This is a genomic window from Stenotrophomonas sp. KH_052 (genome assembly GCF_057838755.1).
The window spans coordinates 1,376,095-1,432,790 of sequence record NZ_CM174475.1; the positions used below are offsets into that span (position 1 = coordinate 1,376,095).

Genomic DNA, 56,696 nt, shown 5'->3' on the forward strand with positions numbered 1-56,696 from the left:
AACGGCCACGGAGAAGGACGCCCGCGAGCGCTTGCTGCACGAATACTTCGAAGACCCAACCCCGATGCAGGAGAAGTTGGTCATCGCCCACACCCGTGCAGACGTGGCCGCGCTCAATGCGGGCATCCGGGCTGGGTTGAAAGAGCGTGGAAAGCTGGACCAGGAAGAGGTGGTGATCGAGGCCCGGGACAAGGGGCGCAAGTTCGACTTGGCCTTGTCGAAAGGCGATCAGATCGTCTTCACCGCGAAGAACAAGGACCTGGGGGTCATCAATGGCACGCAGGCCGTGGTGGAGAACATCAAGCCCTCAAGGGCGGGCGGCTACGACATCAGCGTTTCCATTCGCTCGGAGACCAAGGCCGATGGCCGGCGATTGACGTTCAACAGCTTTGAAATGAAAGCACTGACGCATTCCTATGCCGGGACGGTTCACAAGAGCCAGGGCCAAGGCAAGCGGGAGGTCTACCACCTGGCGAACCTGGGCATGCTCGACGCCCACAGCGCCCTGGTGGCCTACACCCGACTCACGAAGGGTTCCTACCGCATGTATGCGACGTCCGATGACGTGGAGCGGTTGAACGAACGTCTGGGGCTGGAACGCCTCAAAGAGACCGTGCTGGACGCGGGACTGAAAGACGATCCGCAACGGCCGGTTGTCCAGCCCCCTGGGGCAGCTGCACGTCCCACCACTCAACGTCCAGCCTCTCAGCGAACGGGCATCCAAGGCAAGCTCGACGCGCTGCTAAAGGAACGCCAGGAACAGAAACAGGAGAGGGTGGCCCAAGCCAAAATAAGCGAAGCGGAGCGCAAGGCCCGCCAACTGCTGGAAGTGTTCAAGCAGGCTCGGCGCCAGAAGGCTCTACAACCGACGCCCAGAGTCCAGTGGCCGACCCAACAGCCCCGCCAGCGGCAGGGCTTTGGGCAGTAGCCGTCAGGCGCGGCCTTTCACGATGCGGTGCTTGAGCTGCGGGCGGACAAAGCTTGGAGGGGACGATTTGTCCAGTGGTTGCACCCGGACTTGGTAGAGGCCGCTTTCGCACTTGCGAAGGAGGTCTGCCTCGTCGGTGATCTCAAGCGTAACGTCCTTGGTGTTCCCTTGCTTTGCCAAGCGGAAAGCCACGCGTCCCGTGTCCTTGTTCTTCATCATGACGGGGACGACTTTCTTCCCATCACCGCGAACCAGGTGGAAGGTCTGGGCAAAGCGGTCATCGGTGGTGCTGGTCATCGGAACGCGGTCCTTGGAAACTGGTGCTGGGGGGGGAGTCGAAGAGGCGGCGGGGCGAGCGGCCTTGGCGACGGCAATGACCGATGCGAGTGCAGTAGGCGCCACGGGCCTTGAACCAAGGGCTTGGACTGCCAGCTGCAGCTTTCGCCCCGACGTCGAACCCATGTCCCCGCCCAGCCAGTGCTTGAACTCAGCGTTGGAGGGGCTCGGATGCGCGGCGAAGACCCAGACTCGGCCCTGCGCAGTGAAGGCCACCTCGTTGATGTCCTGGTAGTCGGCGAACTGGTTGCGCATCAGGGCTTTGACGCCCTTGATGTAGGCATCCGTGGTCCCGAGCATCACGACCCTTTCGACGCTGGCAGGCAGCGGGCTCAAGTGCTGCTCCACGCAGGAGCGCATGACTTGCCGGGTGAATGCCGCGGAGACCGCCTTGGGCATGATGGTGCCGCTGGTGGTCAGCTTGCCGTCGATGTCCAACGAGAGGCCACAGCGAATCAGGGAAGCCGCACCCAGCCAACGGCTCGACGCCGAGAGCGCTTGGTCAACCGTTTCCGTTCCCAGGTCGATGCCCAGCGCATCGAGCACCTGGCGCAAGCGAGGGCGCATGCGGGCGAAGGCGACCCCATCAAAGCTGCCGGATTGAGACGCGGAGATCTGGGTGGCGCCCTTGGAGAACCCCAGCACCAAGACCTTGGGTTCGCTGGTGCCCCAATAGCCGGGATTGGCGCGGAGATGCCATCGCCCCTCAACGCGCAAATCGCTGTCGGAAGCGTGGCAGTTTCGGCAAGCCTGCCATCCATGTTGCAGTGTCATTGAAGCCCCCATGTTGTCCCTGAGGGCAGTATATGTAGGGCACGGTTCATAGGCGCGCAACCCATTTCCTTAGGCGCGTTTTAGGCGATACGATCCGTTCTCATTTGAGTTGTCGGCTCAACGACCCAGGCCCAGTGCGAGCAGGACCAGGCAGAGGATCCCGGGGTAGATAAACCACCACTTGAACACAATCCACCCCGGACTCCCGCCCACTCCCCGAGCCGGCGTGGGTGCAGCACCGGGCCAGGTGTAGCCGGCAGCCAAGGACTTTATGTAACCCGTGGTGCGGCGACGCGGATTGCGGATGATGAGGCCAGGCGGCTTGCTATAGATTCGCCAGCCATGCTGAAAGGCCTTGTAGCGCCACGCGTATTCGTGAGCCTCAGCATCGGCCTGGGTGCCCGTCATGCTCGACAGCGGGACGAACGAGAATCGGCGTCCCTGCCAGCCCCCACGAGCACTGCGGTGCTGCTGCTCGCGTTGCTTTAAATCGACGGTCTGCCCCACGTAGCAGCACCCGTTGTCAAAGAACAACCCGTAGAGATGGCGTGGGCGGGGCAGGTATTTCTGATTGCGTTTCCAGTTCAAGGGTCCTCCATCGATGGGTATACCTACATACCCATAAAAGAAAGAACCGATTCGTCAAGCCATGGCACGAACAAGGGCCCCGAAGGGCCCTTGCCGAGATACGATCACCTCCTTTTCCACCACGCAATCGTTTAGCGCCCCAAGTTGATGCTCAACCCGAAGCCGGCCACCGGCTTGTTGCCAGAGCCAAAGGACAGGCCAGCAGAAATACTGGTGCGCTCAGACACCCGAGCACCCCAGCCCACGGCCATTGCAGCACTGCCCCCCGAGAATCCCACGCCCACGTTCAGGTTCACCTGGCCAACGGCCGTGCCCCCGTTCTGCGCCGCAGCGGTGGCCATCTGGCTCATCGCTCCCAGTTGGGCGCTCAAACCGTTGATCCGGCGATCCTGGTGCCGCAAACGGCGGTCCGTATCGACCCAGCGGTCATTCCACACCTGCTGCATTTCGTAGATCTGCGAACCGTTCACAGCATCCGTCGAATCGCGCTCGATGCGCCCCGGAGCCACGTTGGTCACGCGCTGGTTGCCCGCGTTGACGCCTGCGGTGGTCACTGACGCCCCGTTGGCCACGGTGAAGCCCGAACTGCTCATGGTGACCGATCCAGCGCTCACCGAACCGCTCTGGGAGAGCTGAACGTTGTCCGCCACGCCCACGGTCTGGGTGCCATCGGCGTTGTCGGTCACGGTGGTGTTGGTGCCCGCCGTGACGGTCGAGCCGCCCGTGCCGTTGCCGGCGGTTCCATCCACCCCATCGTTGCCGGCAGGCCCTTGTTCCCCTGGCTCCCCTTTCAGGCTTGCCAGCCAAACTTGTTCATTGCCTTGGAAGCCGTTGGCCAACGCCACCTCGTAAGCGCTCAACCCATCTGCGCCACGCGGGCCTGGCGTGCCCGAGCCACCGCCTGGATTCTGCTCTTGGACAGTCAAGCGACCATCAAGATCATCCATAGCGGCCTCGACAGTGTTGTAGGTGGCTCCACTACGGAACTGAAAGATGGGCGCGACAAAGTTGCCGTTGACGAACGTGGCACCGCCGCCCAGCGCTTGGGCCGCCTGACGGACCTGTCCGAGGTTTGCGACGTCGGTGTCCGAGGTGCCGGCGCGGACGTTGGTGATTCGGCGGGTGCTCTGGCCTCCGTCCTCAGAAGTGGATCCCACGCTGACTTCGTCGCTGGCCCAGCATCGGCTATGGGAGCCCAGGGCGACGCAATCTTGCGCTCGTGCTTCTGCCCCGGCGCCCAGTGCGACAGACTGGCGCGCGTCGGCGACCGTGGAGGAGCCAATGGCGACTGCATGATCCGCGTTGGCTTCTGCCAAGGTGCCCTGAGCCAACGACGAGTTGCCTCGCGACCGGCTGAAGTAGCCCAGCGACAACGAGAGGTCCCCGCTGGCTTGTGACTGGACACCAGCCGCCAAGGAATGGACGCCGGTAGCCGCGGATTGCGCTCCTAGGGCCATGGCCGCTTCGCCCCCGGCGTAGCTCAGCGTGCCTACCGCAACGGCGTTCACCGCCGTGGCATTCGCGGCTTGGCCCATCGCAATGGAGTTCGCGCCGGACGCTTGGGCATTCGTGCCCGACGCCACTGCGTTGTCTGCAGAGGCGTTGGCTTGAACACCGGTGGCGACGGCCCCGTTCCCGGAGGCATTGGCATAGGCCCCCGTTGCAGTGGCATTCGGGGCTAAGGCTTGGGCGTATTCCCCGGTCGCCGTCGAGTTGGGGTCCGAAGCCGTGGCCCCGGTCCCCGTGGCGGTTTGAGCAAACGATGGTGAGGAAAACAACGCGCCCCCCATCAAAGCCGTCAAAATCGAAATGCGAAGCGAAGCCATGAAAACCCTCCGAGTATGGATTGATACTTCATCCATAGCAGGCGATTTCATTTCCGCAAGGCGATCATCCGATCTTTTTCAATGTGTTAGGAAAGGTCGCAAAACAAACCCGACGCGGGAGCGTCCAGTTCCAGGCCATCCGGTTTTCATTGCCCCACGCCAGACACTCCGTTTCCATGCCAGCAGGACACCAGGCCGGAGCCAGCGCCCGGGCCAGCACTTCAGAAGAGGGTGTCCCGGTCACTGGAGGAAACGCGCCCGGCTTGCGTCCCTGCCGGTAGGCCCACTTGGCCTGGCCGCACTCGGCTTTCAGTTCGACGTGGGGATAGTCTTTCGGGTTGGTCCACCGGCCGCCCCAGTTCAGCCCCACGATCTCCGCCAGCTCGCCAAAGCGTTGATAGCCGGCCATTACATAGGCATCGTCCAGGTTCCAGCTCGGCTCGCCATTGACGAAAACGGCGGCATCCAATGCGAGGCCGAAGTTGTGGCAACTACTGTAGGCACCAACCGTCGTGACATTAGAAGCTGAAGCGAGTAGCGCAGCTTGCCGCTCTGGCGAACGGTAGCCCTCGACCGGGCGGACGTCGTAGCCCTCTGCTGCGAGTTGAGCTTGGACGGCTTCAACCTTTTCCCGCAGCGCTGGGGAAACCCCTTTCCACATCCTTTCACTTTTCGGATGGAAGAACCGGTAAATGGCGCCGTGCGGCTTAGGGGTTTGGTAGATCCAAGGGGTGCTGGGCTTGGGTTTGGGTTGAACGGTCGAACACCCGGCCAAGGCCAGGCAAGCCAGGATGGCGGTGATGGTAAATCGGGACTGCATGCTTTCCTCCCAGAAAGATCGTTGGATGCATTCAGGGATAGTGGATTGTATGGAAAGCGCAAGGCGAAAAAAATAAAAAGCCCCCGAGTCATCCGGGGGTGGGGGCTTAATGAGGCATGGGGAGGTAAGAAAGCATGCCTCATTAGTTAATAGCACGCATCAAATAAAAGTCAATCCAGGTGACTACGCCGCAATCACCACGATCTCTCCTGTCGTCGCCGCTTCGTTCACAGCGTCGACATCGAAGTGTTCGAGGGCGAGAAGGTCGGCCTGGTAGGTAAGGGCAGGGATGGCTTGCTGCCCCTGTTGGATGAAAGAAGTCACCTTGCTCAGCTGATCTTCGGTGATGCTGAAAGCGAACTGGCGATCCGAGGTCAAGGCCTGCACGCGGCTCCCGTTGAGTTCCTCCAGATCCTGCGCAAGGTTCCGAAGGGTTTCTTGCCCGCGCTCGCGGGCTCCCACCTTGGTCTGGATATGGGAGAGGAACAGGCCAAGGTTCACTAGGCGGTCTTGGAGAACCTGGATATCAATCAAGCGAGCTTCGTTGTTGCTTGCTGCCTTAACTGCGTGGCGCTGCAACACCAGCTTGGTGAACTGGTATTGCTCGTGGAAATCTTGGATCTTGTGCTTGAGGAGCTCCGTGTCGCCTTCCTCAAAGTGCTGTTGGCAAGCCAGGACCAGGCCGCGGAACCTCGCCTCATCCATCAGCAAGCTACGCTCGTGGGCCTCGCTCACCAGCTGAAGTGTCTGGGCTATGCCAGCGGACTGGGACTCGATTTGGCCGCTGATCTTGTTGAGCTTTCTACAAACAATGACGAAGCCTGCGGTTGTGACCGCCAGGTTCAAGCCAGCCATGGCGAGGTTTGCCATCTGCAGGGCCTGAAGTGAGCCCATGCTCTGTTGGAGGACATCAATGCCGCCCTGAAGATTGCCCATACTTTGTTGCATGGCGGCCTGCAGTTGGGAAATGCTCTGCTGGGCCTGCTGCGGGTCGCTTGGGAATACAAGGTGCGCGGCGATCTGGCCCCCCTTTCCAGTTCCCGCGGCGTATCGCACCACGCCGCCAAAAACGTTCAGCTCCCCAGAAGCGACACGCGCAAGGATGTCTTGGAGCTTGGGCAGATCACGCGCCAGCTCTGCATTGATCAGAGACATGCTTTCAGCCTCTCACAATAGTGTTGGAAATCGGCGTCGATCCGCTTGCGACGAATCTTGGCGATCTGGAGAACAGCCGGGATTGTGATGCGGAATGCTGGGCCTGTGGCTTCATAGAGTGAGTATCCCGCGGCCCCAACAGCGACAGGCCCCGCGACAAACGATGCTGCACGAGCGCCCAAAGCGGATGCAAAGCCTGCGACCCCACCAGCGGAGGCCAAGCCTGTTGCCGTCCCTGCGTTTTGAACTAGTTGTTGCACCACCTTGTCGATGACCGAGTTCGGCGTGGTCTCGCCAGCGCCCTCTGCAGTTGCATCGTCGGGCGAGTATTTCCCGATGGCTCCCGCAAGGGCCAACTCTTCGAGGGCATAGACGTCGGCGCCCTCTGGGATCTTGCTACCCAGCTTTTTAGCAACGTCTTTAGCTAGCTCCGGGTATTCGACCCCGGAGGACCTGTAGGTGTTCATCAGGGTGTTGCCGCCGAAGTCGCAGATCTCCTTTTCCAGGACATCAGCAATCGACTGAAGGGCCCCTTCGGCCTTTCGCTTAACGATGAGCGCCTTGATGCCAGAATCGAGCGCGAGCCGCCCCTTGCCGTTGTCGGTGATCAAGTCAGCAAGGACATCCAGATCTTCACTGCCGGCTTGAGAAAGAAGCTCGGCCAATGGCCGGTTTCGTGGAACGCTGAAATCCATGTTTTCCCCTGTATGGGCTGCCTAGCCCGTCTGTCTCTTGGCGTTAGGGCTCGATCTACAATCGGCCCTTCGAATCGGATTCTAACCAAAGCCGCCGTAGTCTCGGTCATTGGAGTCGCATTGAAAGAGATCGGCAGTTCGGTCACTGGAAAAAGCGCGTGCAGCGCTTCTCGGCCATGAAGAGCGAGGGGCGGGCGATGATGGAAGTCGAGATGGGCTGCTCAGGGGCCGAACGGCGGCGGCGCCGTTGTCAGAATCTCGGTCAGCCCACGCGGCTGCTCAGTGTGGAAATGGTTCGTTCCCTAACGCGTCCAGCGATTGCCGCTTGGGAGTCCTTGCGAGGTCGGGACTTGACCCTAAGGAAGAGGCGATGAGCCGCGCCGCGGTTCAAGAGTCGTGTAGCGACAGTGTAGCAATGCCAGCCCTCAGTGGGCGCGGTCCCGGAAAATATCTTTCAGAAACATACGGATGCAAAGCATGCGCCCGTGATGCTTCATCAGCGGGGTGTGTTCGGCGGACTTTTCTTTTGACATGGGGCTCGTGAATCCGGGGCGTCCGGCCGCGCCGGAGGGCGGCGGCAGCGGAGCTGGTACAGGGCCGTCCATGGTAACGGGTGGAACGGGTCGCGCGTCGGCTGCCTGCTGTCGCAGCCGAAGGTTGGGGCTATCAAGCCCGGCAGCGGGGGTGTAGCCTCCGGTCTGCGGCCAGGCTGGCGGCACGACAATCAAGGAGCGAGCGATGACGCAACATTCTGCGCCCCATGAAGGCCCGCAGGCCAAGGCCGCCGTTGAAGCACCGCCATCGCTCTACATCGTCGCGCTCTACCAGATTGTGGGTGGCGCCTTGGCCCTCTACGGCATGCTTGAAGTCTATGGGCCGAAAGTGCCGGAGTACCAATTGCTGGCGCGGATGAGCCTCTACCACTCCTTGCCTTATGCTGCGCTGGTCACTGCCGGTGTGCTCAACGGACTGGCGGGCATCGTGATCGGGGTGGGCATATTCGCGCGCTGGGGATGGGTTCGCCCACTGTTCGTCATCATGTTCCTGGAGACCATGGTGCTGAAGCTGGTCGATATGAAAAGCGCTGGCCCATTCGAGTTTCTTACGCTTGGCGCGATCTTCTGCGTGTCGTTGTACTGCGCGTTCCTGTTGTACCGTGAGCCGGCAAGCCGCTACTTCGCCAGCCGGGCACGCTGAGTCGATCGGATGCCTGGGCATGCGCAGGATGGAGTTCGATACCGTCAATCCGGTACGAGTGTGATGTTCGGATGGCTGTTGAATATCTGCATGACGATCTCGAAGTAGGTCTGGCCCTCGCCCCGTTGCAGCGCCTGCAGTTGGCGGGCAATGGCTTGCGTATTGAAGCGCCCTGGTGCGTCGAGCTTGGCCTGCAGCCAGCGGCCGGTGGCATCCGCGCCCAGGGCCGTTCGGCTGTGCGCGATGTCGCGCCAGATGACCCTGGCCTGGCCATGCCCGGCCAGCGCGCCATAGCCACCATGCAACAGGTCGTCCAGCGCATCCAGGCTCGGTCCAAGTTGCCAGTGCTCGCTGGCCATGAATACGCGGTTGATCTCCGCATACAGGCTGGCGATATCGTTTATGGAGGCGCCTTCGATGTGCAGCACAAGGGTCATGTGTGGTCTGTAGCCCGTCTGGAACGGTTCTGTCCGCTACAGATAACCTCTGGAGATTATGCAGCAGCGTGAGCGGGGCCTTGGCGCGGAGCCGGTCTGGTTTCAGTCGATCGTTGCGTTGTGATGAATCGTTGAAAATTATTTTTCGGTTAATCGCAACTGCATTTTTATGCTTGCGCTCACAGTTTAAATGCTTTGGATCGATTCAGTAATATCGACCCATAAAGTTTCCCTTGCCTGAGCCGCAACCGATCGTACGGTCATGATCAAGGGAATTGAGATGCTCGCCTTACGAAACCTCCGTGTGGGTTCCCGGCTGGGTGCCGGTTTCGGTCTGCTGTTGCTGTTCATCGTGGCCATCGTCGGCCTGGCGCTGTACGGAAATCACCTGAAGTCCGCCCAGTTCGAGAAAGTGGTGGACGTCAACATGGTGAAGATGCGGCTGTTGAACGACATGCTGGATACCAACAACGCGGTGTTGATGCACCGCCGGCTGATGGTGATCAAGCGCGGCGAGGATTTCGACAAGGATTATCAGAAGGCGCAGGAGCTGTCGCAGACCTACGACGGCATCTGGGCCAAATACATCAAGATTCCGCGTGATGCCACCGGCGATACCCTGGTTGCGAAAATCGACGCGGCACGCAAGGCCACCGATACGTCGACCCAGCATCTACACGATCGGATGAAGGCCGGTGATTTCGACGGCGCGGCCAAGGAGCTGCTGGCCGAGCATGGCTTGGCCACCGCCTGGAACGAATCCATCTCGGCCCTGCTTCGGCATCAGGAAATGCTGACCGAACGGAGTCGTGAGGAATATCGGTCGACCGAAGCCTGGACTGGCACGTTGTCGATCGTGTTCGGCGTGCTGAGCCTGGTACTGGGTTCACTGGCGGCGTGGGCCATCACCCGCAGCCTGACCCGTCCGCTGGAAGGGGCGGTGAAGCTGGCCGATGGCATCGCCAACGGGCGGCTGGACAGCAGCGTCGATGCCTCCGGCAATGACGAGGTCACCCAGTTGCTCCGGTCGATGCAGCGCATGCAGGCGCAGCTGCAGTCGGTGATGGCGGCGCAGGGCGAGCTGGCGCGCCAGCACGATGCGGGCAGCCTCAGTTACCGCATGGACGAGAGTGCCTTCCCCGGCGACTACGGGCGCATGGTGCATGAGACCAATGCGCTGGTCGGCTCGCACGTGCAGGTGCAGAACCGGCTGATCGAGGTGATGAAGCACTACGCGCGCGGCGATCTGTCGGTGGACATGGACCCTCTGCCCGGCGAGAAGGCGGCGATCACCCAGGCGATGGACGAAACCAAGTCCAGCTTGTCGGCGATCAACAGCGAGATCCGCCGGTTGGCGACAGCGGCTGCGGCAGGCGACTTCAGCCTGCGCGGCGACGAAGATCGCTTCGCCTATGATTTCCGCGACATGGTGGCCGGGCTCAATCGCCTGATGCAGACCACTGACGAGAACCTGGTGCAGGTCTCGACCCTGCTGCAGGCCATCTCGCGCGGCGACCTGACCGTGCGTATGCAGGGTGATTTCCATGGCGTGTTCGCGCGCATGCGTGATGACTGCAATGCCACCGTCGATCAGCTCAAGCAGATTGTCGGCCGCATCCAGTCCAGCGCGTCCAGCATCAACCTGGCGGCAGGCGAGATTGCCTCGGGAAACACCGATCTGTCGCGGCGCACCGAGCAGCAGGCGGCGAACCTGGAAGAGACGGCGGCATCGATGGAGGAGCTGACCTCCACCGTGAAGCAGAACGCCGAGCATGCCCGCCAGGCCAACCAGCTCGCGATTGGTGCGCACGGTGTCGCCTCGCAGGGCGGCGAGGTGGTCGGCCAGGTGGTCACCACGATGTCGGCCATCGAAGCCTCGTCGAAGAAGATCGCCGAGATCATCAGCGTCATCGACGGCATCGCGTTCCAGACCAACATCCTGGCCTTGAACGCGGCGGTGGAAGCTGCGCGTGCCGGTGAGCAGGGCAGGGGCTTTGCGGTGGTGGCCAGTGAGGTGCGCACGCTGGCACAGCGCTCGGCCGGTGCGGCCAAGGAGATCAAGGGCCTGATCGAGGATTCGGTGGGCAAGGTGGCCGACGGATCGGCGCTGGTCCGTCAGGCTGGCACGACCATGGGCGAGATCGTCGCCTCGGTGCAGCGGGTGACCGACATCATGGCCGACATCTCCGCCGCCTCGCAGGAGCAGAGCTCGGGCATCGAGCAGGTGAACCAGGCGGTAGTGCAGATGGACGAGACCACCCAGCAGAACGCTGCCCTGGTGGAAGAAGCGAGCGCCGCCGCACGCTCGATGGAGGAGCAGTCCAACCTGCTGGCCGAGGCGGTATCGGTGTTCCGCACTGGCGCGGTGACGGCCGCAGCTGCAGTACGCCCGGCCTTGGCCGCAGTGGCTGCCACGGTTACCCCGGTGCGCCGTCCGGCATCGCTGTCGCCACGCATCGAACCAACGCTGGCGGCCAATGCGGGCGGCTGGGAAGAGTTCTAGCAGGGTTGAATTGCCGGCAGGGAGACGGCGCCCATCACGATGGCTGATCGTGATGGGCGCGGATTTTCTTCCTGAACGCGCGATGGCCGATGAGGTGGCGGACACGCGCATTTCACTTCCGGTTGCCAACCGCGGGAGGACACTTGCGCCATACCGGAACTCAGGAGATGGCCATGAAGACCTCGACCCGATTGCTTGTGCTGGGCACCCTGCTGGCGGCTTCGTCGGTGGCCGGCGCGCAGACGTATGGGCCGCGCGATGAGGGACGCAAGTTCAACGACGGCAGCCGCGTGGTCTGCAAGAACGTGGAAGTGCAGCGCAACTCGCGCGATCCCAACCGCATTACGGGTACCGCTACCGGCGCCGTGATCGGTGGCCTGCTCGGCAATCAGGTTGGCGGCGGCAACGGCAAGAAGCTGGCCACCGTGGCAGGCGCCGTCGCCGGTGGTGCGGCCGGTCGCCAGATCCAGGGCAACAGCCAGCAGAAGAATGGTGATCGCGTCGTCGAACGTCGCTGCGAGCGCGTCTACCGCTGATTGCTCGACCCGTTACCCCTTCCACACTGCAGTACTCGGACGCCGGCCCCATGCCGGCGTTCGTCGTTATGGGAAAAGGGGACGGAGGGGATTAAGTCGCAATCCCCCAACCCGGCCGCTTACGACTTAATCCCCTCCGTCCCCTTTTTTGCGAGGAGGCGCCAGGCGGCGAGGGCACCGTAGAGCAGCAGCAGGGCGCTGAGGGTGATCAGTTCATGGCTGACTTCGGCCAGGCTGGCGTCCATCTGGTTCAGGCGCACCATCAGGTTGATGCCGGAGGTGGTCGGCAGCAGCTGCGCCAGCCAGACCAGCGGTTGCGGCGTCATCACCGCCGGCCACGACAGGTTGGCCAGGAAGAACAGCGGGATCGAGGTGGCGATGATGTACTGGAAAGCACGCTCGCGGGTGCGGAAGAAGCTGCCGACGAACAGGCCGAACGCCACCGTGGCGGCGATGAACAGGGTGCCGCCCAGCAGCTGGCCCAGCGGGTTGCCGCCGCGCGGATAGTCCTGCACCCAGGCGGTGAAACCGGCGTAGTAGAACAAGCCGAACAGGCCGATCAGGCCGAAGCCCATCGCCATGCCGGCCAGCGTCGGCAGGTTGAAGCGCAGGCGCCGGCCGAGGGCGAGGCGGCGGCCGCCGAGCAGGACGCCGATGCCCATCAGCAGCGTCTGGTGCACGATCAGCTCGGCCACGCCGGGCACGATGGCGCTGCCATAGCCTTCCTGCGTGTTGTACAGCGGGCGCTGCACCAGGGTGACCGGTGGTGCCTGCGGTGCGCCCATGAAGGCGGCCTGGCCGACCACCGCATCACGCCCGAAGGCGCCCAGTGCATCGGCCACGCTGCCCAGCACCCAGCTGGCACGCCCCAGGTAGGCGCCGTTGCCGAGCAGCACCAGCTTGGCAGGATGGCCGCGCAGGATGTCGCGCTCCAGGTTGGCCGGGATCAGCACGATGCCTTCGGCGTGGCCGGCTTCCAGCTGTTGGCGTGCGCTGTCGATGTCGGCCGGTTGCCCGACCACGCGCGCGACCCGCAGCGCATCGAGCTTGCGCAGCAGTTCGCGGCTGGTCGCGCTGTGGTCTTCATCCACCACCAGCACCGGCAGGTTGCCGGCCACCTGGTGGCGGTATGCGGCCGGGTAGAAGAACGAATACAGGATCACCGCGCCGACCATCACCACGATCGCATAGCGGTCGCACAGCACCGCCATCAGGGTCTGCCGCAGGCTGCGCCACAGTGCGCTCATGCGTCGGCTCCTGCCGGTTGTGCGGCTTCGGGCGTGCGCGCGAAGGCAATCAGGCGCAGGCCACCGATGCCGCCAGCCACCACTGACATCAGCAGCAACGTGGCCAGCGGCCATACCGAAACCTGCAGCGGCGAACCGATGAACTGTTGCTGGGTCTGCAGCTTGATGTAGGCGCTCAATGGCAGCAGCTGGTGCCAGATGCGGGTGAACAACGGGCCGTCCAGCACCGGGAAGGTGGCGCTGGAGAACGCCAGCGCGGTGCCGATACTGAGGCCGACCGCAGACAGTGCGGTGCCCATGTCGCGGGTGACGCCGACGAAGAACAGCGCGTAGGCGGCGGTAGCCAGATAGAACAAGGGTTGTGCGAGCAGCAGCATGAGCACGCTGCCCGCCACGCCATCGCCGCGCAGCCAGGCGAGGTAGCCGATGCCGAGTGCGCCATACACCGAGAACAGCAGGATGTACGGCGCGACCTTGCCGGCAATCGCCGGCCACGGCGTGCGGCCCAGCCAGGCGGGCAGGGTGCTGTCGCGGATTTCGCGGCCGAGGCTGCCGGCCACCGCAAGCGCCAGTACCAGTGACAGCACCGCCGGGAAGATCAGCGGCAGCAGGAACAGTTCGTAGCTGCGCGCCGGGTTGTAGAGGATGTCTGACTGCACCGCGATCGGCGCGGCACGCAGCTTGCCCGGGCCGACCTGCAGGCCGATGCGCTCGCGCAGCAGGCGCGCATTCCAGGCCGAGACCGCGTCGCCGATATCGCGCGCAGCGGACTGTCCGGTGGTCATGTAAGTGGCGTTGTAATAGGCGAACACCGTGCCCTGGCGCCCACGCAACGCCTGCCGGGTGACATCGCGCGGCACCAGCACGATGGCGAACACATCCAGCCGACGCAGCTGCGAACGTGCGTCCTGCATGTCCGCAGGCTGGCTGGCGATGCGCACGCCGGGGCTGGCATCGAGCATGCGCAGCAGCAGGCGGCTGTCACTGCTGTGGTCGAGGTCGACCACGGCGATCGGGATGTCGCGCATCACCGAGGGCGTGAACATCCACGCCATCACGGCCAGCATCAGCAGCGGCAGCAGGGTGACCAGCAGCAGGTCGGCGCGGTTGCCGCGCAGCGACCGCAGCTCGCGCCGCCAGCTGGCAGCGAAGCCGCCGCGGCCAGGGCTCAGTGCTGGGGCCATGCGAACAGCACGCTCATGCCGGGGCGGAAGCCCTCGATGCGGCGTACCGGGCGCACCCGCACCTCGAAGCTGCGGACGTCGTAGCCGGACGACTGGCGGGTGGTACGCCAGGTTGCATAGTCGCCGGCCGGGTTGATGAAGTAGACCTCGAATTCGCCGTCCTGGCCGAGCGCCGGCACGCTGCCGCGCAGCTTGCTGCCGACCTTCAGGCCCTGCATCTGCGATTCGCGCAGGTTCATCGCCACCCACATGCGGTCGATGTCGACCAGGGTGAACACCGGGTAGCCGGCCGGTACCAGTTCGCCGGGGTCGGCCATGCGCTTGTTGATCTCGCCCGCCACCGGCGCGCGCCCTTCCACTTCGACACGTGCGGCGTTGACTTCGGCCACCGCGCCCTGTGCCTGTTGCACCTGGCCCTGCGCGGCACGCTTGTCCTGCTCGCGTGCGCCGGCCAGCGCCATGTCGTACTGCGCGCGGGCGGCACGGGCCAGTTCGCGCGAGCTGGTGGCCTGGGCATGCGCTTCATCGCGCTTCTGCCGGGTCATCACCCCTTCGTTGAACAGGTTCTGCACGCGCTGGTAGGTCGCTTCAGCCAGCGTCGCACCGGCTTCAGCCCGCTTCCAGTTCGCTTCAGCGGCGCGGATGTCTTCGCTGCGCGCACCTTCGTCGGCCTTGTCGGCCACCGCCTGTGCGGCGGCCAATGCGCCGTGCGCCTGTTGCTCCTTGGCGGCCACTTCGGGGCTGTCGAGCAGGAACAGCACCTGCCCGGGCTGCACGCGGTCGCCCTCGCGCACCTTCAGTTCGGCCACGCGCGCGGTGATCTTGGCGGCCACGTTGATGGTATCGGCGTCGGCCATCCCCTGGATCTGGTCGGCCGGGCTGCGCCAGGCCAGCCACAGGCCGAGCACCACCACGACCAGCAGCACCACTATCAGGATCGGGCCCAGGCGGCGCTTGGCCGGGGGCGTCGTTGCATCGTCGTGCAGCACATCACTCATGGTCGATCACCTCGTCCGCACGCCGCCGGAACTCTTCGAAACGGTCCATCTGTCCACTGACCTCCAGCAACTGTGCCAGCGCAATATCGTATTGGTAGGCGGCCTGTGCGCGCTCGACGCGGGCACCGCCCAGGCCGAGCCGCGCGTCGATCACATCCAGCGAAGTCGCCTGGCCTTCGCGGAACGCCAGCTCCTGCAGGCGCAGGTTTTCCTGTGCCTGGGCGATGCTGCTGTCGAGCAGCACGTATTGCTGACGCGCGGTTTCCAGCTCGTTCCAGGCCTTGCGCACGCCCAGCGCGACCTGGTTCTCGGCCTCGCGCAGGCCCGCTTCGGCCTGGTCCTGCTGCGCACGCGCGGCGCTGATCTGCGCCGGCCGCGAGTTCGGCGACAGGAAGGTGTACTTCAGGCCGATGCCGAATGCCCAGTCCGGATCGGTCAACATCTCGTCACGGCGGCGGAAGTCGTACTGGCCGAAGGCGAAGATCTGTGGCTTCAGCTTGGCCTGCTGCACGCGTACGCCCTGTTCGGCCTGTGCCACCATCGCCCGCAGGCGTGCGATCTGCGGCTGGCGTGCCTGCGCAGTACGCTCGAAGTTGGCCACCGGTTCCAGCGGCACGCGCTGCACGAACAACGGCGACACCGGCTGTACCTCGCCACCACTGCGCAGCAGCGTGGCCAGCGCCGCTTTCAGCGTGGCCAGGTCGTTCACCGTTTTCTGGTATTCGCGCTCGGCCTTGTCGCGGGCCACGGTGGCCTGCAGGCGCTGGGCGCGGGTGGCGAAGCCCTCGCGTTCCAGCTTCTCGGCGTCGGACAGGTGGCGGTTCAGGCCATCGCGTACGTCGCGCCGCACATCCACTGCCTGCTCGGCCAGGCGCTGGCCGAAATAGGCCTGGGCCAGCTGCACGGTCAGCGATTGACGCTGAGCCTCGCGCTCGGCGCTGGCCTGCTCGTGGGCAGCGCTGGCGGCACGCTGCGCGGCCGGAATCACGCCGCCGGTGTACAACGGCAGCACCGCGGTGACCACGGGCCGGGTACGCCAGTCCCGTTCGGTGAACGACAGCGGCGAGTCGATGCCATAGGCCTCGGCCACCGGGGCCAGTGAGCCCAGCGGCAGGGTGAGGGTCTTCTGGAACTGCAGCCGGCGCACTTCGCCGGTGATCTCCGGCAGGCGCAGCAGGCGCGTGGCGTCCTGCAGGTCCTGCTTGTTGCGCACCGCTGCATCGGCGGCGGCCAGTGCATCGGAGACCTGCTCCAGGCGCTGCCGTGCCTGTTCCCAGTCCAATGCGGGTGCATCGGTGAGAGTCTGCGCCGCCGCAGCCAGTGGCAGGCAGGCTGCCAGCGCCAGCGCGGCCTTCGCGCCGTGCATCCTTGTACGTCGGCCGATCACGCCCATGCCGTCCCAATGGTGAAGAAGTGCGCAAACGGTAGTGCGCGCGGCGTGAAGCCCGGGTCTGCGGTCATCGGTTTGTCCTCAACGAAGGGTGCTGCTGGCTGCAGTGCGCAGCGCCTGCGTGATGTGCTGCAGCGTGCTTGAACGCACGGCGGCATGCTGCCAGTACAGCGGCACATCGAGCCAGCGGCGGGGTTCCAGTACCACCACGCGGCCGGCGCGCACGGCGGGCGCGACCAGGGATTCCGGGGCCATGCCCCAGCCGAGTCCGCACGCAGCGGCTTCGACGAAACCGGTGGAGGAGGGCAGGTAGTGTAGCGGCGGCTGCAGCCGCGCGCGGGTCAGGCGCCGCACGAAGCGCCACTGCAGTTCATCCTTGCGGTTGAACACCAGCATCGGTGCGCGCGCCAGTGCCGCAGCCTGCATGCCATCGCTGAAGTACTGGCGGGCGAAGCCGGGCGAGGCGATAGCGTGGTAACGCATCGCGCCGAGTGGGTGCACGTTGCAGCCTTTCACCGGTTGGCTTTCGGCGGTGACTGCACCCAGCACGCTGCCATCGCGCAGCAGTTGCAGGGTGTGGTCCTGGTCGTCCATGCGCAGGTCGAACAGGTAGCCATGGCGCTGGTGCAGTTCGGCGATGGCTGGCACCAACCAGGTATCGAGCGAGTCATCGTTGACCGCCAACGGGATTGGCGTGCGCGCGGCATCGCTGCCGCGTTCGGGCAGCAGTTCGGCCAATGCCTCGGCCTCCAGCGCCTGCATCGGCCGGACCCGGCGCAGCAGCGCTTCGCCTGCGGCGGTGGGCCGGCACGGTGCCTGACGTACGACCAGCACCTGGCCGAGCCGATCCTCCAATGCCTTGATCCGCTGCGACAGGGCCGACGGGCTGATCGACAGGCGGCGTGCCGCAGCCTCGAAGCTGCCTTCCTCCAGCACCGCAGCGAAGGCGGCAAGTTGCGGATGTATCAGGTCCACGCGGCAGCCTCTTCAGTTTTTCTGCACAGGATAAAGAAAAAGCAGATTGTCTTAACGGGGCCGTTGGCCGCACCCTGCGCGTCCCTTCACCGCCTGGCCCGTCCCTCATGTGGATTGCCGCTACCGCCGCCGGTCTGTTCGCAGGTGCCGGCCTGATCATCGCCATCGGTGCGCAGAACGCCTTCGTGCTGCGCCAGGGCTTGCAGCAGCATCGTGTGGGAACGGTGGTACTGGCCTGCGCCGGCGCGGACATCGCACTGATCCTGGCCGGCGTTGGCGGCATGGGCGCGCTGGTGCTGCAGTGGCCGCTGCTGCTGCAGGTGCTGCGCTTCGGTGGCGCGGCCTTCCTGCTCTGGTATGGCCTGCAGGCGGGGCTGCGCGCATGGCGCGGTGGCAGTGCGCTGGCCGCCGCCGAGGCGCAGGGCGGCAGCGGACGGCAGGTACTGCTGACCTGCCTGGCCTTCACCCTGCTCAACCCGCACGTCTATCTGGATACCGTGGTGCTGCTGGGCAGCCTGTCCACGCGCTACCCGGGGGATCTGCGCTGGGCCTTCGCCGCCGGTGCCTGCGCCGCCAGCGTGGCCTGGTTCTGCACGCTGGGCTATGGCGCGCGCCTGTTGCAGCCGGTGTTCCGCAGGCCGGCTGCCTGGCGTGTGCTGGACGCAGGCGTGGCGGCCTTCATGTTCTGCCTTGCGACGTTGTTGCTGCTGCGTCCTTTATCGCCATGAGTGCGTGACGTACGCCGGTGTTGCGTATGTGTTCCACCGGTACGGTTCACGTGGCCGGATACAGCGCGGATAATGCGCGCCTGGTCGCGACCCCGCCGCGCATGCCGTCGTTCGGCAGCCCCCCGGTCGCCTGTGTTCTCGTTGTACGACCGCCACGGCGCGGCATCGGTGCTGCATGAAAGACAATCTACAGCTGCTCCTGTCCCACCTGGGGCGCACCTTCCTGTTCGGCCTGATGATGGCGCTTCCGCCTGCGTTGGCCTGGCTCGACATCCATTGGCTGGGCAATGCAGTCGGCGAGTGGTCGCTGGTCGAACTGACCCAGGAAGGCTTCCTGGTCGCCAGCGTGGCTGCGTTCGTCCGGCTTGCATTGCGGCGTGCCGATGATCGGGCTTTTGCCGTTCTGGCGGCCGCGCTGTTCGCCTGCATGCTCCTGCGTGAAATGGATGAGGCGCTGGACCTGATCGCACACGGCTTCTGGAAGTACCCGGTGGCCGTGCTGATCATCGGCTCACTGGCCTGGGCTAGCCGCGACTGGCGCCGGGCCATGCAGGCGCTGGTGCGTTTTCTCGTATCCCGGCCGGGTACCGTGATGACGATCGGCCTGGTTCTGCTGCTGTTCTATTCGCGTCTGATCGGCATGACGTCGTTGTGGACCGGACTGCTGGGTGACCAGTACATCCGCGTGTTCAAGAACACCATCGAGGAGACCACCGAACTCCTTGGTTACACCTTCATTCTCGCAGCCAGCGTCGGCTATGTGGCACAGCGGGTACGCGAACCGCTGACGGCTCGGAAGCGCGCCCTGCACGAGGGTACCGGGATGCAGCAACGGCCACTCTAGGCGCCATCCACCGCGCATAACGGCGTCTCGCCGGGGCGCAGGGTCAGTACCCGCACGCCGGTGCGGGTGACCGCCACCGTATGCTCGAACTGCGCCGACAGCTTGCCGTCGCGGGTGTACACCGGCCATTCGTCCGGCTGCTGGCGGATGGCCGGCTTGCCCTGGTTGAGCATCGGCTCGATGGTGAACACCATGCCTTCCTCCAGCACCATGCCGGTGTTGGGATGGCCGTAGTGCAGGATCTGCGGTTCCTCGTGCATCTCCTGGCCGATGCCGTGGCCGCAGTATTCCTTCACCACGCTGTAGCCGTGGCTGCGCGCGTGGCGGGCGATGGCGTGGCCGATGTCGCCCAGGCGTGCGTCGGGGCGGACCGCAGCGATGCCTTTCCACATCGCCTGGTAGGCGGTCTGCACCAGCCTGCGCGCGGCGTAGTCGACCTCACCGACCAGGTAGGTGGTGCTGGAGTCGGCGATGTAGCCGTTCTTCTCCAGGGTGATGTCGAGGTTGACGATCTGGCCGTTGCGCAGCACGTCGGTGGTGCTGGGTACGCCGTGGCAGATCACGTTGTCGATCGAGGTATTGAGCACGTACGGGAAGCCGTACTGGCCCTTGCTGGCCGGCCGCGCCTGCAGTTCATCGACGATCATGCGTTCGACGAAATCGTTGATCTCCATGGTGCTACGGCCCTGCAGCGGCAGCCGGTCGAGTGCGGCGAACACCTGCACCAGCAGGCGGCCGGATTCGGCCATCAGCGCGATCTCGTCGGGACGCTTGATGATCGCCATTGGCTCAGGCCTGGCCCGGCGGCAGCAGCGGCGGCTGCACGCCCGCCGCCCGCAGCTCGCTGGCGACGATGTCCTGGAAGCTCAGCGTCGGGTTCAGCTCGCACAGCATGCCGACCCGGATCCAGAAATTGGCCTGGGCATTGATGGAGCGGCTGGAGACGGTACAGGCACGGCGCAGCTGGTCGTGCAGGGTGTCATCGATGTTGACGATGCCCATGGGCGGTCCTGAAGGAGTGGATATACGAAGCGTATATGTTTCGTATATCCAGCTCAAGGCCGCCCGGTTCAGCTCGCGTCGGTTGCGAAGCGCAGGCGGTTGCCGTCGGGGTCGCGCAGCAGCATCTCGCGGCTGCCCCACTCGGTGTCATGTGGCGGCTGTTCGATCGGCACGCCTGCGGCACTGAAGGCGCGGTGCAGGGCGTCGACGTCCTCGACGATGAAGTACACCGCGCCGCCGACCTCGCAGTCGCCGCTGTGTTCGGTGAGGAAGATCGTCTGGCCATCGCGGGTGAGCTGGGCGAACAGCGGGAAGCCGGGTTCGAAGCGGTGTTCCCAGTCAACCACGAAGCCCAGTCCCTGCACGTAGAACGGCAGGGTGGTGTCGGCGTGGCGCATGCGCAGCTGGGGGATGACGGTCTGGGACATGGCGAGGGCTCCTGGGGCAGGCGTCCAGTGTAGTGCCGGCCGCTGGCCGGCATCCTCGTGAGCCCGGGAACAATGAGGTTGCCGGCCAGCGGCTGGCACTACCGACTCTGCCTGGGTCTGGTAGTTGCCAACCTTGGTTGGCATTGCCGGCCAGCGGCCGGCACTACCGAAGCCACGCTGGCCAGCAGCCGGCACGACCGGAAGCGGTCAGCAGGCCGTCGGCACTGCGGCGATGGCTGCCAGCAGCTCCTGGTTCACCTGCTGGTGCCGCGTCTGCCACACCGGCAGATCCTCGGCGCTGACGTCAGGCTGGCCATCCAGCGACGACAGCCAGCGTTTGAAGCGGCTCTGGTAGTTGGCCAGCGACACTTCGCCGGTGATGTCACTGCCGGCCAGGCCGCCGGCGCGCAGCGCTTCGATCACCACCAGCGCGTGTTCCAGCTGGAAGCGGCCCTGATCCCAGTTGCTGCGGGCCACGTCCTCGGTAAACACATCCTTGTCGATCGACAGGTAGGTCGGCTGCGGCGACTTGGCCTGCTCGGCAGCGAACGCAGCCACCAGCGCTTCGGGATGCTCGAAACGGCGGAAGGCGTGGCCCATGCCGAGACGATGCCCCCAGCCCACGTCCACGTCCATGCACCAGTACGTCAGCCGGCCGCTCATCAGCGGGCGCCAGTGGTTCTCCCAGGCATGGCCGAGGCCGATGTCGCTGGAGGTGATGCCGAGCACGTGGATGTGCGAAATCTGCGGCAGCTTGCTGGCGGCGTTCACCCACGAACCGCAGTGCATGCCGAACGGGAAACGCATGTTGTCCGGATGGTTGTCCAGCACCACCAGCTGGAACGGCGCCTGCGTGCGCATGCGCTGCAGCAGCGGCAGGCTGAGATGATGGAAGTCGCCACTGCCGAGCATCACCGTACCGAGCTGCGCGGGCAGCGGTGCCAGCACTTCAGTGGCGAAACGCTCCAGGGTGGCATTGCTGCAGGCGAAGCGCAGCGGGTCGTGCCACTGCGGCAGGTCCAGGGTCTGCGCCTGTGGCAGCGGCAGCACGCCACCGTCCAGGTCCAGGATCAGCGGGGAACGCAACGGCATCGTTCAACCGCCTCCGTCCGGTTCGCCCTGCAGGTACGGGGCCAGCCTGCGCAGGGCTGCACGCAGCAGCGGGGAACGGGCGTGGATCGCATGCCGGGTGGAGGTGAAGCTGGCACCCAGTTCGGCCTTGATCCGCGAATCGGTCCAGCCGGCCACATAGTGGCTCAGGCCGTGCTGCAGCGCGTACTCGAGGTTGTGCATCCAGCTCACCGCGTACAGGTTGTGCTCGCGCGATTGCGGATAGGCCAGGCCGATGTACTTGTCCACCAGCTTGCCCGCATGCACGTAACACAGGTTCCAGCCGATCAGCTGGCCCTGGTGGCGATACAGGAACAGCCGTCCCTGGCCCAGGCTGTCGGCCAGAAGATGCTGGAAGTAGGACAGGTCGAGCTGGTCGAAATGCACTGCGCTCTGCGCGTACACGCCGAGGTACAAGGCATACAGTTCGGCCTGCAGCTGCGGGTCGGCCAGCGCCGGATCGCCGGTGGCGATGCAGTCGATCTGCAGGTCGTCGCGCGAGCGCAGCTTGCGCCGGATGTTCTTGCGGCGCGAAGACGACAGGCGGCCGAGATAGCCATCGATCGAATCGAAATCGATCGCCACCCAGGCCAACGGCATGCCTTCCAGCTCGACGAAGCCGCGTGCCAGCAATGCCTGCAGGAAGGCGCCGCTATGTGCGTTGGCGGCATCATCCAGCAGCGGTGAATCGATCGCCAGGTCCTTGACCACCAGCAGCCGGGTATCGCCGATCGCGTGACGCGTCACGTCCTCGGCCAATGCTTCTGGTGCGACGTGCGCGGGCAGCGGGGTGTACTCGGTGCTGGTGGCACCGACGAAGCGGGTCTTCCAGGTGATCCACGGCCGCCACAGGCGCGACAGCGGCAGGCCAAGCAGCTTGCCGCGCAGGTCGTCGTCCATGGTGGTGGTCAGATCCAGCGGCGCACGGAAGGTCGGCAGGCCGCTGGGAAGGCGGCCTGCCTCGAACCCGAGCGGCGGGTGGGCCAGGAAGCCCTCCAGCAGCGCGGCCGGTTCCAGCGCGGTGCTGGATGCGCGTGATGTCATCTCCATCGGCACGGGAACCGGCAGCGCATCGACCTCAGCCCTTGGCCTTGGTCAGCGCCTGGTCAAGCAGGGTGATCGCCAGGTCGATCTCTTCGTAGCTGATGTCCAGCGACGGCGCGAAGGTGATCACGTTCTTGTACCAGCCACCCACGTCGAGCACGAGGCCCATGCGCTTGCCGTCGTGCAGCAGGTCACCGGCCAGGCCGATGTCGACCATGCGGTCCAGCAGTTCCTTGTTCGGGGTGTAGCCGTCGGTCTGGCAGATTTCCGCGCGCAGGGCCAGGCCCAGGCCGTCGACGTCGCCGATTTCCGGGTGGCGCTTCTGCAGGCCACGCAGGCCATCGAGGAAGTACGCGCCCTTTTCCGGCACGGTGCGCTCGTAATCCATTTCCTTGCCCAGCTTCAGCACTTCCAGACCCAGGCGGGTGCCCAGCGGGTTGGAGTTGAAGGTGGAGTGGGTGGAGCCCGGCGGGAACACGGTCGGGTTGATCAGCTCTTCGCGCGCCCACAGGCCCGACAGCGGGTTCAGGCCGTTGGTCAGCGCCTTGCCGAACACCAGCACGTCCGGGGTCACGCCGAAGTGCTCGATCGACCACAGCTTGCCGGTGCGCCAGAAGCCCATCTGGATTTCATCGACCACCATCAGGATGCCGTACTTGTCCAGCACGCGCTTGAGGCCGGTGAAGAAGTTGCGCGGCGGGATGACGTAGCCGCCGGTGCCCTGGATCGGCTCGACATAGAACGCGGCGTACTCGGCCTGGCCGACCTTGGGATCCCACACGCCGTTGTATTCGCTTTCGAACAGGCGCTCGAACTGCCACACGCAGTGGTCGGAATACTCTTCCGGGGTCATGCCCTTCGGGCGACGGAACGGGTACGGGAACGGGATGAACATCGCGCGCTCGCCGAAGTGGCCGTAGCGGCGGCGGTAGCGGTAGCTGGAGGTGATCGACGACGCACCCAGGGTACGGCCGTGGTAACCACCTTCGAAGGCGAACATCAGGCTCTTGCCGCCGCGTGCGTTGCGCACGATCTTCAGCGAGTCTTCGATGGCCTGCGCGCCGCCGACGTTGAAATGCACGCGGCCGTCGAGGCCGAACTTCTCGTGCATGTCCACGGCAATGGTCTTGGCCAGCTGCACGCGGGTCGGGTGCAGGTACTGGCTGGCGACCTGCGGCAGGGTGTCGATCTGGTCCTTCAGCGCATCGTTCAGACGCTTGTTGCTGTAGCCGAAGTTGCAGGCCGAGTACCACATCTGCAGGTCGAGGTAGGGCACGCCCGCACCGTCGAACATGTAGCTGCCTTCGCCGCGCTGGAAGATCTTCGGCGGGTCGACGTAGTGGACGGTATCGCCGAAGGAGCTGTAGCGGGCTTCGTCGGCCAGCAGCTGCGCGTCGGAGGCGGCTGCGTCGGCGTTCTTGTCAAAAATGTTCATGCAGTTCGGTTCCGTGAAGGACGTTCGAAAGAGGTAGCGGGGGCGTGCTTGGAAGGGAGTGCTCAGGCGGTGGCCAGCAGCAGGGGCAGTACGGCGGGCTGCGGGCTGGCGTCGATACGACGTGGCTGCAGCAGGCTGCCATCGAGCAGGCGCGGCAGCAGTGCGATTGCATCGTGGAAGGTATCGATGGCGGCATGCTCGATGCCGGCATGGGTGCAATGGGTGATCAGGCGACGCTTGGCGAACACGAAGTCGGCATCTTCGGAGACGCAGAAATCCGAACTGCCATCGCCGATCATCAGCACACGCGGTGCTTCGTTGGCGCGCGCCTGCGCAGCGCAGGTGCACTTGCAGGTGCCGCTGCGGCAGCCTTCGGCCTGGTAGGGCGATTCCAGTTCCCAGTGGTCATCGCACCAGCGCAGGTGGTTGGCCACCACCGGCAGTCGCGACAGGCCGTGGTTGGCGAGGATGCGGTGGATCGCATAGTCCAGGCCGTCGCTGACGATGCGCAGCGGCACGCCCAGCTGTTCGGCACGGCTGACAAAGGCGGCAAAGCCCGGATCGATCTGCACCTGGTCCAGGTGGGCGTCGAGCGTGGCCGGGTCCAGATTCAGCAGCCTGACCTGGCCCTGCATGCATTCGCGCGAGCCGATCTTTCCCGCTTTCCACTGGTCTTCCAGTTCCTGCCAGCCCGGCTGGCCGTATTTCTCCAGCAGCGAGTCGATGACATCTTCGAGGCTGATGGTGCCATCGAAGTCACACAGGATGCTCCAGCGCATGGGCAGGTCCGTCGATGAAAGAAACGTCCGGCGCGATGCCGGGGCAGGCTCAATGTAGGCAGGCAGCCTTTCTCGTTCCTTTCCTGCTGAAAGCCCGGATTTCCGGCCAGGGAAAGCGTTCAGGAAGGTGCAGGGGTGAATGCGTATGGCGCAGGCCATGCGTGCGCCTGAAGGTCAGGCCCGCGCCAGCGCCTGCAGGATTTCGGCGGTGTCTTCACGGGTCTGCCAGGCACTGTTGCCGAGCGTCAGCATGCGTGCGGCGAAGTCGCGTGCGTTGGGCGTCGGGTCATCCGGCACGATGCCGCGCAGGTAGGTGTAGTCGGGCAGGGCATGGATGAACATGCGGCTGACCCCAAGCCCGCGCGGCCACAGGTCTTTCAGTACGCCATCGCGGGCCTGCTGGCTGGGCAGCAGCAGCATCAGCATCGGCCAGGTGCCGCCGGTGCCAGCCAGTCCATCGACCACTTCCACCGCCGGCAGTTGAGCCAACTGCACCCGCAGTTGCAGGGCGCGCAGGCGTCCGGCCTGCAGGAAGGCAGGCAGGCGCCGCGCAGCGTGGGATCCGATGTTCTGCCGCCACCGGCTGACCCGGTGCTGCGGGATATCCAGCGCGAAGATGTCACCCACCGCTTCTTCGAGATCGCCACGCTGCAGCGCACGGCGTAGCGGATTGCCATACACCAGCGACAGCAACGACGGGCGGTAGCAGGCGGCCAGGCCGAGCAGCTGCACGCTGCGCAGCAGCTCCCAGCGAAGGTTGAAACGCGTCTGCTCGGCGGCATGCTCGGCCAGTGCCGCGCGCAACGCATCGTCACGACTGACCAGCAGGCCGCCTTCATGCAGGCTCAGGCCCTTGCCGGCGGCCAGGCTGAAGAATCCGATATCGCCACGCAGGCCGATACTGCTGTTGCCGACCCGTGCGCCGAGTGCCTGCGCGGCATCTTCGATCACCCAGGCGCCAGCGTTGCGGGCGACTTCGCAGGCCAGCTCGACATCGGCAATGCGCCCGCCCAGGTGGGTAGGTAGGATCGCAAGCGTGCGCGCATCGGCCAGCCGCTTGAGCTGGCCCGGATCGAAGTCGAAATGACCGCGCCGGGTATCGCACAACTGCACGCGCAGGCCCAGGCTGTGCACCGCGATCGGTACCAGTGGGCAGGTATAGGCCGGCATGATCACGGTGTCGCGCCTGGGCGCGCGCCTGCGCAGCGTACGCAGCGCGATCAGCAGCGCGTGGGTGCCGGAGCAGGTCAGCTGCAGCGGCGGGGTACCCAGTTGGCTGGCCAGGATCTCGCGCAGGTCGCCACCGCCGGGAAGGAAGTCGCTGGCCTGCATTGGCAGGCCAGCAGTGGGCGGCAGCTCGCGCGCGAACAGGCTCATCGCAACGCGCTCACGTCGTGGCTTCGGCAGGGCTGTGCGGGTCATCCGCCTCGGCACGGCCAAGGCAGACGATGCCGGCCACGATCAGTACCGCACCGAGCAGATGATGCAGCGTCAGTGGTTCATTCAACAGCCACGCCGACAGCAGCAGCACGCTGATCACCTCCAGGTGCGAGGCCGCGAAGGCAGGTCCGATCGGCGCGTGGCGCAGCAGGCTCATCCAGGTGAAGAACGCGCCCACGTAGCCGAGGATCGCGCCGTACACCCAGGGCTGCGACAGCACGCGCAGCAGCCAGGCGGTATTGGCTTCGACCGGCAACGCGGCGTCACCGGCGTACTTGAAGCACAGCTGGGCCAGCGTATCGAAGGCCATCAGCAGCGGGAAACCGATCACGTACAGGCGCCTCACGAGCCGGCCCCCACCACCGCCACGCCGGCGGTGACCAGCAGCATGCCGGTCACCCGCAGCGGTGTCAGTTTCTCGCGGAACAGGATACGGCCGGCGATCATCAGCGCGACGATGTTGATCGAGCCGAGCAGCACGCCCTTGGACAGCGGCACCAGTGACAGGAACGCGATCCAGGCGACGAATTCGAGCACATAGCAGGCGATTCCCAACCACAACCAGGGCCGGCTCAGCATGTGCTTCCAGCGCTGCAGGCCCTCTGCTTCATTCGGGTCGCTGGCGGCGGCCTTGAACGCAAGCTGGCCACCGGTATCGAGCACCACGTTGACCAGCCACAACAGCGTGGCGAGTGATCCCATTTCAGGCCACCGCCTTGAGGATGCCGCTGCGTTCACCAATCTCGCTGAAGAAGCGCGCGCTGCGACGGATCACGTCGCGCCGTTCGCGATCGATGGTGATCATGTGGTAGCTGTCTTCCAGCACCACCAGTTCCTTCGGGCCGCTGACCCGCGACATCACCAGCTCGGCGTTGCCCATGCTGGCCACGTCGTCTTCGCGGGCGTGCATCACCAGACAGGGGGCGGTGACCTGGTGCAGGTGGCGGCGGGTCCAGTTGCTCAGGGCGCGCATTTCGGCCAGGGCATGCCAGGGGTTGCCCGGCAGGCCGGCGGCGGCGCTGTCGCCGGACAGCATGGCGGCGCTGACCTGCGCGCGCAGGCGCTCGTCACGCAGGCCGTACGGCGGTTCTTCCATGAACATGCGATCGCGGCCGATGTTGAAGCGCTTGAACCACGGCAGCAGGAACGAGAAGCGGGCCACGGCCGGAATGTTCCAACCGTCGTAGCGGAACGTGGCGCCGTATACGCCCACGCCGGAAACCCATTCCGGGCGGCGCGCAGCCAATGCCAGCGACAGTACCGCGCCCATCGACAGGCCGCCGACGAACAGCTGGTCAACCTTGCCGCGCAAGGCCGCTGCCGCATCTTCCACGCCCTGGTACCACTGTTCCCAGGTGGTCGCCAGCAGGTCGTCGACGCTGCCGCAATGGCCGGGCAGCTGCACACCGTGCACGGTGAAACCGGCATTGTTCAGGCCCTTGCCCAGCATGCGCATTTCCGCTGGCGTGCCGGTCAGGCCGTGAACCAGCAGCACGCCCTGCGGGCCACCGGGGAGGAAGAAGTCGTGCGTTTCGGTCACCTGGCGGCTCCGGGGCGGCAGTGGGGATGGTCAGGATCGCAAGCGCGATTTTCACCAGCCTTTCAGCGCCCCGGACCGGGTCAGGGGGCCTTCAGCAGCGGCAGCGTGATGGTGACCTTCAGTCCGCCGCCGGCACGGTTGAGGAAGCCCAGGCGTCCACCGAAGTGCTCCACGGCCTCGTGGGCGATGGCCAGGCCCAGGCCGGTGCCACTGGACGTGGTACCCGGGGCGCGGAAGAAACGCTCGCCCAGCCGTGGCATCACGTCCTCGGGCACGCCCGGGCCGTTGTCCTCCACGTACAGCTCCACATCATTGTCGTCCAGCGCCTGCACGCCGACCGTGACGGTGGCGCCGCGGCCTGCATAGCGCAGGGCATTGTCGATCAGGTTGTCCAGCGCCTCCTGCAGCAGGGCGCCGTTGCCGAGCACACGCAGCGGCTGGCTGCTGCCGCGGTAGCCGAGGTCGATGCCATCGCGGATCGCTTCGGGCACGCGGGTGCCCACCCATTGCGGCAGCAGGGTGCCAAGATCCAGCGCTTCGACGGTTTCCGGCACGGTCTGCGCGCGGCTCAGCGCCAGCAGCTGGGTGCTGACCCGCGCGGTGCGCTGGTTGAGCCGGCGGATGTGCTGCAGCGCCTCGCGCACGGTGTCCGGGTCGCCATGTGCCAGCGCCTGGTCCACATGCAGGGCCATGCCGGCCAAAGGCGAGCGCAACTGGTGCGCGGCATCGGCAATGAAGCGGTTCTGCAGCGTGATCATCTCCGCCTGGCGGGCGAACAGGCCATCGATGGTGCTGATCAGCGGTTGGATCTCTTCCGGCACGTCGGCATCGGAGATCGGCGCCAGCTCGCCACGGCGCTGCGCCAGGCGGGTGGTCAGCGGGGTCAGGATGCGCAGGCCATAGGTCACGCCGAACCAGACCAGCGCAGCCGTGCCCAGCGCCAGCATGGTCATCAGCGGGATGATGATCATCAGGATCTCGCGCGCACGCTGTCGGCGGTCGGCCATGCTCTCGGCCACGGTCACCGCCAGTTGGTCCTGCGGGTCGTTCATCGCCTGCGTGCAGACGGTGGCCATGCGCACCTGCTGGCCGTTGAGGGTGCCGTCGTACAGCGCCGGATGCACGCCGGTGCAGTCCTGCGAAGGTGCATACGGGCTGAAGTCGGCGTTGCCGCTGAGGGTGCCCTTGCGGCTGCTGTCGACGTTGAAATAGCGATGGCCGTCCGGGTCGTACTCGATCAGGAAGCGCGCCTGTGGTGACAGGTCGCTGGTCACCGGCATGGTGCTCAGCATCTGGGCGAACGAATGCGTGTCGTCGATCAGGTTGCGGTCGTGGATGCGATTGGAATAGTCCAGCGCAACGTAATAGGCAAGGACCGTGTTGAAGATCAACAGGCCCAGCATCGGCAGCGCCAGGAAGGCGAGCAGGCGCCGGCGCAGGCTGGGCGGGCCACTGATCACGGCGTGCTGTCGTCCTGGGCGTCTTCCAGCATGTAGCCCAGCCCGCGTACGGTGCGGATGCCGATGCCGCCGGGCTGCAGCTTGCGGCGCAGGCGATGCAGGGCGATGTCCAGGCCGTTGTCGGTCAGGTCCTGGCCCCAGTCGCACAGTGCTTCGACCAGCTGTGCGCGCGAGACGATGCGTTCGGCACGCACCGCCAGTGCTGACAGCAGGCCGAATTCGCGTGCGGTCAGCTCCAGCGACTGCTCGTCGATCCACACCCGGTGCCCGGCCAGGTCCAGGCGCAGGCGACCGATGCGCAGGTCCGGATTGCCGTTGCTGGTGACCCGGCGCAGCTGCGCTCGCACGCGCGCCTCGAATTCGTCCAGCGCGAACGGCTTGACCAGGTAGTCATCGGCGCCGAGGTCGAGCACCCGCACGCGTTCGGCCAGGCCATCGCGCGCGGTCACCACCAGCACCGCCAGGCCATCGCCGCGCTGGCGCAGGCGTTGCAGCACGTCGCGGCCATCCAGTTGCGGCAGCCCCAGGTCCAGCACCAGCAATGCGTACTGGGTCGAGCCCAGCGCGGCATCGGCGTGCGCGCCGTTGTCGACGTGGTCGACCACATGGCCCTGCCGGCGCAACGAGGCGCACAGGCCGGAGGCGATGTCCGGGTCGTCTTCAGCAATCAGAACGCGCATGCGCGTGGGCTCCAGTAGCGGTCAGGCCGGCCGGATGATCGCGGTGGGCCTCTCGGCTGCCGAGGGTAGCCGCAAACCGGGTGAAGGGGGAGCGCGCTGGCGCTTGCAGGCGCCGCCGCGCTGTCCTTCCATTCAGTCCTGCAGGCCGGGCTCGCCCTGCGCCAACGGCACCCGCGAGCCATCCAGCAGGCCCCGGCTGAGCGTGCCGTTCTCGATGAACAGCAGTTCGCCGTTTTCACCGTTCTTGATGCTGCTGTCGATGGCGATCACGCGGTCGCCATGGAAACTGCTGACGTGCGGCATCGAGGTGTGGCCGACCACGATGCGCTTGAGCTGCAGGCGATCCAGCACCGCCTGTACGCCCTGCGTATCGAGGCGGCCATCGAAGTAGCCGCGGTACCAGATCGGGCTGGTCTTGCCGTCATACAGCGGCGCGGTGGCCGGGTCGGCCTTCACTTCGGCCTTGGGCAGGCCCAGCGACGCCTGGTAGGCCGCATTGGTGCGTGCCGGCTCCAGCGCCAGCTCCACCGCCTCGGGCGAGATGCCGCCGTGCAGGAACAGGGTGTCACCGATCTTCAGCAGTACCGGGCGGGTGCGCAGCCACTGCCCAATCACAGAATCGGCACCGTACAACTGCGGGTAGCTGCGGCCGAGCAGCTGCGCGCTGCGCAGGTACTTCGGATTGACGTAGCGGAGGTCGTCGTACAGCACCATGGTCTCGTGATTGCCAAGCACGAAGTGCACCGCACCACCGGCGGCGGCCGCCTGCTGCTGCAGGCCGTACAACAGCCAGAACGCTTCGGTCACCTGCGGGCCACGGTCGAACACATCACCGGCGATGACCAGCGTGTCCTTGCCCAGCGCCCAACGGTCCTGCGCATCGATGACCTGGTTGGCGCGCAGCAGGCGCACCAGCAGCCCGTACTGGCCATGGATGTCGGACAGCGCAACGATGCGCGGCACGGCCGGCAGTACGGAGATCGAAGGCGCGTTCGGTGCTGCCACATGCACGGTGTGCCCGTAGCCGCAGCGCGTTGCGATATCGGTGCCGGTCGCGGTGGCAGGAAGCGTGCGCGACTCGACCTTGTCGTCGCAGATCCACTTGGCCTGCAGTTGCTCGCCCTGGCGGAACACATAGGGGCCATCGGCGTCCACATGGGCGGCGGGGGCCGCGACCTCGCGTGCGTGCGTGGTTTCTGCGGCGCAGGCCAGCACCGGCAGCAGCAGGGCGATCAACAGGGAAGGGCGATAGCGCGACATCGGCAGCATCCGGCAGCGGAAAGGCCTGATCCTAACCGGCGTAGCCGGGCGACGGTGTGCGCGAACGGGCGGGTCAGCTGCTGCCGCTCTCATCCTTGAGCTTGCGCACACGGGTGGCAGAGGCTGCCAGCGGTTCGCCATCGCGACCGCGTGGCTGCATGTAGGGCAGCGGTCGCCGTGTGCTCGACTCGATCAGCTGGGAGTGCGGTTCACCGGCCTCGAAGCGATGGCGTTCACCCCACTGGCGCAGCGCGACCAGCAGCGGGAACAGTTCCAGGCCAGCGGCGGTGAGTACGTACTCCTGGTAGGCCGAGCCATCGGAAGCGGGCTTCAGCCGCAGGATGCCTGCTTCGACCAGCCGGCGCAGGCGGTCGCTGAGGATGTTGCGGGCCGCACCGAGACTGCGCTGGAAATCGCCAAAGCGGGTGACGCCATCGAAGGCATCACGGATGACCAGCAGCGCCCAGCGGTCACCGAGCAGATCGGCGCTGCGGGCGACGGGGCAGGGACTGTCGGCATGCATGGTGGACCTCTCTGATGTGGTTGCAGTTTAAAACCAATGGCAGTAGCCTGCATCAAGTTTCAAATTGCAACTACATCATGAGTGCAGCACCCCTCCCACGCCCCCTGCTGGTCCTGCTCGCGGTTGCCGCAGGTGCCAGCGTTGCCAACGTCTATTACGCACAGCCATTGCTGGAACGCCTGGCACAGGCCTTTGCGCTGGACCCCGCGCTGGCCGGGGCGGTACTGGCAGCGACCCAGGCGGGCAGCGTGCTGGCCTTGCTGGGCCTGCTGCCATTGGCCGACAGGGGCGATCGCCGGCGACTGCTGCGCCTGCAGCTGCTGGCGCTGGTGGTCGCATTGCTGTGGTTGGCGGCCGCGCGAACGGCCATGTGGCTGTTGTCGGGCATGCTGCTGGCCGGCCTGCTGGGCACCGCGTTGACCCAGGGATTGATCGCCTACACCGCATCGCTGGCAGCGGCTGAGCAGCGCGGGCGCGTGGTTGGCCTGGTGCAGGGCGGTGTGTTCATTGGCCTGCTGCTGGCGCGTGTAGTGTCCGGCGTGGTGGCGGCCGCCGTTGGCTGGCGCGCGGTCTATCTGCTGTCGGCAGCGCTGATGGCCGCATTGGCGCTGCTGCTGTGGCGGCGTCTGCCGGCGGTGCCGGTACCGGTGGTGCCACCGGGCTGGCGTGCCTTGATGGGGTCGATGCTGGGCATGCTGCGCGATGACCGGACGCTGCGTGAGCGCGGTCCGTTGGCGCTGTTGTTGTTTGCCGGCCTCAATGTGTTCTGGGCGGCAGCGCCGCTGCCGTTGTCGGCGCCACCGCTGCACTGGTCGACCGCCGCCATCGGTGCGCTGGGCCTGGCTGGCGTGATCGGTGCGCTGCTGGCAGCGCGGGTAGGGCACTGGATGGACCGTGGATTCGCGCATCGGGTCAGCCTCGGCGCGCTGCTGCTGATGCTGGTCGCGTGGTGGCCGCTGCTGGGGTTGCCGCATTCGGTGGGCATGTTGTTGCTGGGCGTGGTCGTGCTCGATCTGGGTGGGCAGGCGCTGCATGTATCGAACCAGGCCCTGCTGCTGCGCGCGCCGGGCGAACAGCATGGACGCATGGTGGCGCTGTACATGCTGTTCTATGCGCTGGGCAGCGGTGCCGGCGCAGCGGCGGGCACATGGATGCAGGCGCGCCATGGCTGGCCTGCGGTATGCCTGCTGGGCGCCGGCATCGCATTGCTGGCGCTGCTGTGGTGGGCGGCGTGGCGGGTACCGCGCCGTGCCGCAACGTAGCGACGCGCGCGCCCGGGGTTGCCGCTACCGCTGCAATGCACGCCGCCCGGGCGCTTCCTGCAGTGCATCGCTGGCCACCACCACGCGGTTGCGGCCGCTGCGCTTGGCCTCGTACATCGCCGCGTCGGCACGGGCCATCAGCCGCTCGTAGTCCGGATGACCGTCATGGCCGGCGACACCGATGCTGGCGGTCAGGCTCAATACCTGGCCGTTGGCCAGCGGCACCGGCGATTTTGCGATCTGCCGGCGCAGGCTTTCAGCAATCACTGCCGCCTGTGATTCGCTGGCGGCGACCAGCACCACCACGAATTCCTCGCCACCGTAGCGGAAAAGATAATCGCTGCCACGGGTGAGCTGGCCGAGCACCCCGGCCACGTGCTGCAGGGCGCGGTCACCGGCATCGTGGCCGTGGCCATCGTTGATCGCCTTGAAATGATCCAGGTCGAGCAGCAGCAGCGAGAACGGTGTGCGGTTGCGTGTGGCCAGCTCGATCTCCCGGCGCAGCACGGTCGGCAGGAAGCGACGGTTGAGCAGGTTGGTCAGCGCGTCGCTGCCTGCATCCAGTTCGCCGATGCGCTCGAACAGCAGTGTCATCAAGGTGCGGATCGCGGCCAGGTCCTCGCGGATGGCCGGCAGCACCGCCAGTCGCTGCGCCGGAGCATCGCCGCTCGCGCGCTGCAGGTGGCCATCAATGCGGGCCATCAACTGGCCCACCTGCTGCGTTTCGCTGCTTTCGCCGAAGCTGGGGATGCCCTTATGAGTGAACCACAGGCCGAACTCCGAGGTAGCCAGGCTGGCGTTGTCGCTGGCCTGCACGTGACCGGCCAATGCGTAGAGCAGGGCGTTTTCCCAGTCCAGTAGCAGTGCGCGCTGGCGCTCGCGTTCGGTACCGACGTTCTGTACCAGCGAGAACAGCCGGTAGGCGGCGTCGGCACGGGTGGAGCGCTCGCGCGCATGGGTGTAGGCCAGGGTCATGCCTTCCATGGCGATATCCATGATCGCGCTGAGGCAGTCGATGGCGGCGAATGCGGTGTCGCTGTCCGGTGCATCGTCACGCAGGCGCACGAACAGTTCGTGCTTGAGCACGCGCGCACCGCGGGTAACCAGGTCAACCGGAATGCCGACGCGGGCGTGCACGTCGCCGATGATCCGCTGTGAGGCCACGGTGTTGGCGATGCCGCTGGCATCAGTGGTCAGCAGCTGCGCCAGCCAGCGCTGCATGGCCGGCTGCAGGCGCTGCTTGACCTGGTCGTGGGACAGGAAACGGCGCGCACGGGTGTCCTGCAGCAGCACTTCGTAAAAGCGCTGGGCCAGCGCGGGTGGGGCATCGGTGGCAGCGGCCTTGAGCAGCGCGGTGGCGGCAGGGCCGGCCTGCAGCAGACACTGCTGCCAGGCCTCGGCCAGCGGCTGGCTGGCATCGTCCAATTGGGGTGGTTCCACGTCGATCTCTGACTGCGTACGGCAAACCACGGGTATCGGCCGCGGCGGCATACGGTTGATGGCGGGTTAGCCGGCCAGTTTACGCGCGGTGCAGGGTTGCACGGTGCGCAAACCACATCGGCGCCACTGCGGCAATGAGTGAACGCATTTGAGAATCAATCGCATTGATGGGAGAATGCGCGCACGGAACGGGCTGCAGGTGCCTGCTGCAGGACTGCTCCGCCTCCCCCTCGTCGTTGCCTCAAGCCCTTTGCCAGAGGCCCCGTAGCCCTGCCAGAAGGTCCTGATCATGTCCCGAGCCGTTGTCCTTTCGCCGCGCCCGCTGGCGCTTGCCGTTGCCGCCCTGCTGGCCGGCAGCGCCCTGACCGCCCACGCTGAAGCCGACGCCACCGATATCGACACGGTGCATGTCACCGCCTCGCAGATCGCACGCCAGGCGCTGGGCACCTCGACCATCACCGCCGAGGACATCGCCAGGCGCCCCCCGGCCAACGACATCGCAGAGCTGCTGCGGACCATGCCCGGCGTCAACCTGACCGGCAACAGTGCGTCGGGCCAGTATGGCAACAACCGCCAGATCGACCTGCGTGGCATGGGCCCGGAAAACACCCTGATCCTGGTCGATGGCAAGCGCATCGGTGCACGCGATGCGGTGCGCATGGGCCGTAGTGGCGAGCGCAATACGCGTGGTGACACCAACTGGGTGCCGGCGGAAATGATCGAGCGCATCGAAGTGCTGCGCGGACCGGCAGCGGCGCGCTATGGCTCCGGTGCTTCCGGCGGCGTGGTCAACATCATCACCAAGCGCCCGACCGGCGATCTGACCGGTGCGGTCGATCTGTATGGCCTGGTGCCCGAGCACAGCGCCGAAGGTGGCAGCGAGCGCGTCGGCGTGCAGTTGAGTGGGCCGATGACCGACACCTTGTCGTTCCGCCTGTACGGCAATCTCAACAAGACCGACGCCGATTCGCTGGCGCTCAACCGTGACTTCGCGACGAATCCGAACGCGGTGCCGCCGGCCGGTCGCGAGGGCGTCAAGAACCGCGATGTCAACGCGCTGCTGCGCTGGGACGTGACCGCCAACCAGGTGGTTGAATTCGAAGCAGGCACCAGTCGCCAGGGCAACATCTATGCTGGCGACCGCGCGGTCAGCACCACCGGTACCTCGACACCGATCGATCTGGGGGCGTTGGCCGAGCAGCGGGCCGAGACCAACCGCATGTACCGCACCACCGGCGCGATCACCCATCGCGGCCGCTGGGGTGACGTGACCTCGCGGGTAACGGCTGCAGTGGAGGCGGTGAACAACTCGCGCATCAACGAAGGCCTGGCCGGTGGTCCGGAAGGCAGCTTCAACGGCACCGACTGGTCGACCTCGCGCCTGCGCAACTACCAGCTGGATGGCGAAGTGAGCTTCCCGACCACGCTCGGTGGCGCCGAGAACATCTGGACGCTGGGCTTTGAGTACCTGGACAGCCGCCTGACCGATCCGTATTCGATGAGTCAGTCCAGCAGCAGCGGTGGCGGCTTCCCGGGGCTGTCGGCCGATCGCGCGCGCGGCAAGGCCGATGCGCAGACCACCGCAGTGTTCGTGGAAGACAACATCTACCTGGGTGAGCGCTGGATCGTCACCCCGGGGCTGCGCTTCGACCATCACAGCCAGTTCGGCAACAACACCAGCCCCAGCCTCAATGCGCAGTTCCGCATCAACAGCGACTGGGTGGTGAAGGGCGGCATCGCCCGTGCGTTCAAGGCGCCGAACCTGTACCAGTCGAATCCGGACTATCTGTACTACACCCGCGGCAATGGCTGCCCGAATGCACTGCCGAGCCTGGGTGCCGGCTGCTACATGCGTGGTAACGCGGACCTGAAGGCGGAAACCAGCCTGAACAAGGAACTGGGTATCGAGTGGGCACCGCAGAGCGGCTGGCAAGCGTCGTTGACCTACTTCCACAACGACTACAAGGACAAGATCCAGGCCGGGTACAACCAGATCGGGCTGACCGCCGACACCAAGGGTCGCATCTTCCGCTGGGAGAACGCACCCAAGGCGATCGTGCAGGGGCTGGAAGGCAACCTGGTGATCCCGCTGCTGGGCGAGCAGGGCAACCGCCTGAAGTGGAGCAACAACTTCACCTACATGGTGGAGAACGAGAACAAGAGCACCGGCCAGCCGCTGTCGGTGATTCCGAAGTACACCGTCAACACGATGCTGGACTGGCAGGCCACCGACAAGTTGTCGCTGCTGCTGACCGGCACCTTCTACGGCAAGCAGAAGCCGGCCACCACCAACATCAACAATGATCCGCGCTGCACCGGCACCTGCGATCCGTCGATCGCGCTGCAGGACCGTGGTGCGTACAACATCTGGGGCGTGAGCGCGCGCTACAAGGTGACCGAGACGGTCAGCTTCGGTTTCGGCGTCAACAACCTGGCCGACAAGCGCCTGTTCCGCGAGGCCAACAGCAGCGATGCCGGCGCGGCCACCTACAACGAGCCGGGTCGCGCCTATTGGGCCAGCCTGCGCTTCGGGTTCTGACCGCAGGCGGACGTCGGTCCGCTGTGCTTGCCAGGCATGATCTGGCGCTACCGGGTAGCGCCGGATCATGCCCGGCGGCATCGTCCAGCGATCCGAACCCCCGGTAGCGCCGGGCCATGCCCGGCGAAGGTATCGGTGGCCTGCAATGTTATAAACACCGTGATAGTTTCCCAACGCCCTCCGGCGTAGCCTGCCTCCCATCGCAAAGGAGCTGTTGCCATGGGCCACGACCACGATCACCTGCCATCCGAGATCCGCCACGAGAAACCCTTGTGGTGGGCGCTCGGCCTGACCTCCACCTTCCTCGTTGTCGAGGTGGTGGGCGCGTTCTGGACCAACAGCCTGGCGCTGCTGTCCGACGCCGCGCACATGGCCACCGATGCGCTGGCGCTGATGATCGCGCTGGTCGCGGTGCGGCTGAGCCGGCGCCCACCGGATGCGCGCCGCACCTACGGCTATGCGCGCCTGGAAGCGCTGGGCGCGATGATCAATGGCGCGATGCTGTTCGTGGTCGCCGGCTACATCCTGTGGGAGGCCATTGGGCGTTTCCGCGAGCCGCAGGAGATTGCCTCGTCGGGCATGCTGGTGATTGCCGCGGCGGGCCTGGTCATCAATCTGATCTCGATGCGCCTGCTGCAGGCCGGCAGCGGCGAGAGCCTCAACGTGAAGGGTGCCTACCTGGAAGTGTGGGCAGACATGCTCGGCTCGGTGGCCGTGATTGCTGGCGCGCTGTTGATCAAGTGGACCGGCTGGAAGCCGATCGACCCGATCCTGGCAGTGCTGATCGGCCTGTGGGTACTGCCGCGCACCTATGTGCTGATGCGCGAGGCGATCAACGTGCTGCTGGAAGGCGTGCCCAAGGGCATGGACGTGGCCAAGGTGCGCGACAGCCTGTCCGGCCACGCTGCGGTAATGGACGTGCATGACCTGCATGTGTGGGCGCTGGCCTCCAGCACCCCGGCGCTGACCGCGCACATCGTGATGCGTGATGGCACCGACGCTGATTCACTGCGTCGAGAGCTGGGTGGCCGCCTGCACGATGACTTCGGTATCGAGCACGTGACGCTGCAGATCGAGGCGGATCATTGCGGTGAAGCCTGTGGCGAGCCGGCGCCGGCCAAGGGCGGTGAGCACGAGGGCCATGAAGGCCATGACCACGGCGAGGACGCGCAGGGCCACCGCGGCCACGTGCATCGCTGATTGAAGATGCAAGGGCATCGATCGGGTCAAACCGCCCGGGTGAAGCCGGCCTGGTAGAGTCGATTGTTAGTCGACTATCGCGCGCAGTGCGGGCATTTTCGCGACCTTGCCGAAGAGCAGTCGACTAACAGTCGACTCTACCCCGCCGCGAGGCCAGCCGATCCGCCAGCCGGGTCGGCTCCGGCAGCCGATATCCGCGCAACGTGCGCTGCACCCAGTGCAGCGCAGTATCGGCGCTGACCCGATGGCCACCGGCCACGAACAGCGGCTTGCATTTCACCTTACTGCGCAGCACCCAGCCGAGCTGCTCGTCACCGTCCAGCAGCGGTGTATGCGAACCGGCCTCGGCACCCGGCTCGACGAAGCGGCCGACCAGTTTCGATTTGGCCACGCCGATGCTTGGCAGATCGGTGACCACGCCCAGGTGCGCGGCGATGCCGAGCCGCCGCGGATGGCTGATGCCGTGGCCGTCGACGAACACCAGGTCCGGTGCGCGCGGCAGCAGCGCCAATGCGGCCAGCAGCGCCGGCAACTCGCGGAAGCTGAGCAGGCCGGGGATGTAGGGCATCACAGTAGGGATGCGCGCGATTTCCTGCGTTACAGGCAGCAGCGTCTTCGCATCCAGAAGTACCGCAGCGGCACGGGTGGTGGCGCCGTCATCCTCGAAGCCGACATCCAGCCCGGCCAGCCAGCGCACCGTGCGTGGCAGCCGGTCCTGGCGTTCCACGCGACCGGCCAGCTGGATCTGCTGCTCGCGGGCCGCGGCGACGCTGCCTTCCCAGCGTCCGGGGTCGATCACCGTATTCATTGGTTGCAGCATCGCATGTGTGGGGCCACGGCGCGGTGAGCGGCGCCCGGGGCTACAATGGCGGCCTGCCTTTCCTCGCGTTGGAGACCCTGCAGTGACCCGTAAACTCGTACTGTTGCGCCATGGCCAGAGCCAGTGGAACCTGGACAACCGCTTCACCGGCTGGGTCGATGTCGACCTGACCGAGCAGGGGCGCCGGGAAGCGGCTGCCGCCGGTCGCCTGATGCGCGAGGAAGGCCTGCAGTTCGACGTCGCCCACACCTCCGTGCTGAAGCGCGCCATCCACACCCTGCAGGGTGCGCTGGCCGAGCTGGAGCAGGACTGGCTGCCGGTGAACAAGTCCTGGCGCCTCAACGAACGCCATTACGGCGGCCTGCAGGGCCTGGACAAGGCCGAGACCGCTGCCAAGCATGGCGAGGACCAGGTCAAGGTGTGGCGTCGTTCGTACGACATCCCGCCGCCGGCCATGGACCTGGAAGATCCGGGCCACCCGATCCATGACCGCCGCTACGCTGGCCTGGACCGCAACGCGCTGCCGGGCACCGAATCGCTGGCCACCACGCTGGACCGCGTGCTGCCGTACTGGCACGACGCCATCGCGCCGCAGCTGAAGGACGGCAAGACCGTGCTGGTCACCGCCCATGGCAATTCGCTGCGCGCACTCTACAAGTACCTCAACAACGTCTCGCGCGAGGAAATCCTCGAGCTGAACATCCCGACCGGCATTCCGCTGCTGTTCGAGTTGAACGACGACCTGACGGTGAAGTCGTTCCGCTACCTGGGCGACCCGGAAGCGGCGCGCAAGGCCGCCGAAGCCGTGGCCAACCAGGGCAAGGCGAAATAAGTAGATACCCACCGTTGGTGGGTATTCCTCTGCTGGGTGTGTGCGGACCAACGGTCCGCACCTACCCGATTGCGACCACGGGCGTTCCCCCTGTGACCTTTGGCGGTCCCCGCCGCGGGCCTGCCCGGCTACCCTGTGAAATTACCCGCAGGAGAGCCTCATGAACTTCCGCAACCTGGCCCCGTTGGGCCTGACCATCGCCATCGCTGCCTCGCTGGCCGCCTGTGGCAAGAATGAAACCGCACCGGCCGCCAACGCCGACGCCAAGCCGGCCTTCGACCAGTCGCAGATCAAGACCGCGCTGATCAGCCTCAACGGCGCCGACCTCGATCCGGCCATTTCGGCCTGTACCGACCTCAATGGCTTCGTCAACAGCAAGTGGCTGAAGGCCAACCCGGTGCCGGGCGACCAGACCACCTGGGGCAGCTTCGAGATCCTGCGCGAGCGCTCGCTGGAAGTGCAGCACGCACTGGTGCAGCAGGCCGCCGCCAGCCAGGCCAAGGCCGGCTCGGTGGAAGCCAAGATCGGTGACATCTGGAAGACCGGCAACGACGAAGCCAAGATCGAAGCCGCTGGCCTCGCTCCGCTGCAGCCGCAGCTGGACAAGATCACCGCGCTGAACGACACCGCCGCCATCACCCAGTACCTGCGCGACAGCCAGGCCGAGGGCAAGGGCGTGCTGTTCTCGCTGTTCGCAAATGCCGATTACAAGGATTCGGCCAACGTCATCGCCTACGTCGGCCAGGGCGGCCTGGGCCTGCCGGAGAAGGGTTACTACTTCGACGATGCGCAGGCCAAGATCCGCGACGCCTACGTGGCCTACATCGCGCAGGTGCTGACGCTGTCCGGCGTGGACGCGGGGCAGGCTGCCGAGCAGGCCAAGGCCGTGATGGCCTTCGAAACGCGCCTGGCCAAGGCCTCGATGTCGCGCATCGAAATGCGCGACCCGGCCAAGCGCTACAACCCGCTCAGCGCCGCCGACGCCGACAAGCTGACCCCGAACTTCAGCTGGACCGCGCTGTTCGACACCCTGAAGGTGCCGGCCGCGCAGAAGTTCTCGCTGGCACAGCCGGGCTTCTTCGGTGAAATGGACAAGATGCTGGCCGACGTGCCGGCTGCCACGTGGCAGGCCTACCTGCGCTTCCACACCATCGACGATGCCTCGCCGTACCTGAGCAGCCAGTTCGAGAAGGCCAACTTCGAGTTCTTCGGCAAGACCCTGCGCGGCCAGCAGGAAATGCAGCCGCGCTGGAAGCGCGTACTGGAGTCGGTCAACGGCGGCATGGGTGAAGCCCTGGGCCAGCTGTACGTCGACGCCGTGTTCCCAGCTGAGTCCAAGGTGGCCATGCAGCACCTGGTGGAGAACCTCTCGGTGGCGCTGAAGGCGCGCCTGGAGCAGCTGCCGTGGATGGGCGAAGAGACCAGGAAGAAGGCGCTGGAGAAGTGGGCCAGCTTCACCCCGAAGATCGGCTACCCGGACAAGTGGCGCGAGTGGACGGGCCTGCAGACCAACGCTGACAGCTACCTGGGCAACATGCAGGCGGCACGTGCGTTCAACTACCGCTACATGCTGGACAAGATCGGCAAGCCGGTGGACAAGTCCGAGTGGGGCATGACCCCGCAGACCGTCAACGCGTACTACAACGCCACCAAGAACGAGATCGTGTTCCCGGCGGCGATCCTGCAGGCGCCGTTCTTCGACGCCAAGGCCGATCCGGCGCTGAACTACGGCGGCATCGGTGCGGTCATCGGCCACGAAATGATGCACGGCTACGATGACTCGGGCAGCCAGTTCGCCGCCAACGGCAACTTCGACAACTGGTGGACCGACGCCGACCGCAAGGCCTTCACCGAGCGTACCGACCAGCTGGTCGCGCAGTTCGATGGCTACGAGTCGGTGCCGGGCGTGTTCGTCAAGGGCAAGCTGACCCTGGGCGAAAACATCGGTGACCTCGGTGGCCTGACCGTGGCCTACGACGCGCTGCAGATGGCGCTGAAGGAAGACCCGAAGGCGAACGTGGAAGTCGACGGCCACAGCCAGGACCAGCGCTTCTTCATGAACTGGGCCACCGTGTGGCGCCGCAACTTCACCGATGGTGAGCTGCGTGTGCGCCTGAACACCGACCCGCATGCCCCGGCCAACTTCCGTGCCAACGGCGCGCCGTCGAACATGCCGTCGTATGCCGCCGCGTTCCAGTGCAAGGCCGGCGACGCGATGGTGCGTGCCGACGACAAGCGCGTGGTGATCTGGTAACCGATCGCAGGTGATGCGTGAAGCGAAAGGCCCGGCGAAAGCCGGGCCTTTTTTTTGTCCGATCGGTAGCGCCGGGCCATGCCCGGCGGATCTCAGGCCAGCGCCGGTTCCTGCGCCAGCATGCGATGGAAGCGCTGCAGCACGTAGGGATCGATCAGGCCGCCGGATTGCTCGTCGATGATCCGCAGCACCTTTTCGTGCTCCATCGCGGTGCGGTAGGGGCGCACGCTGGTCATCGCGTCGTAGGCATCGGCGATGGTGACGATGCGTGCACCGAGTGGAATGTCTTCGCCGCGCAGGCCGTCGGGATAGCCACTGCCATCGAAGGCCTCGTGATGGGTGCGGATCAGCCGTGCCACCGGTACGGCATCGCTGCGGCCGGTGGCCATGAAAATGTGCTCGCCACGCACCGGATGCTCGCGCATGATCGCGCGCTCCTCATCGGTATGCCGGCGCGGAGCCAGCAGCACATCGTCGGGAATGCCGATCTTGCCGATGTCGTGGAAACGGGCGGCCAGTCCGATCTGCGCGCAGGCTTCATCGTCGAGATCGCAGTGTGCGGCCAGGCGCTGTGCGAGCAGGCCGACGCGGTCGCAGTGGTAGCGGGTGTAGGCGTCGCGCATCTGCAGCGACATCGAAAGGGCATCGATCAGGCAGGCCTGCGCGTGCAGCAGGTCGGGGGCGGGTACGGCGTCAGGGAACATGGTCATCCACCCGCACCGGGTGGGGACCGGTGCGGGGTGTTCGGGGGGGGCGATCAACCCGGGGCGAGGGTGGTCAGAAGGGCGCGGACCGCATTGAAGCGGTCTTCCGGCAACGGCAGCGGGTGCTTGATGCGCAGCTTGTCGGGCCCTTCCATGGCGTACAGGTTCGGTTGTTTCTGGATCAGCTGGATCACCGCCATCGGGTCGATGTTCGGCTTGGACTCGAACACGATGCGGCCACCGTTCTCGCCAAGGTCCAGCTTGCGGATGCCGAGCGTATTGGCTTTCAGCTTCAGCTCGGCGATGGCGAACAGGTGCTTGGCCGCATCCGGCAGCAGGCCGAAGCGGTCGATCATCTCCACCTGCAGCTCGCGCAATGCATCGCTGTCGCGCGCGCTGGAAATGCGCTTGTACAGGGTCAGGCGGGTGTGCACGTCCGGCAGGTAGTCTTCCGGAATCAGTGCCGGCACGTGCAGCTCGACCTCGGCACCGCGCACTTCCTCGCCGGCATCCAGGTCGGGCAGCTTGCCCTGCTTGATGCTGCGAACCGCGCGTTCCAGCAGCTCGGTGTAGAGGCTGAAGCCGACCTCGGCCATCTGCCCGCTCTGGTCTTCGCCCAGCAGTTCACCGGCGCCGCGGATTTCCAGATCGTGCGTGGCCAGGGTGAAGCCGGCGCCCAGCTCGTCCATCGACGCGATTGCTTCCAGGCGCTTTTCCGCATCCGGGGTGATCGAACGACGGTCGGGGGCGACCAGGTAGGCGTAGGCACGGTGGTGCGAACGACCGACGCGGCCACGCAGCTGGTGCAGCTGGGCCAGGCCGAAGCGATCGGCGCGGTTGATGATGATGGTGTTGGCGTTGGGGATGTCGATGCCCGATTCGATGATCGTGGTCGACAGCAGCACGTTGAAGCGCTGCTTCTGGAAATCCAGCATCACCTTTTCCAGCTCGCGCTCCGGCATCTGCCCGTGGGCGATGCCGATGCGCGCCTCCGGCACCAGCTCGGACAGCTCGCGCTGCATGCGGCCGATGCTTTCCACGTCGTTGTGCAGGAAGTACAGCTGGCCACCGCGTGCCAGCTCGCGCTGGAAGGCTTCGCGCAGCAGCGCGTTGTCCCACTGGGTGATGAAGGTCTGCACCGCCAGCCGGTTCGGCGGCGGCGTGGCGATGATCGACAGGTCGCGCAGGCCGGCCATGGCCATGTTGAGCGTGCGCGGGATCGGCGTAGCGGTCAGGGTCAGCAGGTGCACGTTGGCGCGCAGCGCCTTCAAGGCTTCCTTCTGGCGCACACCGAAACGCTGCTCCTCGTCGACGATGACCATGCCCAGGTCCTTGAACTTCACGTCCGGCTGCAGCAGGCGATGGGTGCCGACAATGACGTCGATGGTGCCGGCGGCAACCTTCTCCAGCTCCGCCTTGATTTCCTTGGTGCTCTTGAAGCGCGACAGCACCTCGACCTTCATCGGGTAATCGGCGAAGCGGTCGCGGAAGTTGCGGTAATGCTGCTCGGCCAGCAGCGTGGTCGGCACCAGTACGGCCACCTGCTTGCCGGCACTGGCGGCGGCGAACGCGGCGCGCACGGCGACCTCGGTCTTGCCGAAGCCGACGTCGCCGCAGACCACGCGGTCCATCGGCTGGCTGCTGGCCAGGTCGCGCAGGGTGGCGTCGATCGCGGCCAGCTGGTCCGGGGTTTCCTCGAACGGGAACCCGGCGGCGAACGGCTCGTACATCGCGCGGTCCACCTGCAGCGCCAGGCCGGCACGCGCCTGGCGGCGGGCCTGGATCTCCAGCAGCTCGGCGGCGACGTCGCGCACCTTCTCGGCGGCCTTGCGCTTGGCCTTGCTCCACTGTTCGCCGCCGAGCGAATGCAGCGGCGCGGTTTCCGCCGAAGCACCGGAGTAGCGGCTGATCAGGTGCAGCTGGGCGACCGGTACATACAGGCGGTCGCCCTTGGCGTATTCGATTTCGAGGAACTCGCCGGGCATGCCGCCGACGTCCATCGCGATCAGGCCACGGTAGCGGCCGACGCCATGGTCCTCGTGCACGATCGGCGCACCCTCGGTCAGTTCACCGAGGTCGCGGATGATCGCTTCCGGCTCACGGCCGGCACGGCGCGTGCGGCGGGTGCTGCCGGCGCGCTCGGGGAACAGCTGGCGCTCGGTCAGCACCGCGATGCGCGGATCGTCCAGCGCGAAGCCATCTTCCAGCGGCGCCACTGCGATCGCGAAGCGCGCATCGTCGGCGAGGAAGCTGGGCAGGTCGGCCACCACTGGTGGCTTCAGCTCGGCGGCCTGCAGCACTTCCAGCAATGCCTCGCGGCGGCCGGGTGAATCGGCGGCGATCAGCACGCGGCCCGGGTAGTGGCCGAGGAAGGACTTCAGCGCATCGCCGGCCGGTGCTTCGCGTGCGGCCACCGGCAGCGGCGGCAGCGGCTGGTCGCCCAGCGCGTGCGCGTCGGCAATGCGTGCGTGATCGGCGGCCCAGACCTCGATGCGTGGTGCATCGTTGAGGCGTTCGCGCAGCAGTTCCGGCGACAGGTACAGCGCCGACGGCGGCAGCAGCGGCCGTTCGACGTCGTGGCGGCGCTGCTCGTATCGCTCGGCGGTCTGCGCCCAGAACGTTTCTGCTGCTTCGCCAGCGCCCACGCAGACCACCGGCAGGCTGCCTTCGGGCAGATAGTCGAACAGGGTGGCGGTGCGTTCGAAGAACAGCGGCAGGTAATACTCGACGCCGGCCGGGGCCAGCCCGGATTTCAGGTCCTGGTACAGCGAACTGCGCCGGGTATCGACATCGAAGCGCTCGCGCAGCGTGGCCAGCACGCGGGCGATGCTGGCTTCGTCCATCGGCACTTCGCGGCCCGGCAGCATGTGCACCGCCTCGACCTTGTCCAGCGAGCGCTGGCTTTCCGGATCGAAGGCACGGATCGAGTCGATGTCCTCGTCCAGCAGCTCCACCCGCAGCGGCTCCTCGGCACCCATCGGGTACACGTCGAGCAGGCCGCCGCGCACCGCGAAGTCGCCCGGGTCCATCACCTGCGGCACGTTGCGGTAGCCGGCGCTTTCCAGGCGGCGCTTCTCGGCTTCCAGGTCCAGGCGCTGGCCAACCTTCAGGTCGAAGCTGCCACCGATCACATAGCTGCGCGGGGCCAGCTGCTGCAGCAGGGTCTGCACCGGCACGATCACCAGACCGCGTTTCAGCTCGGGCAGGCGGTGCAGGGCGGACAGGCGCTGCGAGATGATGTCCGGATGCGGGCTGAAGCGGTCGTAGGGCAGGGTTTCCCAGTCCGGGAAGGCAACCACTGGCAGGGCAGGGTCGCCGCCGAGCAGGGTGTGCAGGTCGGCTTCGAGCTGGTTGGCGCCGTGGTTGTCACGGGCGATCACCAGCAGCGGGGCGTCGTGCGCACGCGCGGCCTGGGCCAGATACCAGGCCAGGGCGGTCGGCGATGCGGGAGCGCGCCACCAGGCGCGGAGCTGGCCGGCGCGCGGCAGCGGCGGGGCGGGGTATGAGGTACGCGACATGGACCCCGGATTTTAGCAGAAGCCCGATCGAAGCCCGGTGGGTCATGCCGGCCGTTGGCCGGCAGCCTCATGTGCCGTTGGGGGAACGCAATGCCGGCCAGCGGCCGGCACTACAGGAATGACGCGCCGGGCGATGCCCGGCGCATCCATCAGTTGTCCAGTTCCAGCACCATCCGCACCAGGCCCTCGGCACCGGTCGGGTGCGGGACCGGCTTGAAGCCCAGCGAGGCGGCCAGCTGCTTCATTGGCTCGTTCTCGGCGGCAACGTCGCCGTACAGGCGGTCCAGGTACTTGCCACGGCCCCATTTCACCAGCTTGCGCATCAGCTGCCGGCCCAGGCCCTGGCCGATCAGGAAGCGGCTGATCAGGATCGCGTACTCGGCTTCACGGGTACCGGGGATGATCGAGGCCCGGGCGACCGCGCCGACTACCGCCTCACCGGCGGGCAGGGATTCGGCAGCGACCAGGGTGATCTCGGTCTTCGGATTCGGGTGGGTCAGGCGCTGGGTGGTTTCCGGCGAAAGCTCGGTCACCGCCTGCAGGAAACGATCACGGATTTCTTCCGGCCCGAACAGGCTGAACGCTGCTTGCAGCGGCGCGCCATCTTCCGGGCGGATGGGGCGGATCAGCAGCTCGTGGCCGCTGGGAGCCTTGAAGATCTCATGCCAGGGCGGCATGCGGTTGCGAGTGGCCATACCGGGTGATTCCTTGGTGGTCCATCGATTGTGGCATCACCGGGGCTGCATTCCGTGAACGAAAGGCTCACGGCGGTACAGCCTCGTGAAGGCCGTTATTCGGGTGCTTTGAGCCAATCCAGGCGGGTGCTGGCGCCGGGCTCGCCCAGGTGCTGGCGCAGCGCCGGCAGGGCCGGGCCGACCACCCGGTCGAACTGCCAGGGTGGGTTGAGCAGCAACATGCCACTGCCGTTGAGGCGCAGCGGCGAGTCGTCCGGGCGCACCAGGAATTCGATCGTCATCGCCGATTTCACCGGCAGCGCGCTGGCCTTGCGCAGGAAATGCAGGATGGTGCGGCGCTGCTTGATCGGGAACCAGACCGCACAGGTGGCCTGCGGCCAGCGCGCCAGGGTCTCGGCCAGGGCGGCCAGGACCGCCTGGTATTCGGCATCCTGGGCTTCGTAGGGCGGATCGATCAGCACCAGGCCGCGGCCGATCTTGCTGCCGTTGAACTTCGGCGGCAGCAGCGAGCGCAGCAGCGCGTAACCGTCGCCGGGATGCACGCCGACCCGGCTGTCATGGGCGAACAGCGCTTTCAGCGTGGCCGTTTCGGCTTCCTGCAGCTCACAGACCGCCATGCGGTCCTGTGCGCGCATCGCCTGCGCGCTGAGCAGCGGCGAGCCCGGATAGTTGGTCATCGCGCCGACCGGGTTGCCGGCCTGTACCGCCTTCAGGTAGCGCTCGACCACCTCCGGCAGCTTGGGCTGGGCCATCAGCCGCATGATCCCGGACTCGGCCTCCAGGGTCTTGCGGCTCTCTTCGCTGGCCAGCAGGTAGCGGCCGGCACCGCCGTGGGTGTCGAGCACGAAGAACGGGCTGTCCTTGCGCTTGAAGCTGTCGATCAGGGCCAGCTGCACGATGTGCTTGAGCACATCGGCGTGGTTGCCGGCATGGAAGGCGTGGCGATAGTTCATGGGCGGCAGTGTACGGGGCGGCGGCCGCAGCGGCTATGCTGCGCGCCATGACAGCTCCCGTTGCCCATGTCCTGCTGGTCGAGGACGAAGCCGCCATTGCCGAAACCGTGCTCTATGCGCTGCGCAGCGAAGGCTATGCCGCCAGCCATTGCCTGCTGGGCGGTGAGGCTCTGCTGCGGCTGCAGGCCGGCGGCATCGACGTGGTGGTGCTGGATGTCGGCCTGCCCGACCTCGGCGGCTTCGAGGTCTGCCGCCGGCTGCGCGCCTTGCCGGGCCCAGAGGCGCAGCTGCCGGTGATCTTCCTGACCGCCCGCAACGACGAGGTGGATCGCGTGCTCGGCCTGGAGCTGGGTGCCGATGACTACATGACCAAGCCGTTCTCGCCGCGCGAGCTGGTGGCGCGGGTGCGTGCGCGGCTGCGCCGTGCGCTGCCGGCGGTATCGGCCACAGCCAGCACCGAAGGTGGCTGGCAGGAGCTGGGCACCTTCGCCATCGACCGCGAGGGCCGGCGTATCCGTTTCCGTGGCCAGGCATTGGACCTGACCCGCTACGAATATGCGCTGTTGGAGGCGCTGCTGCAGCGTCCTGGCGCCATCCTCAGCCGCGCCCAGCTGATGGACCGGGGCTGGGACAGCAGTGCCGACAGTGCCGACCGCACCGTCGATACCCACGTCAAGACGCTGCGCGCCAAGCTGCGTGCGGCCGGTGCCAGCGACGATCCGATCCGTACCCACCGTGGCCTCGGCTACGCGCTGGAGGTCTAGCCGATGCGCCTGGTGCTGAAGCTGTTCCTCGGCTTCTTCCTGATCACCGGCATCGCCGCGTTCTTCGTGATGCGCGTGTTCGTCAACGAAGTGAAGCCGGGTGTGCGCCAGGCGATGGAATCGACCCTGGTCGACGCGGCCAACGTGCTGGCCGAGATGGCTGCCGCCGACGTCAAGGACGGCACCATCCGCAGTGGCAGCTTCACCCGCAATCTGGCCAAGGCGCGGCAGCGCGACCTGAAGGCGATGGTCTGGCGCTTCCCGAAGCGCTCGCTCGACTACCGGGTGACCATCACCGATGCCAAGGGCATCGTCATCTACGACTCACTGGGCCGTGACCTGGGCCGTGACAATTCGCGCTGGAACGATGTCTACCGCACCCTGCGTGGCGAGTACGGCGCCCGTTCCAGTCCCGAGATTGCCGGTGAAGAGGGCGATACGGTGATGCACGTGGCGGCACCGGTATACGACCCGGTGGATGGCCGAACCCTGATCGGCGTGCTCAGCCTGGCCCAGCCCAATCGCAGCATCGATCCGTTCATCGCCGCCAGCCAGCGCGCCATCATCGAGCGTGGTGCGTGGCTGATCGGGCTGTCGGCGCTGGTCGGTGTGCTGGTGACGATGTGGCTGACCACTGGCCTTGGCCAGCTCAGCCGCTATGCGCGCGCGGTCACCGCCGGCGAACCGGTGCCACCGCCACGCCGCCGCCGCGACGAGATCGGTGATCTCGGCCAGGCCTTGGAAACCATGCGCCGCAAGCTGGAAGGCAAGGCCTACGTCGAGCAGTACGTGCAGTCACTGACCCACGAGATGAAGAGCCCGCTGGCAGCGATCCGTGGTGCCGCCGAGCTGCTGCAGGAGCCGCTGCCCGAGGCCGACCGCGTGCACTTCGCACGCAGCATCGTCGACCAGCAGGAGCGCCTGACCGAGACCATCGACAAGCTGCTGGCGCTGGCCGAGGTAGAGCAGCACGGCTGGCTGCAGACCCGCGACCCGATCGCCGTGCCGGTGCTGCTGGCCGATGCTTCTGCGGCGGCGCAGGTGCGCGCACAGGCGGCCGGGGTGCAGGTCCGCATCGGCAGCGTGCCCGACCTGCGTGTGCAGGGCGACACCTATCTGCTGCGGCAGGCACTGCACAACCTGATCGACAATGCGATCGCCTTCTCACCGGCGGGCGCGGACATCGCGCTGCACGCAGATCTGGACGGCCAGGGCGTTCGCCTGCAGGTGGCCGACCGCGGTGCCGGCATTCCCGACTATGCGCGCGAACGCATATTCGAACGCTTCTATTCACTGGCCCGCCCCGGCAGCGGCCGGCGCAGCTCCGGCCTGGGGCTGCCGTTCGTGCAGGAGGTTGCGCGCCTGCATGACGGTCGCGCCAGCGTTGACGACCGCGAGGGCGGCGGCACCGTGGCCAGCCTGTGGTTGCCTCTGGTCGTGCCGGGCCAGCGCCCGCGGCGCTGACTTCACACTCGCTTCAAATTCGCCACAAACCCTGCTCACCGCAGCGGTTCATCCTGCAGTCCTCTCCAACGAGGATGGACCATGAAATCCCTGAAGATGCTGCTGCGGTTCGCCATTGTCGGCGGGCTGATCCTGCTGCTGCTGATCCCGCTGATGATGATCCGCGGGGTCATCAACGAGCGCAGCCAGTACCGCGATGAGGCCTTTGCACGGGTGGCTGACAGCCGCGCCGGCGTGCAGCGCCTGGTGGGGCCGGTGCGTGTGGTGCCGTGGGTGGAACGCAAGGAAGTTGAACTGGTCGACTCGCTGGGCGTCAAGAAGACCGAAGTGCAGGTCACCGAGGGCCATTGGCTGCAGATGCCGGCGTCGCTGGATGTCGGTGGCGAGATGCTGCCGAGCCAGCGCGAGGTGGGCCTGTTCAAGGTGCCGGTGTACAGCTGGAACGGCCAGTTGAAGGCCACCTTTGCCGCTGACGACTATCCGGTAAAGGCCGGCCGTAGCTACGGCCAGCCGTACGTGGCGCTGGGCATTTCCGATGTGCGTGGCCTGGTTGGCACCCCGAACCTGCGCGTGGATGGCAAGCAGCTGCGCCTGTTGCCGGGCGTGGGTGCGGCCAGCGAGGTCGGTCGTGGCCTGCATGCACCGGTGGCCGGTTTCGCCTCGGATCAGGGCGGCACCCTGGTCGGCAGTGCGGTTGAACTGGAGCTGCGCCTGGACGGCAGCCGCATGCTGTCGGTGGTGCCGGTGGGTGATGACACCAAGATCGCATTGCGCTCCAGCTGGCCGCACCCGTCGTTCAGCGGTGCCTTCCTGCCCAACGAGCGTCGTGTCGATGCGCAGGGCTTCGATGCACGCTGGGCGGTGTCCTCGCTGGCCTCCGATGCCCAGCGGCAGCTGCGCAGCGACGGTGCGATCGATTCGCAGGCGGTGACGGTGTCGCTGGTCGATCCGGTCGATGCCTACACCCAGGCCGATCGTGCTTCGAAGTACGGCGTGCTGTTCGTGGTGCTGACCTTCGTCGGCTTCATCCTGTTCGAGCTGATCAAGTCGCTGCGCATCCATCCGCTGCAGTACCTGATGGTCGGCCTCGCACTGGCGATCTTCTTCCTGCTGCTGATAAGTCTGTCCGAGCACATCGCGTTCTGGAAGGCGTACCTGGTATCGGCGGTGGCCTGTATCGGCCTGCAGGCGGTGTACCTGGCCAACGTGCTGGGTCACTGGAAGCGCGGCCTGGGCTTCGCCGCGCTGCTGACCGTGTTGTATGGCGCGCTGTATGGCCTGCTGGTATCGGAAAACAACGCGCTGCTGATGGGCTCGCTGCTGCTGTTCGTGATCCTGGCGCTGGCGATGTGGGTGACCCGCCGGGTCGACTGGTACGCGCTTGGCGCGGACCTGAAGTAAGGAGCAGGCCATGAGCTGGCGCCAGGGATTGCGGCAACGGGCACGGCAGGGCATTCCTGCCCTGCTGGAAGTGGACGCGCTGCTGCAGGCACATGGCGTGCTGGCGGCCCTGCCGGGGGCACGGATCGCCCCTGGCCTGGTCCGCTTCCAGCTGGCAGCGGTGACCTGTGAGGGATTGCAGGGCCAGGGACTGGCCTGGCTGCAGGGCGCGCGGCAGGGACGCGGCGCGCTGGCTGGCAGGGTGCCGCGCTACCGGCCATGGAAGGCCGGGGCGCAGGCGCTGGCCGAGATCGGCATCGGTGGCCTGCCAGGTGACTGGCCCGCACATGCAGCGGTGTATGGCTGCAGCAGCATCGACCGGCGGCACTGGTTGCTGCTGCTGCCGGAACGGGCGCAGTTGTGGCTGGGATGGAGTGGGTGAGGTGGCTTGGCAGGTGCGAACCAACCGCTCTCCCGTGGGTGCGAACCTTGGTTCGCACGCTTCCATGCCGCCCATGACCGATGGGACGGTATCGCCGCGCCCCTGCTGGCTAGACTCGATGGGTTGATGATCGAGCCGAAGGGCAGGGGTGCGATGTGTTGAAGTGGGGCATGCTGGCCGCAGCGCTGGCGATGGGTGGCAATGCAGGCGCGCAGCAGCGCGAGACGGTGGACCTGGACATGGTCAGCCGCATCCGCCAGGAGGCCTTCCATCGTTCGCAGGTGATGGACACCTTCAGCTACCTCACCGAACGCATCGGTCCGCGCCTGACCAATTCGCCGGCGATGGGGCGTGCCAATGCGTGGACCCGTGGCAAGTTCAACGAATGGAAGCTGGACAACGTCCACGACGAAGCCTTTGATGATTTCGGGCGTGGCTGGGAGTTCACTTCGGCCAGCGTAGAGATGCTCGGTGACCGCGTGCAGCCGCTGCATGCGCTGCCCAAGGCCTGGACCCCCGGTACCAAGGGCCCGGTTGAAGGCGAGCTGGTGCAGGTCGAGATCAAGAAGCCCGAGGACATCGAGAAGTACCGCGGCAAGCTGCGCGGCAAGATCCTGCTGCTGGGCGAGGCGCGCGAATACAAGCGCGGCACCGAGGCGGATTCGCACCGCCACGACGCCACCTCGCTGGAGGGCCTGCAGGAGTTCACCCTGCCCAAGGACAAGGACGCCACCGCCGAGCGCGCGAAGCGGGTCAAGGAGTACCAGGAGCGCCAGCAGCTGGCGACCAAGGTCAATGCGTTCTTCGTGGAAGAAGGCGCGCTGGCCTCGATCAGCATCAGCAGCTGGGACAACGGCATCATCCGCGTTGCCGGTGGTGGCTCGCGAAAGGCCGGTGAGTCGGTGGGCATCCCCGAGCTGGCGATGATCAGCGAACACTTCAATCCGCTGGTGCGCGCGCTGGAGGCCAAGCAGACCGTGCGCCTGCGCGTGGATGTGGCCGCGCGCTTCACCGACGAGGCCGACCAGCCTGGTTACAACACGCTGGCCGAGATCCGTGGCAGCAGCAGGCCCGATGAAGTGGTGATGATCGGCGCGCACTTGGATTCCTGGCACAGTGGTACCGGTGCGGCCGACAACGCGGCCGGCGTGGCGGTGATGATGGAAGCGATGCGCATCCTCAAGGCCACCGGCGCCAAGCCCAAGCGCACCATCCGCGTGGCGCTGTGGAGCGGTGAGGAACAGGGTCTGATCGGCTCGCAGGCTTATGTGGCCAAGCACTTCGGCCGGTTCCCGGAACCCACCGATCCGGCGCAGAAGGCGCTGCCGGCCTCGCTGCGCGAGCCGACCGGCGCACTGCAGAAGACCCGCGACTACGGCAAGTTCCAGGTCTACTTCAACATGGACAACGGCTCCGGCCGCTTCCGTGGCATCTATGCGCAGGAAAACCTGGCGGCGATGCCGATCTTCGAAGCCTGGCTGGCGCCGTTCCATGACGTCGGTGCCACCACCGTGGCCACCCGCAACACCGGCAGCACCGACCACATCAGCTTCGACCGCATCGGCCTGCCGGGCTTCCAGTTCATCCAGGACCGGCTGGACTACTTCACCAACGTCCATCACAGCCATCTGGACACCTGGGACCATGCCGAACCGGAAGACCTGAAGCAGGCCGCGGCCATCGTCGCCTCGTTCGCCTACAACGCCGCGACGCGCGAGCAGTCCTTCCCACGCAAGCCCGAACCGCAGCCGTGACAAAAAGGGGACGGAGGGGATTAAGTCATTTCTCCCCTCCGTTTCCCGGCCGCAGCCCAGGAGCTGGGCAATCGCGACTTAATCCCCTCCGTCCCCTTTTTCCGTAGGCGGCGGCGGGCTGGTAAAATCGGGGGATTCCCGTTCCTCGAGCCGTCCATGACCTGCCGCACCCGCTTCGCCCCCAGTCCCACCGGCTACCTGCACATCGGTGGTGCCCGCACTGCGCTGTACTGCTGGCTGGAGGCCCGCCACCGTGGCGGCGAGTTCGTGCTGCGCATCGAGGACACCGACCGTGAACGCAGCACCCAGGGCGCGATCGACGCCATCCTGGAGGCGATGGAGTGGCTGGGCCTGGACTATGACGAAGGCCCGATCTACCAGACCGACCGCGTCGCCCGCTACCTGGAAGTGGCCGAGCAGCTGGTGGCCGACGGCAAGGCCTACTACGCCTACGAGACCCGCGAAGAGCTCGATGCGATGCGCGAGGCGGCCATGGCCAAGCAGGAAAAGCCGCGCTACAACGGCGCCGCGCGCGAGCTGGGCCTGCCGCGCAAGGACGACCCGAACCGCGTCATCCGCTTCAAGAACCCGCTGCAAGGCACCGTGGTGTTCGACGACCTGATCAAGGGCCGCATCGAGATCGCCAACAGCGAGCTGGACGACATGGTCATCTTCCGCCCGGACGGCTTCCCTACCTACAACTTCGCGGTGGTGGTGGACGACTGGGACATGGGCATCACCGAGGTCATCCGCGGTGATGACCACATCAACAACACCCCGCGCCAGATCAACCTGTACGAAGGCATCGGCGCGCCGGTACCGAAGTTCGGCCATATGCCGATGATCCTGGACGAGCAGGGCGCCAAGCTGTCCAAGCGCACCGGCGCGGCCGACGTGATGCAGTACAAGGACGCCGGCTACCTGCCCGACGCGCTGCTGAGCTACCTGGCCCGCCTGGGCTGGTCGCACGGTGACCAGGAGCTGTTCAGCCGCGAGGAACTGATCGAGCTGTTCGACGTGAAGGACTGCAATTCCAAGGCCTCGCGCCTGGACATGGCCAAGCTGGGCTGGGTCAACCAGCACTTCCTGAAGACCGAGGACGTGGCCGCCATCGTCCCGCACCTGGTCTACCAGCTGCAGAAGCTGGGCCTGGACGTGGCCGCCGGCCCCGCCCCGGAGGACGTGGTGATCGCCCTGCGTGAACGCGTACAGACCCTGAAGGAAATGGCCGAGAAGGCCGTGGTCTGGTACCAGCCGCTGACCGAGTACGACGAAGCGGCGGTGGCCAAGCACTTCAAGGCCGGTGCCGAAGTGGCGCTGGGCAAGGCCCGCGAACTGCTGGCGGCGCTGCCGGAGTGGACCGCCGAGGCGGTGGGCGTAGCCCTGCACGACACCGCCGCCGCGCTGGAGATGGGCATGGGCAAGGTTGCCCAGCCGCTGCGCGTGGCCATCACCGGCACCCAGGTCAGTCCTGACATTTCCCATACTGTGTATCTGGCCGGACGCGATCAGGCCTTGAAACGCATTGATGTGGCCATCACCAAGGTAGCAACGGTCTGAGGCATTCTTGCCAGGCCCGAACCGGAGAACACGCATGCCCGCCAAGACCGCCACAGCCTGTACCGCCCCGCACCACCACGTCCACGACGCATCGGATTTCGTGGCGGTGGTCGAGCGTGTCTCGCGCGAACGCGGGCTGCGCCTGACCCCGATCCGCGCCAACGTGCTGAAGCTGATCGCCGAGGCCGGCAAGCCGGTCAAGGCCTATGAACTGCTGGAATGGGTGCGCAACGGCAAGGGCGTGGGCGCTGATGCCCCGCCCACCGTCTACCGCGCGCTCGACTTCCTGATGGCCAATGGCTTCGTGCACAAGCTGGAGTCGGTGAATGCCTTCGTGGCGTGCCACCACCCCAGCAGCGCCGCGCACTCGGTGCCGTTCCTGATCTGCAACAGCTGCCACAGCGCGGTGGAACTGGAAGACCGCGAGATCGTCACCCAGCTGGAAAAGCGTGCCAAGGAGCTGGGTTTCCAGCCGCAGGCACAGACCCTGGAAGTGCACGGCCTCTGCGCGCGCTGCGCCGGGTAACGCAACGGTAGTGCCGGCCGCTGGCCGGCATAGGAGCGGGATCAGATCCCTTTGCCATTGGCAAAGGGATCTGATCCCGTTTCATGACAAGGCTAGTCCATCGGCTTGCTCGCGGTATCCACCCGCACGATCACCGACATGCCAGGCCGCAGCTGCGCGGCCAGTTTCTGGCCTTCATTGATCGATATCCGCACCGGCAGCCGCTGCACCACCTTGGTGAAGTTGCCGCTGGCGTTGTCAGGGCGCAGCACGCTGAATTCCGACCCGGTGGCTGGCGCGATCTCCTGCACGCGGCCGCGCAGCACCTGGCCCTGGAACGCGTCCACCGAGAACGTGGCCGGCTGACCGATCGCCATCCCCCAGGTCTGGCCTTCCTTGTAGTTGGCCACCACCCATAGCGTGTCAGGTACCAGGAACAGCAGCTGCGAACCGGCGGCGACGTACTGGCCCACGCGCACGCTGGCTTCGCTGATCTGGCCGTCGCGCGGTGCGTGGATCACCGTGTTGGCCAGGTCGATGCGCGCCAGTTCCAGTTGTGCCTGTGCGCTTTCCACCTGTGCCTCCAGGCTCTTGCGCGCCACCTGGGTCGACACCAGCGTTTCCTCGGCGATGCGGATCTGCGCCTGCGACTGCTGCACGCTGGCCTGTGCCGAGGCCTGGGTGGTCCGGAACTTGTCGCGGTCGTTGATCGATACGAGCTGCTGCGCGGCCAGCTCCTCGTAGCGCT

Annotated in this window: 52 protein-coding genes (2 of these 52 only partly in view); 18 read left to right on the forward strand and 34 right to left on the reverse strand. The window is 66.1% G+C overall.

The genetic code is table 11. From position 1 onward, the window contains the following. A protein-coding gene (mobF, locus tag AC3ITW_RS06325; protein WP_114618617.1) for a MobF family relaxase crosses the window boundary here: on the forward strand, positions 1 to 928 show its 3' end. 2,096 nt of this gene lie to the left of the window's left edge; 928 of the gene's 3,024 nt are visible here — the last part of the coding sequence; its start codon lies off the left edge, out of view; the stop codon is at positions 926 to 928. A gap of 3 nt (positions 929 to 931) precedes the next feature. Here the strand turns inward: mobF and AC3ITW_RS06330 are convergent, their stop codons facing one another. The 6 genes from AC3ITW_RS06330 to AC3ITW_RS06355 form a co-directional block, all read right to left on the reverse strand. Next, complete coding sequence (locus AC3ITW_RS06330; protein ID WP_162792544.1) at positions 932 to 2,038, reverse strand: hypothetical protein; 1,107 nt, start codon at positions 2,036 to 2,038, stop codon at positions 932 to 934. Between the two features lie 117 nt (positions 2,039 to 2,155). Next, complete coding sequence (locus AC3ITW_RS06335; RefSeq protein WP_099470569.1) at positions 2,156 to 2,626, reverse strand: GIY-YIG nuclease family protein; 471 nt, start codon at positions 2,624 to 2,626, stop codon at positions 2,156 to 2,158. A gap of 131 nt (positions 2,627 to 2,757) precedes the next feature. Continuing rightward, positions 2,758 to 4,452: a YadA-like family protein gene (locus AC3ITW_RS06340; protein WP_162792545.1), complete on the reverse strand. Its 1,695-nt coding sequence runs from the start codon at positions 4,450 to 4,452 to the stop codon at positions 2,758 to 2,760. Between the two features lie 64 nt (positions 4,453 to 4,516). Then, positions 4,517 to 5,272: a M15 family metallopeptidase gene (locus tag AC3ITW_RS06345; RefSeq protein ID WP_050483500.1), complete on the reverse strand. Its 756-nt coding sequence runs from the start codon at positions 5,270 to 5,272 to the stop codon at positions 4,517 to 4,519. 183 nt (positions 5,273 to 5,455) lie between these two features. Then, on the reverse strand, positions 5,456 to 6,427 hold the full coding sequence (locus tag AC3ITW_RS06350; RefSeq protein WP_114618621.1) for a hypothetical protein: 972 nt from the start codon (positions 6,425 to 6,427) through the stop codon (positions 5,456 to 5,458). Beyond that, positions 6,418 to 7,122 (reverse strand): YaaW family protein, encoded by a 705-nt coding sequence (locus AC3ITW_RS06355; RefSeq protein ID WP_145513009.1) that lies wholly within the window; start codon positions 7,120 to 7,122, stop codon positions 6,418 to 6,420. Before AC3ITW_RS06355 ends, AC3ITW_RS06350 begins: the two co-directional genes overlap by 10 nt. Before the next feature lie 738 nt (positions 7,123 to 7,860). On the opposite strand from AC3ITW_RS06355, the gene AC3ITW_RS06360 reads away from it, so the two are divergent. Continuing rightward, positions 7,861 to 8,319 carry a hypothetical protein gene (locus tag AC3ITW_RS06360; protein WP_004149778.1) on the forward strand — a complete coding sequence of 153 codons (459 nt, stop codon included), beginning with the start codon at positions 7,861 to 7,863 and terminating at the stop codon, positions 8,317 to 8,319. A 44-nt stretch (positions 8,320 to 8,363) separates the two neighbouring features. On the opposite strand, the gene AC3ITW_RS06365 is transcribed toward AC3ITW_RS06360, so the two are convergent. Further along, the gene (locus tag AC3ITW_RS06365) at positions 8,364 to 8,756 is read right to left on the reverse strand and encodes a barstar family protein (protein WP_004149780.1); all 393 of its coding nucleotides are present in this window, start codon (positions 8,754 to 8,756) and stop codon (positions 8,364 to 8,366) included. A gap of 280 nt (positions 8,757 to 9,036) precedes the next feature. Here AC3ITW_RS06365 and AC3ITW_RS06370 point away from each other — a divergent pair, with 280 nt between their 5' ends. Both AC3ITW_RS06370 and AC3ITW_RS06375 read left to right on the forward strand, forming a co-directional pair. Beyond that, a complete protein-coding gene (locus AC3ITW_RS06370) occupies positions 9,037 to 11,259 on the forward strand; it encodes a methyl-accepting chemotaxis protein (RefSeq protein ID WP_489390155.1) in 2,223 nt (740 codons plus the stop codon). A 167-nt stretch (positions 11,260 to 11,426) separates the two neighbouring features. Further along, on the forward strand, positions 11,427 to 11,795 hold the full coding sequence (locus AC3ITW_RS06375; RefSeq protein WP_032127541.1) for a glycine zipper 2TM domain-containing protein: 369 nt from the start codon (positions 11,427 to 11,429) through the stop codon (positions 11,793 to 11,795). 119 nt (positions 11,796 to 11,914) lie between these two features. Here the strand turns inward: AC3ITW_RS06375 and AC3ITW_RS06380 are convergent, their stop codons facing one another. The 5 genes from AC3ITW_RS06380 to AC3ITW_RS06400 all read right to left on the reverse strand — a co-directional run bounded on the left by AC3ITW_RS06380 (position 11,915) and on the right by AC3ITW_RS06400 (position 17,589). Continuing rightward, on the reverse strand, positions 11,915 to 13,042 hold the full coding sequence (locus AC3ITW_RS06380) for an ABC transporter permease (protein WP_489390156.1): 1,128 nt from the start codon (positions 13,040 to 13,042) through the stop codon (positions 11,915 to 11,917). After that, entirely contained in the window at positions 13,039 to 14,226 is a 1,188-nt protein-coding gene (locus tag AC3ITW_RS06385) for an ABC transporter permease (RefSeq protein ID WP_012510450.1), read from the reverse strand. The genes AC3ITW_RS06380 and AC3ITW_RS06385 overlap by 4 nt, the downstream gene beginning before the upstream one ends. Continuing rightward, entirely contained in the window at positions 14,211 to 15,224 is a 1,014-nt protein-coding gene (locus tag AC3ITW_RS06390; protein WP_004149835.1) for an HlyD family secretion protein, read from the reverse strand. Before AC3ITW_RS06390 ends, AC3ITW_RS06385 begins: the two co-directional genes overlap by 16 nt. Beyond that, on the reverse strand, positions 15,217 to 16,617 hold the full coding sequence (locus AC3ITW_RS06395; protein WP_004149837.1) for a TolC family protein: 1,401 nt from the start codon (positions 16,615 to 16,617) through the stop codon (positions 15,217 to 15,219). The genes AC3ITW_RS06390 and AC3ITW_RS06395 overlap by 8 nt, the downstream gene beginning before the upstream one ends. 78 nt (positions 16,618 to 16,695) lie before the next feature. Continuing rightward, positions 16,696 to 17,589, reverse strand: a complete 894-nt coding sequence (locus AC3ITW_RS06400; RefSeq protein WP_012510452.1) for a LysR family transcriptional regulator ArgP — start codon at positions 17,587 to 17,589, stop codon at positions 16,696 to 16,698. A 107-nt stretch (positions 17,590 to 17,696) separates the two neighbouring features. Here AC3ITW_RS06400 and AC3ITW_RS06405 point away from each other — a divergent pair, with 107 nt between their 5' ends. Next, a complete protein-coding gene (locus tag AC3ITW_RS06405) occupies positions 17,697 to 18,317 on the forward strand; it encodes a LysE/ArgO family amino acid transporter (RefSeq protein ID WP_012510453.1) in 621 nt (206 codons plus the stop codon). Positions 18,318 to 18,492: 175 nt separating this feature from the next. Then, positions 18,493 to 19,161, forward strand: coding sequence for a hypothetical protein (locus AC3ITW_RS06410; RefSeq protein ID WP_012510454.1), 669 nt, complete (start codon positions 18,493 to 18,495; stop codon positions 19,159 to 19,161). Here the strand turns inward: AC3ITW_RS06410 and map are convergent. The 15 genes from map to AC3ITW_RS06485 form a co-directional block, all read right to left on the reverse strand. Continuing rightward, entirely contained in the window at positions 19,158 to 19,940 is a 783-nt protein-coding gene (gene map / locus AC3ITW_RS06415) for a type I methionyl aminopeptidase (protein ID WP_489390350.1), read from the reverse strand. The genes AC3ITW_RS06410 and map overlap by 4 nt on opposite strands. Positions 19,941 to 19,950: 10 nt before the next feature. Beyond that, on the reverse strand, positions 19,951 to 20,163 hold the full coding sequence (locus AC3ITW_RS06420) for a ParD-like family protein (RefSeq protein WP_012510456.1): 213 nt from the start codon (positions 20,161 to 20,163) through the stop codon (positions 19,951 to 19,953). Between the two features lie 68 nt (positions 20,164 to 20,231). Further along, positions 20,232 to 20,591: a bleomycin resistance protein gene (locus tag AC3ITW_RS06425; RefSeq protein ID WP_012510457.1), complete on the reverse strand. Its 360-nt coding sequence runs from the start codon at positions 20,589 to 20,591 to the stop codon at positions 20,232 to 20,234. Between the two features lie 207 nt (positions 20,592 to 20,798). Continuing rightward, positions 20,799 to 21,683, reverse strand: a complete 885-nt coding sequence (locus tag AC3ITW_RS06430) for an arginase family protein (RefSeq protein ID WP_489390157.1) — start codon at positions 21,681 to 21,683, stop codon at positions 20,799 to 20,801. 3 nt (positions 21,684 to 21,686) lie between these two features. Then, positions 21,687 to 22,751, reverse strand: a complete 1,065-nt coding sequence (locus AC3ITW_RS06435; RefSeq protein ID WP_489390158.1) for a GNAT family N-acetyltransferase — start codon at positions 22,749 to 22,751, stop codon at positions 21,687 to 21,689. A gap of 28 nt (positions 22,752 to 22,779) precedes the next feature. Then, the gene (locus tag AC3ITW_RS06440; RefSeq protein WP_012510460.1) at positions 22,780 to 24,180 is read right to left on the reverse strand and encodes an aspartate aminotransferase family protein; all 1,401 of its coding nucleotides are present in this window, start codon (positions 24,178 to 24,180) and stop codon (positions 22,780 to 22,782) included. Between the two features lie 62 nt (positions 24,181 to 24,242). Beyond that, on the reverse strand, positions 24,243 to 24,959 hold the full coding sequence (locus AC3ITW_RS06445) for an MtnX-like HAD-IB family phosphatase (protein WP_012510461.1): 717 nt from the start codon (positions 24,957 to 24,959) through the stop codon (positions 24,243 to 24,245). 174 nt (positions 24,960 to 25,133) lie between these two features. Next, entirely contained in the window at positions 25,134 to 26,336 is a 1,203-nt protein-coding gene (locus AC3ITW_RS06450; RefSeq protein ID WP_197585162.1) for a DegT/DnrJ/EryC1/StrS family aminotransferase, read from the reverse strand. A 10-nt stretch (positions 26,337 to 26,346) separates the two neighbouring features. Then, a complete protein-coding gene (locus tag AC3ITW_RS06455; protein ID WP_041864489.1) occupies positions 26,347 to 26,745 on the reverse strand; it encodes a DMT family transporter in 399 nt (132 codons plus the stop codon). Continuing rightward, positions 26,742 to 27,101, reverse strand: a complete 360-nt coding sequence (locus AC3ITW_RS06460; RefSeq protein ID WP_012510464.1) for an EamA family transporter — start codon at positions 27,099 to 27,101, stop codon at positions 26,742 to 26,744. The genes AC3ITW_RS06455 and AC3ITW_RS06460 overlap by 4 nt, the downstream gene beginning before the upstream one ends. A 1-nt stretch (position 27,102) precedes the next feature. Further along, on the reverse strand, positions 27,103 to 27,939 hold the full coding sequence (locus tag AC3ITW_RS06465) for an alpha/beta hydrolase (protein WP_012510465.1): 837 nt from the start codon (positions 27,937 to 27,939) through the stop codon (positions 27,103 to 27,105). Between the two features lie 80 nt (positions 27,940 to 28,019). Further along, the gene (locus AC3ITW_RS06470; RefSeq protein ID WP_004150095.1) at positions 28,020 to 29,399 is read right to left on the reverse strand and encodes a sensor histidine kinase; all 1,380 of its coding nucleotides are present in this window, start codon (positions 29,397 to 29,399) and stop codon (positions 28,020 to 28,022) included. Continuing rightward, positions 29,396 to 30,079, reverse strand: a complete 684-nt coding sequence (locus tag AC3ITW_RS06475) for a response regulator (RefSeq protein ID WP_004150098.1) — start codon at positions 30,077 to 30,079, stop codon at positions 29,396 to 29,398. Before AC3ITW_RS06475 ends, AC3ITW_RS06470 begins: the two co-directional genes overlap by 4 nt. A 132-nt stretch (positions 30,080 to 30,211) precedes the next feature. Beyond that, positions 30,212 to 31,339, reverse strand: a complete 1,128-nt coding sequence (locus tag AC3ITW_RS06480; RefSeq protein ID WP_489390159.1) for a metallophosphoesterase — start codon at positions 31,337 to 31,339, stop codon at positions 30,212 to 30,214. A 73-nt stretch (positions 31,340 to 31,412) separates the two neighbouring features. Then, positions 31,413 to 31,862, reverse strand: coding sequence for a winged helix-turn-helix transcriptional regulator (locus AC3ITW_RS06485; RefSeq protein WP_004150103.1), 450 nt, complete (start codon positions 31,860 to 31,862; stop codon positions 31,413 to 31,415). Positions 31,863 to 31,939: 77 nt separating this feature from the next. On the opposite strand from AC3ITW_RS06485, the gene AC3ITW_RS06490 reads away from it, so the two are divergent. Then, positions 31,940 to 33,124: an MFS transporter gene (locus AC3ITW_RS06490; protein WP_100468073.1), complete on the forward strand. Its 1,185-nt coding sequence runs from the start codon at positions 31,940 to 31,942 to the stop codon at positions 33,122 to 33,124. Between the two features lie 24 nt (positions 33,125 to 33,148). On the opposite strand, the gene AC3ITW_RS06495 is transcribed toward AC3ITW_RS06490, so the two are convergent. After that, positions 33,149 to 34,564 (reverse strand): GGDEF domain-containing protein, encoded by a 1,416-nt coding sequence (locus AC3ITW_RS06495; protein WP_197585157.1) that lies wholly within the window; start codon positions 34,562 to 34,564, stop codon positions 33,149 to 33,151. 289 nt (positions 34,565 to 34,853) lie between these two features. On the opposite strand from AC3ITW_RS06495, the gene AC3ITW_RS06500 reads away from it, so the two are divergent. Further along, a complete protein-coding gene (locus AC3ITW_RS06500; protein ID WP_004150107.1) occupies positions 34,854 to 37,103 on the forward strand; it encodes a TonB-dependent siderophore receptor in 2,250 nt (749 codons plus the stop codon). A 219-nt stretch (positions 37,104 to 37,322) separates the two neighbouring features. Further along, positions 37,323 to 38,303, forward strand: coding sequence for a cation diffusion facilitator family transporter (locus AC3ITW_RS06505; RefSeq protein WP_012510471.1), 981 nt, complete (start codon positions 37,323 to 37,325; stop codon positions 38,301 to 38,303). Between the two features lie 124 nt (positions 38,304 to 38,427). Here AC3ITW_RS06505 and nfi read toward each other — a convergent pair whose 3' ends face one another. Then, positions 38,428 to 39,111: a deoxyribonuclease V gene (nfi, locus tag AC3ITW_RS06510; protein ID WP_012510472.1), complete on the reverse strand. Its 684-nt coding sequence runs from the start codon at positions 39,109 to 39,111 to the stop codon at positions 38,428 to 38,430. A 94-nt stretch (positions 39,112 to 39,205) separates the two neighbouring features. On the opposite strand from nfi, the gene gpmA reads away from it, so the two are divergent. Next, on the forward strand, positions 39,206 to 39,955 hold the full coding sequence (gene gpmA, locus AC3ITW_RS06515; RefSeq protein ID WP_004150217.1) for a 2,3-diphosphoglycerate-dependent phosphoglycerate mutase: 750 nt from the start codon (positions 39,206 to 39,208) through the stop codon (positions 39,953 to 39,955). Positions 39,956 to 40,115: 160 nt separating this feature from the next. Continuing rightward, positions 40,116 to 42,209, forward strand: coding sequence for a M13 family metallopeptidase (locus AC3ITW_RS06520; RefSeq protein ID WP_489390160.1), 2,094 nt, complete (start codon positions 40,116 to 40,118; stop codon positions 42,207 to 42,209). A gap of 92 nt (positions 42,210 to 42,301) precedes the next feature. Here the strand turns inward: AC3ITW_RS06520 and AC3ITW_RS06525 are convergent, their stop codons facing one another. From AC3ITW_RS06525 to AC3ITW_RS06540, 4 genes are all read right to left on the reverse strand, one after another. Next, complete coding sequence (locus tag AC3ITW_RS06525; RefSeq protein ID WP_489390161.1) at positions 42,302 to 42,919, reverse strand: HD-GYP domain-containing protein; 618 nt, start codon at positions 42,917 to 42,919, stop codon at positions 42,302 to 42,304. A 47-nt stretch (positions 42,920 to 42,966) separates the two neighbouring features. Further along, positions 42,967 to 46,431, reverse strand: coding sequence for a transcription-repair coupling factor (mfd, locus tag AC3ITW_RS06530; protein WP_489390162.1), 3,465 nt, complete (start codon positions 46,429 to 46,431; stop codon positions 42,967 to 42,969). A 149-nt stretch (positions 46,432 to 46,580) separates the two neighbouring features. Further along, the gene (locus AC3ITW_RS06535; RefSeq protein WP_004150340.1) at positions 46,581 to 47,126 is read right to left on the reverse strand and encodes a GNAT family N-acetyltransferase; all 546 of its coding nucleotides are present in this window, start codon (positions 47,124 to 47,126) and stop codon (positions 46,581 to 46,583) included. A 95-nt stretch (positions 47,127 to 47,221) separates the two neighbouring features. Beyond that, positions 47,222 to 48,079 (reverse strand): 23S rRNA (adenine(2030)-N(6))-methyltransferase RlmJ, encoded by an 858-nt coding sequence (locus AC3ITW_RS06540; protein WP_004150342.1) that lies wholly within the window; start codon positions 48,077 to 48,079, stop codon positions 47,222 to 47,224. 35 nt (positions 48,080 to 48,114) lie between these two features. On the opposite strand from AC3ITW_RS06540, the gene creB reads away from it, so the two are divergent. The 7 genes from creB to AC3ITW_RS06575 all read left to right on the forward strand — a co-directional run bounded on the left by creB (position 48,115) and on the right by AC3ITW_RS06575 (position 55,969). After that, on the forward strand, positions 48,115 to 48,843 hold the full coding sequence (gene creB / locus AC3ITW_RS06545; protein WP_012510476.1) for a two-component system response regulator CreB: 729 nt from the start codon (positions 48,115 to 48,117) through the stop codon (positions 48,841 to 48,843). Positions 48,844 to 48,846: 3 nt separating this feature from the next. Continuing rightward, positions 48,847 to 50,307 carry a two-component system sensor histidine kinase CreC gene (gene creC / locus AC3ITW_RS06550; protein WP_489390163.1) on the forward strand — a complete coding sequence of 487 codons (1,461 nt, stop codon included), beginning with the start codon at positions 48,847 to 48,849 and terminating at the stop codon, positions 50,305 to 50,307. 81 nt (positions 50,308 to 50,388) lie between these two features. Continuing rightward, entirely contained in the window at positions 50,389 to 51,708 is a 1,320-nt protein-coding gene (gene creD, locus AC3ITW_RS06555) for a cell envelope integrity protein CreD (protein WP_489390164.1), read from the forward strand. A gap of 10 nt (positions 51,709 to 51,718) precedes the next feature. Then, positions 51,719 to 52,129 (forward strand): hypothetical protein, encoded by a 411-nt coding sequence (locus AC3ITW_RS06560; protein WP_004150406.1) that lies wholly within the window; start codon positions 51,719 to 51,721, stop codon positions 52,127 to 52,129. Positions 52,130 to 52,299: 170 nt separating this feature from the next. Beyond that, positions 52,300 to 53,883, forward strand: coding sequence for a M28 family metallopeptidase (locus AC3ITW_RS06565; RefSeq protein WP_032969335.1), 1,584 nt, complete (start codon positions 52,300 to 52,302; stop codon positions 53,881 to 53,883). 156 nt (positions 53,884 to 54,039) lie between these two features. Next, positions 54,040 to 55,443, forward strand: coding sequence for a glutamate--tRNA ligase (gene gltX, locus AC3ITW_RS06570; RefSeq protein ID WP_004150410.1), 1,404 nt, complete (start codon positions 54,040 to 54,042; stop codon positions 55,441 to 55,443). Positions 55,444 to 55,477: 34 nt separating this feature from the next. Beyond that, entirely contained in the window at positions 55,478 to 55,969 is a 492-nt protein-coding gene (locus AC3ITW_RS06575) for a Fur family transcriptional regulator (RefSeq protein WP_004150412.1), read from the forward strand. 92 nt (positions 55,970 to 56,061) lie between these two features. Here AC3ITW_RS06575 and AC3ITW_RS06580 read toward each other — a convergent pair whose 3' ends face one another. Beyond that, a protein-coding gene (locus AC3ITW_RS06580; protein WP_004150414.1) for an HlyD family secretion protein crosses the window boundary here: on the reverse strand, positions 56,062 to 56,696 show its 3' portion. It continues 526 nt past the right edge of the window; only the last 635 of its 1,161 coding nucleotides appear in the window; its start codon lies off the right edge, out of view; it ends in the stop codon at positions 56,062 to 56,064.

Bases quoted from the DNA above. Each gene is read 5' to 3' on its own strand.
- AC3ITW_RS06565 (WP_032969335.1), top strand. From the start codon at position 52,300: ATGCTGGCCGCAGCGCTGGCGATGGGTGGCAATGCAGGCGCGCAGCAG.
- creB (WP_012510476.1), top strand. From the start codon at position 48,115: ATGCTGCGCGCCATGACAGCTCCCGTTGCCCATGTCCTGCTGGTCGAG.
- AC3ITW_RS06475 (WP_004150098.1), bottom strand. From the start codon at position 30,079: ATGCGCGTTCTGATTGCTGAAGACGACCCGGACATCGCCTCCGGCCTG.
- AC3ITW_RS06480 (WP_489390159.1), bottom strand. From the start codon at position 31,339: ATGTCGCGCTATCGCCCTTCCCTGTTGATCGCCCTGCTGCTGCCGGTG.
- AC3ITW_RS06365 (WP_004149780.1), bottom strand. From the start codon at position 8,756: ATGACCCTTGTGCTGCACATCGAAGGCGCCTCCATAAACGATATCGCC.
- AC3ITW_RS06405 (WP_012510453.1), top strand. From the start codon at position 17,697: ATGTGGATTGCCGCTACCGCCGCCGGTCTGTTCGCAGGTGCCGGCCTG.
- AC3ITW_RS06370 (WP_489390155.1), top strand. From the start codon at position 9,037: ATGCTCGCCTTACGAAACCTCCGTGTGGGTTCCCGGCTGGGTGCCGGT.
- AC3ITW_RS06345 (WP_050483500.1), bottom strand. From the start codon at position 5,272: ATGCAGTCCCGATTTACCATCACCGCCATCCTGGCTTGCCTGGCCTTG.
- AC3ITW_RS06435 (WP_489390158.1), bottom strand. From the start codon at position 22,751: ATGGAGATGACATCACGCGCATCCAGCACCGCGCTGGAACCGGCCGCG.
- AC3ITW_RS06525 (WP_489390161.1), bottom strand. From the start codon at position 42,919: ATGACCATGTTCCCTGACGCCGTACCCGCCCCCGACCTGCTGCACGCG.
- AC3ITW_RS06385 (WP_012510450.1), bottom strand. From the start codon at position 14,226: ATGGCCCCAGCACTGAGCCCTGGCCGCGGCGGCTTCGCTGCCAGCTGG.
- AC3ITW_RS06450 (WP_197585162.1), bottom strand. From the start codon at position 26,336: ATGAGCCTGTTCGCGCGCGAGCTGCCGCCCACTGCTGGCCTGCCAATG.
- AC3ITW_RS06490 (WP_100468073.1), top strand. From the start codon at position 31,940: ATGAGTGCAGCACCCCTCCCACGCCCCCTGCTGGTCCTGCTCGCGGTT.
- AC3ITW_RS06420 (WP_012510456.1), bottom strand. From the start codon at position 20,163: ATGGGCATCGTCAACATCGATGACACCCTGCACGACCAGCTGCGCCGT.
- AC3ITW_RS06375 (WP_032127541.1), top strand. From the start codon at position 11,427: ATGGCCATGAAGACCTCGACCCGATTGCTTGTGCTGGGCACCCTGCTG.
- AC3ITW_RS06360 (WP_004149778.1), top strand. From the start codon at position 7,861: ATGACGCAACATTCTGCGCCCCATGAAGGCCCGCAGGCCAAGGCCGCC.
- creD (WP_489390164.1), top strand. From the start codon at position 50,389: ATGAAATCCCTGAAGATGCTGCTGCGGTTCGCCATTGTCGGCGGGCTG.
- gltX (WP_004150410.1), top strand. From the start codon at position 54,040: ATGACCTGCCGCACCCGCTTCGCCCCCAGTCCCACCGGCTACCTGCAC.
- AC3ITW_RS06505 (WP_012510471.1), top strand. From the start codon at position 37,323: ATGGGCCACGACCACGATCACCTGCCATCCGAGATCCGCCACGAGAAA.
- AC3ITW_RS06445 (WP_012510461.1), bottom strand. From the start codon at position 24,959: ATGCGCTGGAGCATCCTGTGTGACTTCGATGGCACCATCAGCCTCGAA.
- AC3ITW_RS06410 (WP_012510454.1), top strand. From the start codon at position 18,493: ATGAAAGACAATCTACAGCTGCTCCTGTCCCACCTGGGGCGCACCTTC.
- AC3ITW_RS06535 (WP_004150340.1), bottom strand. From the start codon at position 47,126: ATGGCCACTCGCAACCGCATGCCGCCCTGGCATGAGATCTTCAAGGCT.
- AC3ITW_RS06350 (WP_114618621.1), bottom strand. From the start codon at position 6,427: ATGTCTCTGATCAATGCAGAGCTGGCGCGTGATCTGCCCAAGCTCCAA.
- AC3ITW_RS06540 (WP_004150342.1), bottom strand. From the start codon at position 48,079: ATGAACTATCGCCACGCCTTCCATGCCGGCAACCACGCCGATGTGCTC.
- AC3ITW_RS06340 (WP_162792545.1), bottom strand. From the start codon at position 4,452: ATGGCTTCGCTTCGCATTTCGATTTTGACGGCTTTGATGGGGGGCGCG.
- AC3ITW_RS06575 (WP_004150412.1), top strand. From the start codon at position 55,478: ATGCCCGCCAAGACCGCCACAGCCTGTACCGCCCCGCACCACCACGTC.
- mfd (WP_489390162.1), bottom strand. From the start codon at position 46,431: ATGTCGCGTACCTCATACCCCGCCCCGCCGCTGCCGCGCGCCGGCCAG.
- AC3ITW_RS06440 (WP_012510460.1), bottom strand. From the start codon at position 24,180: ATGAACATTTTTGACAAGAACGCCGACGCAGCCGCCTCCGACGCGCAG.
- AC3ITW_RS06460 (WP_012510464.1), bottom strand. From the start codon at position 27,101: ATGGGATCACTCGCCACGCTGTTGTGGCTGGTCAACGTGGTGCTCGAT.
- AC3ITW_RS06500 (WP_004150107.1), top strand. From the start codon at position 34,854: ATGTCCCGAGCCGTTGTCCTTTCGCCGCGCCCGCTGGCGCTTGCCGTT.
- AC3ITW_RS06425 (WP_012510457.1), bottom strand. From the start codon at position 20,591: ATGTCCCAGACCGTCATCCCCCAGCTGCGCATGCGCCACGCCGACACC.
- creC (WP_489390163.1), top strand. From the start codon at position 48,847: ATGCGCCTGGTGCTGAAGCTGTTCCTCGGCTTCTTCCTGATCACCGGC.
- AC3ITW_RS06485 (WP_004150103.1), bottom strand. From the start codon at position 31,862: ATGCATGCCGACAGTCCCTGCCCCGTCGCCCGCAGCGCCGATCTGCTC.
- AC3ITW_RS06395 (WP_004149837.1), bottom strand. From the start codon at position 16,617: ATGGGCGTGATCGGCCGACGTACAAGGATGCACGGCGCGAAGGCCGCG.
- AC3ITW_RS06430 (WP_489390157.1), bottom strand. From the start codon at position 21,683: ATGCCGTTGCGTTCCCCGCTGATCCTGGACCTGGACGGTGGCGTGCTG.
- AC3ITW_RS06520 (WP_489390160.1), top strand. From the start codon at position 40,116: ATGAACTTCCGCAACCTGGCCCCGTTGGGCCTGACCATCGCCATCGCT.
- AC3ITW_RS06355 (WP_145513009.1), bottom strand. From the start codon at position 7,122: ATGGATTTCAGCGTTCCACGAAACCGGCCATTGGCCGAGCTTCTTTCT.
- nfi (WP_012510472.1), bottom strand. From the start codon at position 39,111: ATGAATACGGTGATCGACCCCGGACGCTGGGAAGGCAGCGTCGCCGCG.
- AC3ITW_RS06560 (WP_004150406.1), top strand. From the start codon at position 51,719: ATGAGCTGGCGCCAGGGATTGCGGCAACGGGCACGGCAGGGCATTCCT.
- AC3ITW_RS06380 (WP_489390156.1), bottom strand. From the start codon at position 13,042: ATGAGCGCACTGTGGCGCAGCCTGCGGCAGACCCTGATGGCGGTGCTG.
- AC3ITW_RS06330 (WP_162792544.1), bottom strand. From the start codon at position 2,038: ATGACACTGCAACATGGATGGCAGGCTTGCCGAAACTGCCACGCTTCC.
- AC3ITW_RS06390 (WP_004149835.1), bottom strand. From the start codon at position 15,224: ATGAGTGATGTGCTGCACGACGATGCAACGACGCCCCCGGCCAAGCGC.